Here is a 54978-nt window from a genome sequence, read left to right as displayed (position 1 = left end):
CCCCGGTTCTTGGCAAAGGAATTTAGGCACGTTCCTCTGCTTCAGGAGCAAGGGGGGATTGAATTTTGGAGCTGGAGGAAACGGGCTGTTCTTGACCGCAATGAGTAATCAAAACAATGTTTCATTCGAGCGGGTGGGGAATCGTGGCTTATGCCCTTCGTGAGAGTTCTGATCGGCTTCGCCGTTGTCTTGTCCTGCATTCCGGCCCTGGGGCAGACCTTGTCTTTGCCCAGCGGAGCCAAAAGGTGCAGAGACGTTCAAGCCTACGCCAACGATTTTGATGATATGGGCGTTAATGTTCGCGCCGGCCCCGATGCTAAAGCCCCTGTGATCGGTACTTTGAAAAGGCTGGTGTTCGCTAAGGACGCGTTCAACCGGCCTTTTTCCCATGCTCCAAGCTTTCAGGTCATCGCGAGCCACCATGGATGGCTGCTGGTTGAAGGCTATGCCTACCCCGGAGACACACCCGGAGCAGGATTGCCGATCGCGGCCGGGTGGGTCCATGGCAGCCAAGTGATGGTTCAAAGCTATGTTTTCGAGGATCCGCCAACACGGCTTTATCGGCGCAAGGGCGGAGTTGATCCAATCGGAGCCGTGAGATCGCTTTCAGGGATGAGCTTTGCCCTGCTGGGCTGCGACGGTGCATGGGTCGAGGTTCAGCAACTTATTTGGATGGAAGGGGGCAAGTCTTCGTGGGGCATTCGCGGGTGGGTTCCCGCAAGCGATCTCTGCTCCGAACAGCCGAGCCGTGGAAAACTCAGAAATATCTGCCTCGAGCGCCCTAAAGGTCGCTGAGCCTCCCGAAGGGCTGGCTCAAGAGAACGGCGGATGCCCGCCGGGCGGGTTGATCCATGCTTGACCGGGATGGCAGGTCTACGGGGAAATGCAGCCTTAACCCTTTGCGAAAGCGAAACACCGTGCTACGGACCCGTGCCAACTCGTCAAAGCGTTATCGCTTCATCCGCCCTGCATTTTTAAGGAGTTGGCCATGGCCTCAATCGTCACGGATAAGATCATCGAAGGACTCACCTTCGACGACGTGTTGCTGCGGCCCGGTCGCTCCGAGGTTCTCCCCGGCGACGTGAACGTCGCGACCCGGCTGACCCGCACGATCCATCTCAACATGCCGATCATCGCCTCCGCCATGGATACGGTGACGGAAGCGCGCATGGCCATCGCCATGGCCCAGAACGGCGGCCTCGGCGTGATCCACCGGAATCTCGAGCCCGAGGTTCAGGCCGAGCAGGTGCGGCTCGTGAAGCGCTATGAATCCGGCATGGTGATGAACCCCATCACCATTCATCCGGACGAGACCCTGGCAGACGCGCTGGCCATGATGAAGCATCACGGCATCTCCGGCATCCCGGTGGTCGAGCGCGGCCCTGGCGGCACCAAAGGCAAGCTGGTCGGCATCCTGACCAACCGCGACGTGCGCTTCGCCAACAATCCCGGTCAGCCCGTCTCCGAGCTGATGACCAAGGATCGGTTGATCACCGTCCGCGAGGGCGTCAGCCAGGACGAGGCGCGCCGCCTCCTGCACCAGTTCCGCATCGAGAAGCTGCTGGTGGTGGACGATCACTACCGCTGCATCGGCCTCATCACGGTGAAGGACATCGAGAAGCAGGTGGCCTATCCGAACGCGGCCAAGGACGAACAGGGCCGTCTTCTTGTCGCCGCCGCCACCACCACGGGCGAGCAGGGCTTTGAGCGCGCCGAGCGCCTGATCGACGCGGGCTGCGACGTGGTCGTGGTCGACACCGCCCACGGCCATTCGGTCAAGGTTCTGGAGAGCGTCACCCGCGTGAAGAAGCTCTCGAACGCCGTTCAGGTCGTGGCCGGCAACGTGGCGACCCGCGAGGGCGCCCAGGCGCTGATCGACGCGGGCGCGGATGCGATCAAGGTCGGCATCGGCCCCGGATCGATCTGCACCACCCGCATCGTGGCGGGCGTCGGCGTGCCGCAGCTCACGGCGATCATGGAAGCGGTCGAGGCCGCTTATGCGGCGGACATTCCGGTGATCGCCGACGGCGGCATCAAGTTCTCGGGCGACCTCGCCAAGGCCCTGGCCGCCGGCGCCTCCTGCGCCATGGTCGGCTCGCTGCTCGCGGGCACGGACGAGACCCCCGGCGAGGTGTTCCTCTACCAGGGGCGCTCCTACAAGTCCTACCGCGGCATGGGCTCGGTCGGCGCCATGGCGCGCGGCTCGGCGGATCGCTACTTCCAGGCGGAAGTGCGCGATACGCTCAAGCTCGTGCCCGAAGGCGTCGAGGGGCAGGTGGCCTATAAGGGCCCGGTCTCGGGCGTGCTCCACCAGCTCACCGGCGGCCTTCGCGCCTCCATGGGCTATGTGGGCGCGGCGACCCTGCCGGAATTCCGCGAGAAGGCGCAGTTCATCCGCATCTCCAGCGCGGGCCTGCGCGAAAGCCACGTCCATGACGTGACGATCACCCGGGAGAGCCCTAACTATCCGACCCGGAGTTAAGGTTCACCCGAGTCCCTGCCCATGAGCGTCACCGCCATCCTCTTGCCCGTCTTCGTCCAGGTCGGGCTCACCTTCATGCTGCTTCTCTGGCTGGGGAGTTCGCGCGTCGCGGCTCTCCGGACGGGGACGGCGAAGATGGGGGACATCGCCCTGGGGGAGCGCAACTGGCCCAAGCGCCTTCTGCAGATCCAGAACGCGTATCACAACCAGTTCGAGCTGCCGGTGCTGTTCTATGTCCTGGTGACGCTGGGGCTGGTCACCCGCAAGGCGGACATGCTCTTCGTGGTCATGTCGTGGATGTTCGTGGCGAGCCGCCTCGTCCACGCCTTCATCCACACGACGTCCAACAGGGTGACGCGGCGCTTTCAGGCCTTCGTGGTCGGGGTGATGATCCTGGCCGCCATGTGGATCATCTTCGGCCTTCGCGTCTTCTTCGCGGAGGCCGGAATCTAGGGGGCGCGGGTTCCCCTCCCACCGATCCCGGGCGCGGTGGGTTCGAGGCGTGTCGGTACCAATTGCCGCTTCTGAACGCGCCGGAAACAGGAAATTACGTGCCGCAGCTGCGGCCAAGCTAAAGTGTGCTTTTTCAATGACCCCTGCAGCCCGCATCTCCGCCGCCATCGAGGTTCTCGGCGATATCGACGCCCGCCGGCGTCCGGCGTCGGAGGCCCTCAAGGATTGGGGCCTCTCGCATCGTTTCGCCGGGTCCAAGGACAGGGCGGCGATCGCCAGCCTCGTCTACGATTCTCTGCGGCGCAAAGCCTCGGCGGCCTGGATCATGGGCGAGGGCACGCCTCGCGCAATGATGCTCGGCATGCTGCGCCTCCAGCGGGGCATGAGCGCGGAGGCGATCGGTGCCCTCTGCTCCGGTGAGCGATTCGCCCCCGAGCCCCTGTCGGACGGGGAGCGCGAGAGGCTGGCAGCGGCCAGCCTCGAAGGGGCTCCCGCCCCTGTGGCGGGTGATTTTCCCGAATGGATCGCTCCCTCCCTCGACCATGTGTTCGGGGACGATCTGATCCCGGAAATGCAGGCACTCACGACCCGCGCGCCCCTGGACCTGCGCGTCAACACCCTGAAGGTCTCCTCCCGCGAGGAGGCCCACGATGCCCTGCCGCATCTCGGCGCGGTCGAGACGCCGCTGTCGCCCTTGGGCCTGCGGATCGCGCCGAGTGAGGACGGGCGCGGCCCTGCGGTGCAGGCGGAACCCGAATTCATCAAGGGATGGTTCGAAATCCAGGACGAGGGATCGCAGCTCGCGGCCCTGTTGTCCGCCGTGAAGCCCGGCGAGCAGGTGGTCGATCTGTGCGCCGGGGGCGGGGGCAAGACGCTGGCCCTTGCCGCCATGATGGACAACCACGGGCAGATCTACGCCACGGACGGCGACGCGCGCCGCCTCGCGCCCATTCATGACCGGCTGAGCCGCGCGGGCGTGCGCAATGTCCAGGTCCGTACCCCGAGGGGCGGCGCTGACCCCGTCGCCGACCTCGACGGTCGGATCGATTGTGTGCTGGTGGATGCGCCCTGCACGGGCGTGGGCACGTGGCGGCGCAATCCGGACGCCAAGTGGCGCCTGCGTCCCGGCAGCCTGGACGTGCGGCGGAAAGAGCAGGCGACCGTTCTCGACCGCGCTGCGACCCTTGTGAAGCCCGGAGGGCGGATCGTCTACATCACCTGCTCGATCCTGCCGGAGGAAAACGATGAGGCGCTCGAAGGCCTCCTCCAGCGCGACGCCGGGTTCGAGGTGGTGAAGGCCGATGAGCTCCTGGCCAAGGCGGGCCTGGCGAACCTTGCCTCCTTCATCCGCGTCACGAAATACGGGATCCAGTTGACCCCGAGGAAGACGGGAACGGACGGTTTCTTCGTCGCTGGGCTGACGCGGCGCTAATAGAGCGCGCGGGCTTGGTCGATGACGGACAGGATTTGAGCCTGTCCCTTGTATTTAGCCCGCAATGTGCTCGCCGTTTTGTCAATTTGAACTTGCCCGCAGCGTAACTCGCGCATGGCTCTGCGGATTTCCCGCCTACGGGCGGCATCGTAGGGCTCCTCGCCCGCCCAGTGGTAGCATTCCAGCACCCGGTCCACGAAGGCGGCGACATCGGCCGGGGAGTTTTTCCCGAGGTTCTCGATGGCCTCGAGGTCAGGCTCCGCATCCAGGGCATCCAGGGCAGGCTCCGCATCTTGAGCGAAGCCCGGAAGAATGCCGGCGCTCAAGGTGAGCAGAATGGCGCAGGTGCGTAGCGCCTTCGAGATCATGATGATGCCCCTGGATTGGGAAGATGTGGAGCATATGTAATTTAGTTTCTTAAAGCGGTGCAACAAAGTTTTTGCCGAGGCCGAGCTGGCCACGAGCTTCGTCCGGGCAAGACATCCTCGGACGAAGCATCGTACCTGCGCCAGATAGCTCAGGCGTCTGATCGCCCGGATCTATTTCGCCGAAAGAGGCCTAGAAACCCGCAGCCCTGGGCGGCCGCGTCCGAGGGGCGGGAGCCGGGGCAGAGGTTTGCGCTCCCTGGGCGGCATCGAGGGCGTTGATCGAGGCCGAATGCCCGGAATAGGTCTTTCGCAGGAAGGCCTCGTCGGTCGCCAGCTCGCTGCATCTGAGGTGCCGCAGGGCCCGCTTGACCTCGGCGGTCTTGAGGAGCGGTCGCTTATCCGCCTCGTCCCAATGGGAGCATCCGAGCTTCCGGGTGATGAACTCGCGAACCTCCGGAAGGGCGCCCCGGCTGAGAGCTTCGATCCTCTGCAAGGACAGTCCTTCAGCCATGCCCGAACCTGGAAAGAAGAGCCCGAGCGACGAGAAAAGCGTTATAAATCCGAAACGCGCCATGACTGTCCCGTTAAAGGGCATGACACCGCGGCAGGGATGAGGGTAAAGCACCTGCACATCATCTGCCGAGATATGCCCCTCCTACCCGAAGTGAAACAAATGGCTCAGACCCACGACAAGATTCTGATCATCGATTTTGGCTCTCAGGTAACCCAGCTCATAGCCCGCCGGGTGCGTGAGGACGGTGTTTATTCGGAGGTAGTCCCTTTTCAGAAGGCGGCCGAAGCCATCCGGACCATGAAGCCGAAAGGCGTGATCCTGTCCGGCGGCCCCGAATCCGTGACGACGGATGCCTCGCCCCGGGCGCCCCGTGAGCTGTTCGAAGCAGGTCTTCCCGTGTTCGGCATCTGCTATGGGCAGCAGACGATGGCGGCGCAGCTCGGCGGCCAGGTCGAGGGCGGGCATCATTCGGAGTTCGGCCGGGCCGAGATCGAGGTCCTGTCCGAGAGCCCGCTCTTCCAGGGCGTGTGGCAGGTCGGCAAGAAATATCCGGTGTGGATGAGCCACGGCGACCGGGTCACCCAGCTTCCGCAAGGCTTCGAGGTGCTGGCGGCCTCCGAGAACGCGCCCTTCGCGGTCGTGGCCGATGAGGAGCACAAGTTCTACGGCGTCCAGTTCCATCCCGAGGTGGTCCACACGCCGCAGGGTGCGCAGCTGATCCGGAACTTCGTCCGCGACATCGCGGGCTGCAAGGGCGACTGGACCATGAAGGCCTTCCGTGAGGAGGCGATTGAGCGCATTCGCGCCCAGGTGGGGTCTGGCCGGGTGATCTGCGGCCTGTCCGGCGGCGTCGATTCCGCCGTGGCGGCGGTTCTCATCCACGAGGCCATCGGCGACCAGCTCACCTGCGTCTTCGTCGATCACGGCCTTCTGCGCGCCTCGGAGGCCGAGCAGGTGGTGAGCCTCTTCCGCGACCACTACAACATCCCGCTCGTGCACGTTCAGGCGCAGGACCTGTTCATCGGCGCGCTGGAAGGCGTGTCCGATCCGGAGGTCAAGCGCAAGACCATCGGCCGGCTCTTCATCGACGTGTTCGACGAGGAGGCGAAGAAGATCGGCGGCGCTGACTTCCTGGCGCAAGGGACGCTTTATCCGGACGTGATCGAGAGCGTGTCCTTCACGGGCGGCCCCTCCGTCACCATCAAGAGCCACCACAATGTGGGCGGCCTGCCCGAGCGCATGAAGATGAAGCTCGTGGAACCCCTGCGCGAGCTGTTCAAGGACGAGGTGCGCGTGCTCGGCCGCGAGCTCGGCCTTCCCGACGCCTTTGTGGGCCGCCATCCCTTCCCGGGTCCGGGCCTCGCCATCCGCGTTCCCGGCGAGATCACCCGCGAGAAGCTCGACATCCTGCGCAAGGCCGATGCGATCTACCTGGAGGAGATCCGCAACGCGGGCCTCTACGACGAGATCTGGCAGGCCTTCGCCGTGCTGCTGCCCGTCAAGACCGTGGGCGTGATGGGCGATGCGCGTACCTACGACCACGTCTGCGCCCTTCGCGCCGTCACCTCCATCGACGGCATGACGGCCGATTTCTACCCCTTCGACATGGCGTTCTTGGGCAGGGTTGCCACCCGCATCATCAACGAGGTGAAGGGCATCAACCGCGTGACCTACGACATCACGTCGAAGCCGCCCGGCACCATCGAGTGGGAATGATTTTAGCCTATCCAAACGCCGCCGATTTTACGCCATGGTACTCCATAACGCACTGAAATCTTTTAATAAATTCTACGTCTTCTATCGCTGCCTATCGCGGGGAAAGCCTCGTGATAGACGGTATAGCTGACGGTATGGCGACTCTTGTCGCATCGGCAGAATGCATATACCGTCACGGCTTAGAGAGCTTGTGACGGTATTTTTTTAGGCATTTTGACCTTGAAGCGAAAGGGAATTTTGCCTTTCAGGAAGGCTGATTTCGGCCTGACGGTATATTTGAGGGCTCTCCCGCGTTTTCTGAGCGATCTCGGAGGGTCCAATGCTGACTGATGCGGGCATCAAAGCCCTGAAACCAAAAGATAAATTATACAAGGTCGCTGACCGCGACGGTATGTACGTCGTGGTTCAGCCCTCAGGGGCAGTCGTCTTCCGTTACGACTACCGAATGAACGGCCGCCGCGAGACCCTGACGCTCGGCCGGTATGGAGCTGCTGGCCTGTCACTGGCACGTGCGCGGGAGAAGCTGATTGACGCGCAGAGGGCTATTCTCGAAGGTCGGTCGCCTGCCCAGGAGAAGCAGCGAGAAAAGCGCCGCCTCAAGGAAGCAAAGAGTTTCGGCGAGTTTGGCGAACGTTGGCTACAAGAGGCGAAGATGGCCGACAGCACCCGCGCTATGCGTCGCACGATCTACGAGCGGGACATCCTTCCGACGTTTCGAAATCGTCTGCTGACGGAAATCGGCCCCGAGGATTTGCGGGCGATGTGCGCAAAGGTGAAGGGCCGTGGAGCGCCGGCCACGGCGGTCCACGTCCGAGACATCGTGAAGCTGGTTTACGCCTTCGCGATCCTGCACGGGGAGAAGGTAGCGAATCCCGCCGATGAGGTCGGTCCTTCCTCGATCGCGACATTCGTTCCTAAGGACCGTTCGCTGTCGCCCGCCGAAATCCGAGTCATGCTAGGTCAACTTGAGCATGTTGCGACGCTGCCGACTATCCGGCTCGGCATGAAGCTGTTTCTCATCACTATGGTCCGCAAGAGTGAGTTGCAGGACGCTACATGGGATGAGGTCGACTTCGAGAATGCAGTGTGGACGATCCCAAAAGAGCGGATGAAGCGTTCCAAGGCACACAACGTCTATCTACCGGAGCAGGCGATCGACATCCTTGTGGCGCTCAAGACCTGTGCCGGCAATTCCCGATACTTGCTGCCATCCCGTTACGACGCGGATGCTCCTATGTCGCGCGCGACCTTCAACCGTGTCACCTATGCAGTGGTCGAACGAGCCAAGAAGGAGGGACTGCCGCTTGAGCCGTTCACTGTGCATGACCTGCGCCGCACGGGCTCGACGCTGCTCAACGAGCTGGGTTTCAACAGCGATTGGATCGAGAAGTGCTTAGCACATGAGGATGGGCGGTCGTCGCGTGGCATCTACAACAAGGCGGAGTATGAGCATCAACGCCGCCACATGATGCAGGAATGGGCCAATCTGATTGACGCCTGGGTTGCTGGGCAGAAATACACCCCGACACTGTATCCGGTGTCCATGGAGCTTCTAGCTCCCGAGCCTAACCTTTGACGGGGCGGAACTTCCTGAGATTGACGTCAGGCGACGGCGCACGCCTGACGGCTTTCTCTCGGGAGGCTTGGCGACGTTGCTCAAGCCAAGCTTCCACTTCGGCGAGATCCCAGACCACAGTTCGGGCGGTCAGATAGAAGCGTTGCGGGAATTCACCTCGCTGCTCCAGCTCGTAGATGGTGGTGTCGGCAAGTGGTACGATTTCACGCAGTTGGTGCCTGCGAATAGTGCGCTTTATGAGCGTAGGCGACGATGAGGTCATCGTGCACCCTCGGCGCTTTTGATTGCGCTCCCCGGCAGAAGGCCTAGTGCGCACTCTTCCAGCGTCCGGAGCAATTCCGGTTCGTCGCTGGAGTGCAACTGCTTGAACGCGTCGACTGAGGAGCACCAGACTTTCGGACCGTCCGCCGATGGCTTTCGCTCGCCGCGCGCGGTCCGCCTAGTCCAGGCTTTCATTTCGCCATAGTCCTCGCCCCCGACTTTCTGTGCGGTCATCTCACACCTCGCTCTTTCAAAATTCGTGTCCAAAATCTTTGGAAGTCAGCCTAAAGCGTGACTGCCTTCTCCGATATTTGGCAGACTGTGGAGGAGAGACGGAGGTGTGTAGCGTGCCGCATTCGACGCATCCTTCTGGCGGCACCCCGTTTGTCTCTGCTGGTATCGCGATCAAGCTAACGGAGGAGTATTGTCGCCTCATTGCTATTTGTGAGGGCCCTTGATGCCGTACGAGCACGAAAAACCATGGAAGCCATTTAGCCCGGGGGAGATTATATCACTTTTTCGATCGGCGATTTTTCCTTGGTGGATCGCTGGCGGTCTCGCGATCGAGCACTTTGTCAGGCGACGGCTTAGGCCGCATGCAGACATAGACGTCCTAGTCCTTCGCAAGGATGTAACATCCTTGCGACGTTACTTGAACGGGTGGGATTGTTGGGCAGCGGACCCGCCTGGCCATTTACGTGTCTGGCACGTTGACGAAGTGTTGGGGGACAATGTCCATGACGTCTGGTGTCGACAGGATTCGACTTCGCCGTGGAGTTTTCAGATAATGATCGATGAGAGCAACGGTTCGGAATGGTATTCTCGCCGTTGCCACCAGGTAAGGAAGCCGCTTGAAGAAATGGGCGTGTCCGACGACCAGGGCGGACGCTTTCTGAGCCCGGAAATTCAGCTCTTCTACAAGGCAAGTTCCCCACGGCCAAAAGACGAGCTGGACTTTGAGGCGTCGCTGCCATTGCTGGCGCCCACACAAAAAGCCTGGCTTTTGGAAGCAATTGAGCGGGCATACGGCTCGACTAATGTGTGGGCTGATCGGCTGAGGACGTTAATCTCGATTTAGATGCCGACTAGCCAGATGCTGATCTGATGCCTTGCGCCGCTGTTCGTCGCGCCTTCGCAAATCCGCGATCGGTCGCGACGAAACGTTCCAGCATCGGCACGATGAGCTTGGCAGGCTCGATCGCCGCGCGGCCATCGGCCAGGATGCGGCCGTAATCGGTGAGATCGCGATGGAGCGCCGCCGGCAGCTCCACCGTGATCCTGACGGGCTTGTCATCGGCGATGGGGCCGAGTTTCAGCTTGGTCATGGTCAGCTCCTGTAGGGTTCGAGCACCAAATCCTTGGTGACGATGACACGGACTGGGAAGCCGGGCCGGATGGTCAGCGTCGGTGCGACCTGCAACTGACGCTGGACGATCTGCTGACCGGCCTGATTGACCGTATCCTGTGCGCCGTCACGGATGGCGCGGATCAGGCGATCATTGTCGTCGGTGGCGAGCTCCGCGCCTATGCCGAGCAGGGTCGAGAGCGCGGCGGCCTTGGCGAGATCCCACCAGTGGTAATCGACGCCATCCTCCAAGCCTGCATAGCCTTGCGTGTCCGCGCCCGGCTGGCGCTCGAGAACGATGGAGCGGCCGTTCGGCATGATGAGGCGGTTCCAGACGAGCAACACGCGGCGCTGGCCGAACTGCACGGCATTGTCGTACTGGCCGATGAGCCGCGTTCCCTGCGGCACGATCAGGATGCTGCCAGTCGGGCTGTCATAGATGTTCTCCGTGACCTGCGCCGTGATCTGGCCGGGGAGATCGGAGCGGATGCCGGTGATGAGCGCGGCCGAGATGACTGCGCCCGCTTGCAGCACGAAAGGCGATGCCGGCAGCGTGACGCGATCAGGCGTCACGGTGCGCCGGTCAGCCGCCGCATTGAGGAACGCAAGCTGCTTGTCCTGCGCAGTCGGCTGTCCCGCCGCGCTGGCTGGATCGAAGCCGGCAAGGCCCGGCATCGTGCTGGCTGTCGCTGCCGTCGATCCCTGCCAAGACTGGAAGAAGACGGTGCTGAGGCGCGCCGCTTCTTCCTCGGCGCGGCGGCGCTGCTCGGCCTCGTCGACGCCGGGCGTCGGTACGACGGGAGGCGCGACGGGCTGGCCGGCATTCTGAGCGCTCAAGATGGGGCCGCCGAGATCGCCGGGCAGCGCCGGCCCGAGGACGGGGCCGCTATAGTCGCGAGGCAGGCCGGCGAGACCGTCGGCGGTCTGCCGGTTGGACGTGGAATAGAGTTCTTCCCCGCCATCACTGGGGCCGCGCGTCTGGAGCGCGTAGATCAGCGCGCCACCGATTCCGACCAGAGCGACGGCCGCGACGCTGGCGAGCATCTTGCGCGACAGGCGCGTGACGCGGGGCGCTTCAGCACGCAGGCGCATCGGAGCGGCATTGGATTCGGCTTCGGTCATGACTGCGGCCTCCCATCGGTGCGAACGATCCTGACGGTCTGCTGCTTGTCGCCCGCGCCAAGGCGCAGCTCGGCCGCGCTGAATAGGCGATCCACGATCAGGATGTGTTGGTAGATGCGGGTATTGGCGATCTGCGCTTCGCCCTCGGGGCCGATGACGAAGATCGGCGGCATTTCACCCTGCACGATTCCGCGCGGAAACTCGACATAGACACGGCGGCCGTCGTCATAGACGGCGACAGGCTTCCACGGCGGATTGCTAGACCCGGTCAGGCCATAGCGATAGTTGCGTGCGGCGACGGCCGGAATGACCGGCGTTGCCGGAATGGCCTGACGCCCGCCACCTGCCGGCTGAGGATAGGCCCAGGCGACGGCCGGCATATAGGGCTTTTCGCCGGAGCGCAGCTCGATCATGTAGGTGCGCCGGTCGGTGGTGATGACAAGATTGGTGGTGATGTCGGCGCGCGTCGGCTTGACCAGCACATGCACGCGGTGGGCGACGCCAGAGCCGGATTCGGTATCGCCGATGATCCAGCGCGCTGTATCGCCGGCGGCGATCGGTCCGGCGCCGGTCAGGCTTTCGCCGGGTTCGAGCGCGATGTTCGTGATCTGGCCAGGCGCGGCATAGACCTGGTAGAGCGCACCTTCCGACCACGGATAGACCTGAATGGCGTTGAAGTAGCCCTCGCGGCGCGGCTGCACACGGGCGGCGGCATTGGCATTCTCGACGCGCGCCGTCGGTGTCGCCCCAGCCGTGCCGCCGCGCGCGACGGTCCAGGCCGGCGGAACATGAATCGGCTTCAGCCGCTCATCCGTCACGGTTGCGGGAATGGCCGGAAGCGGCGGCACGCTGTTGTCGTAGCTGATCTGCGGCGGCTTGGTGGAGGCGCAGCCGGCGAGCATGGTCGCCGAGAGCATCACAGCCACGATTGCAGGTTTGCGGATCGCGCGGTTCATTGGCCCATCTCCCGCGACCAGTTGATGGCGTTGACGTAGATGCCGAGCGGATTGGCTTTCAGGCGTTCCGCGTCACGCGGCGGTTGCACGGCGATGGTGAGGATCGCGGTCCAGCGCTCCGTGCCGGAGAGCTGGCCATTCTCAAAATGCCGTTCGGTCCAGGCGACGCGGAAGCTGTCGGGCGAAGCCCGAATGACGCTGGAGACGTCCACGGCGATCTGTTGCTTGCCGACCTTGGTGAAGGGGTCGTTGGTCCGGGCATAGTCGTTGAGCGCGCCCGCGCCGCGATCGGTCGTCCATTCATAGGCGCGAAGCCAGTTCTGGCGGACGATGATCGGGTCGGCTGGGATGGACCTGATCTGCTCGATGAAGCGGCCGAGATGCCATGCGATCTGCGGATCGGTCGGGCGATAGTCGGCGGTCGCCGGTGCGACGGTCTGGGCCTGGCCGAGCTTGTCGACCTGCACCACCCAAGGCACGACGGTTCCCTGTACCGACTGCCAGACGAGCGCAGCGGCGAAGCCGCCGGAGAGAACCAGCGAGCCGAAGGCCATAGTGCGCCAGTTCTTCGCCTGCACGCGGGCCGAGCCGATACGCTCGTCCCAGACCTGCGCGGCTTTCTGGTATGGCGTCTCGGGTTGCGGGGTTTTGCCGTAATGCGCGGCGGGTCGTCGAAACAGGTTCATGAGCGGTCACTTTCAGAGAGGTTGACGGAAGAGCCGGAGCCGTGGCTGTCGCCGGAGCGGACGGCGTGGGTCGTGGTCTGGACGCCATGCGAGAGGCGCTGCGAGCGCTGCATTCGCTTCGCCCAATCAGGTTGGCCCTTGGCGGTCTGGATGGCGGAAGCGTCGGCCGCGGCATCGGCGGACCCGTCGACTGTCCCCATGGTCGAAGAGCCGCCGGTGACGCCGAAGCCGCTCTTCACGCCATCGGAAAAGCTGGATTTGACGCTGGCCGCTGCACGGCGCAGCGGCGACATGGCGGCGGAGCCTGCCGCACGTCCGACGCCGCCGATGCCGGATGCGGCACCCCCCGCACCGGAGTGGCCGAGCGAACCGAGGCTGAAGGCGGCGGATGCGGCACCAGCGGCGGTCGCGCCGCCACGCACGGCGGCAGCGCCGGTGGAAAGCGCGGCTGCACCGCCCTTGGCGGCAAGGCCAGCGGCGCCAGCACCGGCCAGCACCATGCCGCCTGCGGCAAGACCGGTTCCAACGGCGGCGCCTGCTCCGAGCTGCGGACCGCCGCTAACCAGGCCGGAAGCAATGCCGGGGCCGAAGATGCCGAGGCCGAGGAGCGAGAGTGCGGCGAGCACGACGGCCATGGCGTCGTCGATGCTCGGGGTCACGCCCCCGAACCCGGCGGTGAACTGGCTGAACAGCGTCGAGCCGATACCGATGATGACGGCGAGCACTAGAACCTTGATGCCGGAGGAAATGACGTTGCCGAGCACCCGTTCGGCCATGAAGGCTGTCTTGCCGAAGAGGCCAAACGGAATCAGAACGAAGCCCGCCAGCGTTGAAAGCTTGAACTCGATCAGAGTGACGAAAAGCTGGATCGCCAGAATGAAGAAGGCGAGGATGACCAGCGCCCAGGCGAAGAGCAGGCAGGCGATCTGGATGAAGTTCTCGAAGAAGGCGACCCAGCCCATCAGATCGGAGATGGATTCGAGCAGCGGCCGGGCGGCATCGAGGCCGGTTTGCGCCACCTTGCCGGGGCGCATCAGGTCGGCGGCCGAAAACCCGGTTCCGCTCGCCTTCAACCCCAGCCCGGCGAAGCTGTCGAAGACGATCTTCGCCAGGTTGTTCCAGTTGCCGATGAGATAGGCGAAGACGCCGACGAACAGGGTCTTCTTGACGAGGCGCGCAATGATGTCGTCATCAGCGCCCCAGGACCAGAACAGCGCGGCCAGGGTCACGTCGATGACGATGAGCGTGGTGGCGATGAAGGCAACTTCGCCCGACAGAAGCCCGAAGCCGGAGTCGATATAGCGGGTGAAGACCCCAAGGAAATTGTCGATGACGCCAGCGCCGCCCATGGATCAATGCCCCTCGGTCTGAAGGCGCGAGGACGGCGCGGGCGTGCGGCCGAGAAAAAGGTCACGCGTTCCCGCCCAGACGCGCATACATTCGCTGTCCTCGGCCGCCTTCTGGCCAAGCTGCTGGCACCGGCGCTGCCCTTCGCGCAGCGGGTCACGCGCGGGCTGTTGAAGGCTGGCCGGCGCGAATGCCGGAGCCTCTTCCTTGCGGGTCATCTCGATCGCGGTCGCCGTGATGGCGACCGCGACGAATATGATTGCGCCCAGCCGGGCCAGCATCTTGCCGTCCATGACGGTGCTCCCCTTCTGGCGATCAATTGCCGGTGTTGAACATCTGCGCGTTGCCCGGCTGGTAGCCGGAGCCGGGCGTCAGGAACCGGCGACGCTGCTCGCGGCCCTGTTCGGCTGCGGCCGCACGCTCCGCCTCGGTCAGCGTGCCGGCGCGACCATTGGCGGCGAGGAGCGCGATTAGGTCGGAGAGCTGCTGCGACTGGAGGGCGAGAAGCTGGTTGCCGGCCTGTGCCGCCTGAAGCGCGCCGGTCGCGCCCTGGCTTTGGCCGACCAGCGCCGACATCTGGGCCCGATTGGCGTCGATATTGCCGACGACCCCGGCCTGCACGCGCATGGCGTCCTGCAAGCCGCCGACGGTGTTCTTCCAGCGGTCGCGTGCGCCCGCCACCAGTTGCGCGTCAGTGGTGGATAGCGAGACATTGCCGTACTGGCTCTGGAACGCCTGATCGATCTTCTGGACGTCGAAGGCGATGTTCTGCGCCTGCCCGAGAAGCTGCTGGGTCTTCTGGACGTTCTGCTGCAAGGTCTGGAGCGCGGAGTACGGTAGGCTGGCGAGGTTCTTAGCCTGATTGATGAGCATCTGCGCTTCGTTCTGAAGCGAGGTGATCTGATGGGCGATCTGCTCCAGGTTGCGTGCAGCGGTCAGCACGTTCTGCGCATAGTTCGTCGGGTCATAGACGATGCGGCCAAAGCCGAAGGCATGGGCCTGCTGCGTCACCAGGACGGGCGAAACGGCCAGCATGGTTGCGGCCAGGATGGCGGCGCGCGAGCGGAAAGTACGGGTCTTCATGGCATGGTCTCCTTTTCGGCTTGGGGGAAGTTCGGGATGAGATCGGCCGCCCAACCGGCGTCGCGGGCGCGCAGCCACGCCGCGAGAAAGCCTTCGCGGCCGTGTTCGGCGACGAGGTTCGCGATGAGTGTCTGGTCGGATTTGGAGGATGCGGCGCAGAGCGCGAGGCCAACTTCGCTGAGGCCCAGCTCGAACAGGCGGTTGCCGCGCCGCGACTGGCAGTAATAATCCCGCTTGGGCGTCGCCCGCGCGAGGATTTCGATCTGACGATCGTTGAGGCCGAAGCGCCGATAGATCGCGGTGATCTGCGGCTCGATAGCGCGTTCGTTGGGGAGCAACAGCCGCGTCGGGCAGCTTTCGATGATGGCCGGCGCGATGCTCGAATTGTCGACGTCGGAAAGGGACTGCGTGGCGAAGATGACGGAGGCGTTCTTCTTGCGCAGCGTCTTCAGCCATTCGCGGAGCTGGCCGGCAAAGCCTTCGTCATCCAGCGCCAGCCAGCCCTCGTCGATGATGAGCATGGTCGGACGACCGTCGAGCCGGTCGCCGATGCGATGGAACAGGTAGGATAGAACGGCGGGCGCGGCGCCCCTCCCGACAAGCCCTTCGATCTCGAACGCCTGCACGGCGGCCGAGCCGAGATGTTCGGCTTCGGCGTCGAGCAGCCGGCCATAGGGCCCGCCGACACAGTAAGGCCGGAGCGCCTGCTTCAAATCGTTGGACTGGAGCAGGACGCTGAGGCCGGTAATGGTGCGCTCCTCGACCTGCGCGGAAGCGAGCGAGGTCAGCGCTGTCCAGATATGCTCTTTGGCCTCGGGCGTGATCGTGATGCCTTCGCGCATGAGGATTGCCACGATCCAGTCAGCGGCCCAGGCGCGTTCATAGGTGTCGTGGATGCGGGCAAGCGGCTGGAGCGAAACGGAGGCGTCGGAGCCTTCGGTGAGGCCGCCGCCGAGATCGTGCCAGTCACCGCCCATGGCGAGCGCGGCAGCGCGGATCGAACCGCCAAAGTCGAAGGCGAATACCTGCGAACGATCATAGCGCCGGAACTGGAGCGCCATCAGCGCGAGCAGCACGGACTTGCCCGCACCTGTCGGGCCGACGACGAGGGTATGGCCCACGTCGCCGACATGGAGAGATAACCGGAACGGGGTCGAGCCTTCGGTCTTGCCGTAAAGCAAGGGGGGCGCACCGAAATGCTCGTCCCCTTCCGGCCCCGCCCACACGGCAGAGAGGGGGATCATGTGGGCGAGATTGAGCGTCGAGATGGGCGGCTGGCGGACGTTGGCGTAGGCATGTCCGGGGAGCGAGCCGAGCCAGGCATCGACGGCATTGACGGTTTCGATCATGGCCGTGAAGTCGCGGCCCTGAATGACCTTCTCGACGAGGCGCAGTTTCTCGTCGGCGAGACGCGCATCGGCGTCCCACACCGCGATCGTCGCCGTGACATAGGCCATTCCGGCGACATCCTGACCCAGCTCCTGCAAGGCCATGTCGGCATCGGCCGCCTTGTTCGCGGCGTCCGTATCCACGAGGGCGGACGCCTCGTTGGTCATCACCTCCTTCAAGATCGCGGCTATGCTCTTTCGCTTCGCGAACCATTGCCGCCTGATCTTGGTCAGCAGTTTGGTCGCGTCGGTCTTGTCGAGCAGGATCGCGCGGGTGCTCCAGCGATACGGGAACGCCAACCGGTTGAGATCATCGAGCAGGCCGGGCGTCGTCGCGGTCGGGAAGCCGATGATGGTGAGGATACGCAGATGCTCGCCGCCGAGGCGCGGCTCCAGCCCGCCAGTGAGCGGCTGGTCGGCAAGCAGCGCATCGAGATAGATCGGCGTTTCCGGCACGCGTACGCGATGGCGCTTGGTCGAGACGGTCGAGTGCAGATAGGTCAGCGTCTCGCTGTCATCGAGCCATTCACACTCCGGCATGAAGCCGTCGAGCAGCGCCAGCACCCGGTCGGTGCGATCGGTGAAGGTGCGCAGGATTTCGTTCGGATCGACGCCGGTGCGCTCGCGGCCTTCATACAGCCAAGTTTCCGCGCGGGCGGCTTCCTCGGCCGGCGGCAGATAGAGGAAGGTCAGGTAATAGCCGGAGACGAAGTGAACGCCTTCTTCCTCGAAGTCTGCCTTGCGCTCGGCATCGACCAAGCCGGATGCAGCATCGGGGAATTGGTCCGCGGGATAGATCGCGGCCTGATGGCGCTGCGCCTCGACGAAGATGCTCCAGCCGGAGCCGAGACGGCGAAAGGCGTTGTTGATGCGCGAGGCGACTGCGACCAGCTCTGCCGCGACGACGCTATCGAGATCAGGCCCGCGAAACGTCGCGGTGCGCTGGAACGAGCCGTCCTTGTTGAGGATGATGCCGGGACCGATCAGCGCGGCCCATGGCAGGAAGTCGGCAAGGCGGCCGGCGCTGCGACGATATTCGGCGAGGTTCATCATGGCCGCGCTCCTCAGACCGACAGGTGACCAGGGATGCGCAGATGCCGGCGGGCGACCTCCACGAAGAGCGGATCACGTTTCGCGGCCCAGACCGCCGCGAAATGGCCGATGGCCCAGATGGCGAGGCCGACCAGCCAGAGGCGCAGGCCGAGGCCCACGGCCCCGGCCAGCGTTCCATTGAGGATCGCGATGGAGCGCGGTGCACCGCCGAGCAGGATGTGCTCGGTCAGCGCGCGGTGAACCGGGACGGTAAATCCCGGCACGTCCAGTTGCTCGAACGCGACCGCCATCAGACGAGCGCCCCGCCGCCAAAGGAGAAGAACGACAGAAAGAAGCTCGACGCGGCGAAGGCGATAGACAGGCCAAATACGATCTGGATCAGCTTGCGGAAGCCGCCGGACGTGTCGCCGAAGGCGAGCGCCAAGCCCGTGGCGATGATGATGATGACGGCGATAATCTTGGTGACCGGCCCCTCGATCGACTGGAGAATTTTCTGGAGCGGCGCTTCCCACGGCATTGAGGAGCCGGAGGCATGGGCGGCGGGAGCGAGGACGAGATTGACGTAGGCGAAGGCGGCGGTCGCGATCGTGCGACGCAGGCACAAGACGGAGCGGATCATGAAGGGTCTCCTGTGTTGGCGGTGGCTTGGGTGATGCGGTAGTCCCCGTCCGGGCCGAGCCCATCGACGCGGGCGAGTTCGGCGAGCCGGCGCGCGGAGCCGCGGCCGGAGAGGACGGCCACGAGGTCGATGGTCTCAGCGATCAGCGCACGCGGGACGGTGACGACGGCTTCCTGAATGAGCTGTTCGAGCCGGCGCAGTGCGCCAATGCCGGTTCCCGCGTGGATCGTGCCGACGCCGCCGGGATGGCCAGTACCCCAGGCTTTCAGAAGATCGAGCGCTTCAGCGCCGCGCACCTCGCCGATGGGGATGCGGTCGGGGCGCAGGCGCAGCGACGAGCGGACGAGATCGGAGAGCGTGGCGACGCCATCCTTGGTGCGCATGGCGACAAGGTTAGGTGCTGCGCATTGCAGCTCGCGCGTGTCCTCGATGATAACGACGCGATCCGCGCTCTTGGCGACTTCGGCCAGCAGCGCATTGGTCAGCGTGGTCTTGCCGGTCGAGGTGCCGCCCGCGACCAGGATGTTGGCGCGCCCGGCGACGGCCGCGCGCAAGGTCGCGGCCTGATTCGCCGACATGATCCCGGCGGCTACGTAATCGTCGAGCGTGAAGACGGCGACAGCGGGTTTGCGAATGGCGAAGGCGGGCGATGCGACGACGGGCGGCAACAACCCTTCGAACCGCTCCCCTGTTTCCGGCAGCTCCGCCGAGACGCGTGGCGACCGGGCATGAACCTCCGCACCGACATGGTGGGCGACCAGGCGCACGAGGCGCTCGCCATCCGCGGGCGACAGCATCTCGCCGGTATCGGCCAACCCTTCGGACAGCCTGTCCACCCAGATGCGGCCGTCCGGGTTCAGCATCACCTCGACGATGGCCGGGTCTTCGAGAAACCGCGCAATAGCCGGGCCGAGCGCCGTGCGCAGCATCCGCGCGCCGCGTGCGATGGCTTCCGGTTTTTGATGGCTGGTCGTCATATCGGCCCCGTTTCTTCACGAGGCGCGACAGACGGTCCCCGGAATTGGGGTCGATTAAAAGAGCCTGAAATCAGGCCGATTCAACAAGTATCGAGAGCCGTGCGGCGGTCGGCGGTTATCGGCGGCGAATAGGACTGCCAGCGTCTGAGTTGGGGTGGAGTGGGGATGTTCCGCTTTTGGCAACTGGGTTGCGTAAGCGGACGTACGTTCTACCAGCACATTACCGCTACGCGCCGCCAGAAAGTTGACATAACGTCGTCCACGCATTTGGCTGAATTGGACAGATGGCCGTTGTTTAAAGACCACCATCCTCCGAGCATTCATAATTCATTATGGTTGAAACTCCTGTGAGCTATCACTCAACTCTTCACTTCTCATCCGGCTTTCCAATGGTCATTGGCCTGCAACACATTGAGGACTACAAGAAGATTAAAGTCGCGAACCCGACAGAACGTATGATCTTCAAGCGAGATAGCAGTCACGAGGTGCATGGCATTGGCGTAACGCATGGCTATCACCACTACATCATTGCTACTCGTCCTCGCTGCATGTTCAAGCAAGACAGCTTTTCGTGGTTACCCAGCCAAAGCAAGGTCGTAGGCGAGCTTGAGTTTGAAACGGGGTATCGCGATTGGAGGAGCGTTCCGTTTGAGATGCTCCTCGATGGAAACTCGCCATATCATTTGCTACCGGACACACCAGTGCCGCCGCCCCAGGCAATCAGAAACGTTCGCCTTATCCGTGGCCCTATGGGACATCCAAATCGGATAATTGTTGAAGATGGCGCGAACCCCAGAGGGTTTTTCCTGGAACCAGACCTTCTGCATTTTATTCGAGTCGATGATCGAAATTGGCCGGAGTGTCTGGATTTCAAAGTCGAGTACATCGGTATTTCGACCGGCAAAGATGGAAATCGAGATTTCGCCGACCGTCTTTGGAACCATGAGAAAGTCCGTGAAATTGCGGGGGCTATTCAACGCGATGCGCCTAATCTTCAGGTATACGTCTTTGGCTACCAGAGCCGCTATCTTATTGAATGTGCCCCTCTGAGGTTCGTAGAAAACAGCAATATTCTTGAGACCGATCTAGGGGTACGTGCATCCGCGGAAGTCCTAGAGGCGGCATTGATAGGCCATTTCCGTCCCACGTTTAACGAAAGGCTCAAGGACTTTCCTGGTGGTAATCGGCCCCATTGGCTAAACAGCCTCAGGGAGATCATTCGCCCAAGCTACGAGCCTGCCGGGACAGCATTGCTTTCGGTGGTGCTCGCATCGGACAATAGACACAATCCAGAGGGAGCCTGGACTTTCGGGCGTTTTTACACTGATCACACGCGCTTGAATCACCACGGGGCGACCGATCTTTGCGAGATTACAATTAATCTCTCGAAAATCTCCTAAGCCGACACTGGATGAACATCCAGCGTTTATGGAAGCACGATGGTAGCAAATATACTATCACGATGACTGCTTCGGGCCGATCCAAGACCTTGGAAGTGCCTGGCTGAAAGTCAGCTTTCGGTTTCAATGCTTCCACAGCCGACGGCCGAAATGGGGTCGAAAGCTGACATTCTCCTCAAGGCTTATTGTCAACTGCCGTCGCGGCTTTGTAAGAAGGATCAATATCCCGCGAAAGCTCCTTGAGAAACCGGTCGCCGGTTGCGAGGCGCTTGCCGAGCGACTGCAAGAAGCCGTCGAAGCGTTCCGCGCCCTTGGCGCGAGCCGATGCCTGCGCGGTATCGGGCAACGGCGGTGTAAGGATCAGCCAATAGCGGATGAACAGTGAGACGGCTTCGCCGAGCACGGCGAGATCTTCGTCGAGCGAATCGATCTGACGACCGAACTTATCGAGGCGCCGCGACATGGCTGCTTCCAGCTTCTCGGTTGTATCGCCGGATAGAAAACACGCCACGGCTGCTTCGATGATGGCGGACTTGGAAATGTTTCGGCGCAGCGCCAGCGTCTCGACCTGTTGGAGCAAGGCCGGGTCGAAATAGACGTTCATACGGGTGCGGGGTGTCATGGCGCGCTCCTCAAAGCTCTATGCCGTCGCCGGGATCGAGCGAGGCTTGCCGCGCGACCATCCGCATACGGCTGCGCAGCGCATTGGCCTTGGCGGCGTCGACATCGGGTTCGTCGTCCAGAAGCTCGAACTCCTGGGCGGGTGATGGCGGTAGCGGCAGGATTTCTTCATGCTCGGGCAATTCCGGCTCGCGGCGGATGCCGGCATTGGCGGGATCGCCGCCGTCGTCTCCGCTGCTCGCGCCGGCACGGCCCGCCGCCGCGACGACGCGGCCTGACCAGTCATCGGTTGCGGCGGCATTGGCGGGTGCGGCCGCCAGCTCGGGCGGCGCGACGATGCGCTCCTGCAAGCGCGCGTCCTCGAAATACTTCGCCTTGGTGGCGCGGATCGGCGGTGTGCCCGCGACCATGACGATTTCCTCATGGGGCGGGAGCTGCATGATCTCACCGGGCGTCAGCAACGGGCGCGCGGTCTCCTGCCGCGAGACCATAAGATGCCCCAGCCAGGGCGACAGGCGATGACCGGCATAGTTGGTGGAATCGCGCAGTTCGGTCGCGGTGCCGAGCGCATCGGACACGCGCTTGGCGGTGCGTTCGTCGTTCGTGGCGAAGCTGACGCGCACATGGCAATTGTCGAGAATGGCGTTGTTCGGCCCATAGGCGCGCTCGATCTGGTTGAGCGACTGCGCGATCAGGAAGCCCTTGAGGCCATAGCCCGCCATGAAGGCGAGCGCCGACTCGAAGAAGTCGAGCCGCCCCAGCGCCGGAAACTCGTCGAGCATCAGGAGCAGCCTATGACGCTTGCTCGATGCGGTCAGCTCCTCGGTCAGCCGGCGGCCGATCTGGTTGAGGATCAGGCGGATCAGCGGCTTGGTGCGGTTGATGTCGGACGGCGGCACCACGAGGTAGAGGCTGACCGGCCTCCTGCCGCCGACGAGATCGGCGATGCGCCAGTCGCAGCGGGCGGTGACGCGCGCGACGACAGGATCGCGATACAGGCCAAGAAAAGACATGGCGGTCGAAAGCACGCCGGAGCGCTCGTTGTCGGATTTGTTCAGCAGCTCGCGCGCCGAGGATGCGATGACGGGATGCACGCCGGCCTCGCCGAGATGCGGCGTGTCCATCATGGCGCGCAGCGTGGCTTCGACCGGGCGGCGCGGATCGGAGAGGAAGTTGGCGACGCCCGCCAGCGTCTTGTCGGGTTCGGCATAGAGGACATGCAGGATCGCCCCGACCAGCAGCGAGTGCGAGGTCTTTTCCCAGTGATTGCGCTTGTCGAGCGAGCCTTCGGGATCGACCAGGATGTCGGCGATGTTCTGGACGTCGCGGACTTCCCATTCGCCTTGCCGGACTTCCAGCAGCGGATTGTAGGCGGACGATCGGGCATTGGTCGGATCGAACAGCAGCACACGGCCATGCCGGGCGCGGAACCCCGCTGTCAGCGACCAATTCTCGCCCTTGATGTCATGGACGATGCAGCTTCCCGGCCAGGTCAGCAGCGTCGGCACGACGAGGCCGACGCCCTTGCCGGAGCGTGTGGGCGCGAAGCAAAGCACATGCTCGGGGCCGTCATGGCGCAGGTAGTGCCGGTCGTATTTGCCGAGCAGCACGCCATCGGGACCGAGCAAACCGGCGCTGCGGATTTCCTTATCCTCGGCCCAGCGCGCGGAGCCGTAGGTGGCGACGTTGCGGGCTTCCCGCGCCCGAATGACGGACAAGCTGATGGCGGCGGCAATGGCGATGAAGCCGCCGGATGCAGCGATGATCGAGCCCTCGGCGAAGATCGCCGGCGCGTAGGCGTCGTAGGAAAACCACCACCAGAAGAAGGCGGGCGGATAGTAGATCGGCCATCCCGCCAGCTCGAACCAAGGGCTTCCAAGCTGAGGCTGAAATCCCAGACGCCAGGCAGTCCATTCGGTCGCGGTCCAGGTCATCACGAGAACGATGGTCAGGACCACGGCAATCTGACCCCAGAGGATTCGGGCTCCACGCATACAGGCTCCAATCGGCAAAAATGTTGGAGCCGATCAGAGAATAGCTGTTCGTGCGTGAGGCAATAGAAAATAGGACGCGAGAGAGCTGCCGGATACCATAGCGCGTGAATCGGACGGATTATGTCTGCGCTGAGTCTCACAATAGTCCGCTGCTTCGCGTTGACGTAGCGGAATCGGTATAAAATTGACTGGTTTGCCCGGTCCGGCTGAGCCGGTCCGCGAGAGTGAGCAGTTTCCGCAATGCTGCGCTGCGGTTGTGCGGCGACCAGATGGCAGAGAATGCGATCGGTTCGGGCTCATCCGCGATGGGAAGAAATACCACGCCGGGTGTTGGCGATAAAGAGGTCGCCACTCCCACAAGAGTGATACCGAATCCCTGGGCGACCATCGACAGAAGCGTCCCGCGTCCAATATCGAAGCGTAGAACGGACGGGGCAGGCCAGCGTCCTGCAAGGCGTAGGATGATATGGTTATGAACTTGCGGCCCAGTGCTGCCGTGTCCGACAAGGAACGTCTCTGTTGCCAAATCGTCCCAAGTGACGGCCGAGTGCTCGGCGAGCGGATGGTTCGCCGGCAGCGCGGCCAGCATCGGTTCAGTCCATAGCAGACGGGAGTGACAGTCGGGCGGTTCTAAAGTCCCAGTCACAAACGCAACGTCCAACCGGTCTTCGCGAAGATCGACCAGCATGTCGCGAGCCGAACCTTCCTTCATCTCGATTGCGATCCCGCTGTGTTTTTGGCGGAATTCTGTCAGCAGGTCGGCAAGGAAACTTCGGGCAACGAAGGCATAAACTCCGATTCGTAGTCGGCCGCTCTCTCCCCGCGCCGCCATGCCCGCGATCTTCACGGCGTGGTCGAGTTGGCTGACGCCGATTTTCACCTGGTCGACAAACTGTCGTCCGGGCTCCGTAAGCCTGACGCCTCTTGCGTGGCGTTCGAACAGCAGAATGCCAAGCTCTTCTTCCAGCGCTTTCATGCGCGCGCTGACGCTCGACTGGCTGACGCCGAGCGAGTTGGCAGCGTGGCGGAAGTTCAGGTGGTCGGCAACCGCCAATGCCTGGATCAATGAAGTCAATGGAATGCGCGAACCGAGAATAGTCCGGTCATGCATTTCCCCCTTGGTGCGCCTCCTCATGATCAACACATCAAACAATGACTCCGATGTGCTACCGCCTTGCAGATATGAAAAAGCATCATACGCCTCTCTAACTCTTCTTCCAAAGCTGGGTAGCGGTTACCTTCACTAAGTTTGCGTCGGACTCGATTCTCGATTTTGGGAAGAATTATTGCGGCAATCTCGAGCGTCGATGAGCGCTCGCAGATGCTGAATGTTGGCGAGTGGCACGCTTCCGTCCGGGAGACCGAGAACACGATCGATGGCGATTCCGTACAAGCGCAGGCGACGATCGAGCGTATCGATCAGTTGGTCCGTCCGGTCTTTCGTTGGCGACGCAATGATCTCCGCAAGAATGGGGTAAGTGCTCGCGGGAAGGTTCATGAACAGGTCGGCCACACTCTCCGCATCGAACGTGTCGAAGACGCCCCGGGCGACGCCGTCGGCGATGAGCTGCGTAAGGGCCGGCCTGAACAGGGCGGCCCATGCAAGCGTGATGCGCTGATACAGGACCTGGTTTTCCGGTCGATAGAAAGCCTCGAAGAGCCGCCATTGGACCGGCGCGGTCTCGATCTTTTGGTTCCATGATCTGTCCACGAAGGCCCTCAGGCGCTCCAGGGGATCGAGACTGGCATCCTGCAGGATACCCTGCGCCGCCTCATAGGCACTTTGGGCGAAGCGGCCGGCGAGCGCTTCGAGAAGCTGCTCCTTTGAGGAATAGTAATGGTAGAACGCGCCTTTGGAGAGGCCGGCCTCGGCGATCACGTCGTTGAGGCTCGCATTATCGTAGCCGCGCGACAGAAAAACACGCTGGGCCCAATCCAGGATTTCCGACCGGCGCACATCCGGGTGCTTGATCACTCGCGGCATTCAGCATTCCACGTTGCCCGCGCAGAGCGGCGGTAGACCATTGGTCGGTATAATAAACCGTTAGTCTAGTCCGAGCAAACCTTTTGTGCTAGACTGCTGGTCTGTATGATAGACCGCCGGTCGATTCGTGAATGGCAGCAGGCCTCTTGACGGTCCATCGGCCGGAGCCGGCGCTCCTGGGACCAAGGAATTACAACCGATGGATTCGGATAAAGTCACGCTCAGCAGGGAAAAGGAAACGCTCCTCATCACGCTTTTCGCGAAGGCGGGAGAGAGTCACCTTCCAAACTCCCTTTTGTCCGATGGTTGCGCCGCCGATGCCGTGCGACGGATTGACTATGATTTCGGCAGGCTGAAGGTCACTCGCGACATGATGGTTGGCATCGCGATCCGGGCGAAGACGCTCGACGATTGGGTCCGGGCCTTCATTGCCTCGCATCCTGAGGCCTGCGTTCTTCATCTTGGCTGTGGGCTTGACACGCGAGTCTTCCGTGTCGCTCCGCCAACTGGCGTGCGCTGGTTCGACATCGATTACCCGGAGGTCATTGCTCTCCGGCGACGTCTTTACGCGGCGAGCGACGGCTGCGAACTCATCGGCTCGTCGGTTGTTGATCTGAGTTGGCTGGAGCGGGTTCCGGTGGATCGGCCAGTTATGGTGGTGGCCGAGGGCCTCGTCATGTACCTCCGAAAGGACGAAGTTCAGCGGCTTTTCAGTGGCATCGTCGAGCGATTTCCCACCGGCGAAACGGCGTTCGATGCCTTCAGCCGGCTTGGCGTCTGGTTCGTCCAGCGACAGCCCTCGGTCAAGGCGACGGGTGCGACCCTTCACTGGGGCATCGACGATCCGCATGACCTTGAAAGAATGGTGCCGCGAATGAAGTTCGCCGCGGAAGTGCCCGCCTATGATCTATCCTATCTCGACCGGTTTTCATTTGCGGGCCGCATGAGCATCAAAGCCATGTTGGCAATCCCGGCGTTACGACGGACTGGCCGGTTCCTGCGGTACCGCTTTTAGAAAGCGCCCAGACGATGTTGGCACGTCCATCGCGATTTGGGACCTAACCCGTATGTTCAAATTTCCAGTGAGATTTAAGTTCAATGGCTGAGAAATTTGCGACAAGTGATCGTCGCATAGGAAAGAAGAGCGATGCCAGCGGGTCAGCCTCGCACACTGTTCGACAGTAAGACCGACAACCTATGTCATCGCAACACGCTGCCGATCCTCTTGGTCTTCGAGAGCCTCGGGCATTTCGAGAGCTTCGGGCATAGAGAGAAACGGTAGTTGACAATTTTTAGAAAAATGCCGCTCTTGCTTTGCCTCTCGAGCGCTTTTCGGAGGTAACTTCATGCGACATTTTCCGTATACCGGCTCTGGCCCTTATTGTTACTCGAATTCGCTCGCTATGATGTTCGGCGGCGCTGCGCCCGCCGCGGCAGTCATCGAGTTTGCGACCGGCAGCCCGTTTGGAATGCAGCTGGTCGGAGGTGCCTTGCCATTCTTCGATCCCTATGGATGGACTCCAGAGCTGGGCGTCGATGTCGCGCTCGAAGCCATGGGCTGGTCCTCCTCCTCCGCACAGGGTGGCAGCGCGCAGGAGGCGCTTTGCCGGCTTGAGGCCGCCCTTGCCAATGGTCCGGTCTGGGTTGGCCCGGTGGAAATGGGCTATCTCCGGCATCAGCCGGGCAAAGACGGTCCTATCGGCGCAGACCATTATGTCGTCGTGCTCGCTATCGAAGAGGGTCTGGTGCGGATGCATGACCCGCAAGGCTACCCCTTCGCGTGCCTGCCGCTCGATGACTTTCTGACCGCGTGGCAAGCCGAGTCCATCGACTACGGCGAGCCTTTCTCGATGCGCACCGATTTCCGACGCGTGCGTGAGGTCCATGAGGACGACGTCATCCGGGCCTCACTGCCCGCCGCGATGCAGTTGCTGTCCATGGAAGGCACGCAACATTTGCCGGCAGGGACAATCGGCAACGGCGACGCCGCCGAAGCCCTTGCGTGTATGCTCGAAAGCGGGTGCGGCGACGACCTTCGCGGTCACCTGATCCATTTCGCCATCCGCGTGGGGGCCAGGCGGCTCGCGGATGCCGCAACGTGTCTTGCCAGGATCGGTTACACGGATGCGTCGCAAGTCGCATCGAGACAGGCGCAATTGGTCGGCTCGTTGCAATACCCATTGACGGTTGGACGTGATGGTGAGGGGGCTGCCGTCCTGCGAAAACTCGCCCCGACGTACAAGCTGCTGCTCTCTGCACTGCGGGAGCCGCGATATGACAGCTTCGGGCGGTCAGCCGTTGGCAACGGGCTAGCTTGCTCGCGCAAACTCAATAATCCGTAGCGCTGCTAGGCGCAGGCCAACCGAAGAGGGCCGCCGAACGGCGAGGCCCATCTCTCCTGGGCAAAGAGATTACGGCAATGGCAACGAAGCCGGATATGACCAAATTCGTTGCCGTATCAGCGATCGCGGCAACGTTGTGTGGCTGCCAATGGACGAATAACGGAAAAGATTAATGCTGCTTGGAATGGACTGGCTCAACATCGACTATTGTACTCTATTTCAATTGAGAAATGACGGGCGGATCGAGCGCGAAAACGACCCTGACAATTCGCCGGGACCACGCTTCTGGCTGGCTGGATGCGCAGAGGGCAACATCTTCGGGGTGCGCGACGATTTGCCAGACGACGTCTACACAGAGCTGGAAAGCCTCGCCGCGAGTGAGCCGGCATTCACTCATCCGGCAACCCCGAGGCACCTCGATCGCTACCTGTCGCTGTTCAACGAAGACGGTCCTGTCGCATATGATCTCGGCCTGATTTACGAACTGCCGCATGCGCTCTCCTACAGGAGCGACGCTCGGATAATCGGCAGCGATTCCGCAGAAGGCCAGGACCTGATGCTGTCCTGGGCGGCGGAGGGAGTACCGGACGGCCTTGTCGAACTTGGCTTTCGCGAGGTGACGGACTTCTGGGAACCTTGGTGCGTCGCCACTGTCGACCGGCGGATCGCATCGGTCGCGTTTGCTGCACGGCTGTCGGAGGCTGGTGCCGAACTCGGGCTGGTGACGGCGAAAGCCTTTAGAGGCCAAGGCCTCGGTGCCGCTACAACGGCGGGCTGGTCACGGCATCCAGCGCTTCAGTCTCGCACACTGTTCTACAGCACAGACCGGAACAATGCGTCATCGCAATACGTTGCCGAGCGCCTTGGCCTTCGGCTTCGCGGGGCCAGCTTGCGAATCTCATAGGTCAGATCGTGAGGGGCCGCATCCAACATCAAGAATGCAGTCGCCGGATCCGATAGGGCACAGCCACGGTATTCAGGAAGACGAGTTTCCATTCAGGACGAGACATGCAGGAAGCAACAACAGAAATCCCGAAACAAGCGCGGGCGGTATTGGACACTGTTCGAGGCCTCTTCGAGGACGCCTTGCTGGCAGTATATCTGCATGGATCAGCGGTCTCCGGTGGTCTGCGGCCGCAGAGTGATATTGACCTCCTCGTCGTCATCGATCGCCCGATGACAGAAGCGCTGCGCAAAAGCCTGCTGGCCGCCTTGCTGCGGGTTTCCGGTCGACATCCTGCCAGTCCCGGCGGCCCGCGCTGTATCGAGGTGATGTTATTCCAGAAATCTGAACTCGCCGTGCCGGGATTTCCGGCGCGGGCTGACTTCATCTACGGTGAGTGGTTGCGGGACGCCCTTGAAGCTGGCGAACTCCCGATGCCTGTGACAGACCCGGAAATCACCCTGGTGCTGGCGCAGGCCCGGAAGGAGTCTCGCCCCCTGTTCGGTCCCGACGCTGCCGACTTGCTGCCGGAAATTCCTGCGGAGCACGTCCGACATGCGATGCGCGATTCACTGTGTGCGCTCCTCAACGGCCTGCATGGTGATGAACGAAATGTTCTGCTGACGCTTGCCCGGATGTGGCACACGGCAACCACCGGGAAGTTCATTAGCAAAGACGCCGCAGCGACATGGGCGATGCCTCATTTGCCAGAGCCGCTGGCGGAAGTAGTGGCCTGTGCCCGTGAGGCATATCTTGGCCGAGTCAAGGATGACTGGGGAACCAGCCAGGCTGATGCGCGGCAGACAGCTAATCACCTATACCAACAGGTGATTACTCTTCTGAAGCGCGAGGAGTCCCGGTTGAACTCAACGTAGACCGATGTCCCTCCGAAATGAATACAACGAAAATTGTTCACCCGCGCGCCGGCGGCAACTGAAGTCATAACCAAGATTTATGTTTTCTCGATCGTGAAGTTATGAGGCCAGTGCAGAATTTCGTCCCGATCTCGATGAATACGGTTGACGCCCTGATCGTAGTCGATGTGCAGAACGCATTCGTATCAGGTCCTGAGGCTGTTCCAGGACATAAAATGCTCATTTCTACGATTGAGGTGTTACTTACTCAGGCCAGGCTCGCCAACGCGCCTGTGATCTTCCTCCAAAACGATGGTGCTGTCGGTGCCACCGATGAGCCGTTCCAACCGGGGTGGGCACTCTTCTTTCCTCCGCAACCACACGAGAAGATCGTCCGGAAAAAGAGAGATAACGGGTTCGACGGAACGGATCTGCACACTATCCTTAAAGGCCTCGGCATACGAACGGTCGCGATGTGCGGAATGCTCTCGGAAATGTGCCTTGCTGCTACTGCGCAGGCAGCCATGGAGCATGGTTACGGTGCTTTGCTGCCGCACGACGCGGATGCAACCTACGACGTTCCGGCCGGCCCAGGGTCAGAAGCGGTTCCCGCAACGATGGCGGCGCGAGCGGCAGAATGGTCACTTGGCGACGAGATAAAGATTTGTGCAGCGTCGCATGAAGTCCGTTTTGTAGCAGCGCGCTCCGACTCGCCGGCCATCTTCTGAGACTGTCTGAAAACTAGACCGCCGTAGATGTCAAAGTGACAGTCAATCCGCTAGCCGCCCGTGTTATGTGGCACGGGCGGCTTGACGCCTAGCGTGTTTCTATCTTCCGAGCCGAGACCAGGAGCATCATTGGCCGCTCCAGCTCTTCGGCCAGTTCAGGTGAGCGCTCGATCTGTTCGCGCGTCGGGGCGAACTCCTCGATCCTCCGCAACTCGAAGCCGGCATCAATCAGCGTATTGAGGGTGGTGCCGAGGCTCCGGTGATACTTCAGCACGCCCTTGGCGAACCAATCCGTGCGGCGCTCGCCCTCAATCGAATAGCCATTAACGGGCCAAGTCTTGCGACCGTCCTCATCGGCGATCCAATGGGGATGCGCCGCAGCCATGAAGATCGGATGCTCGATCGTGAAGATCAGATTTCCGTCGCAAACCAGCGCCTTGTGGATCATGCGCGCGAGGCGCTGGAAATCCTCGACATAATGAAAGGTGAGGGCGCTGTAGACGAGGTCGAACGCCGCCTCGGGCAGTTCCAGCGTTTCGAGATCGGCGGTCCGATAGTCAATGGCCGGATCGGAGGTATCGGCGTTGGCGCGTGAAATCATGTTCTGCGACAGATCAAGACCAAGCACCGAGGCTGCACCCTGGGCACGCATCCAACGCGAGGCCCAACCGAACCCGCAGCCCAGATCGGCCACGCGCTTGCCGGACAGCGTTGGCAGCATAGCTCGGATCGCTGGCCATTCGGGCGCACCGTCCAGCCCTTGCACCTGCCGGGGCAACTGGCTGTAGCCAGCGAAGAATTCGGGATTATCGTAGATATTCTGTGCCATGTTTAGCTCCATAGGGAATGGAGGACGAGGCATGTTTCAAAGCGGAAAGACCTCGTCCGTGTGGGGCGAGGCCAGGGTTCGCGATCCGCGTGTTCAGCTTGCGTGGTCGACATCCCGGCACCCCGCCTTGGGGATGCCGGCCAACCGGGCGACAATATGGGTGTCCTTCTCGACCATGACCGAGATCTTGGTGAGACCTCGGCAAGAGTCAAGTCTGCGGCACGGCAGGAACGGTCGCAAACGCATCAGTAACTCAGTTCGGTCGATGCCTCTGGCAAGCTCCGGAGGTGTAGAATGTTCAAGGGCCGCCATTTCGATCGCTCGGTGATCCCGCTCCGCCTCGGCGCCGCTCTCAACTGGCCCAAGACCTAGCAGACCGGAGTTTGCGACAAGCTTCCTGCGTCCTTGAACTGAAAAGAGAATCAGATATTCTCTTTTCAGTTCAAGTTCACGGAGCCGATATGTCAGTTTCAGCCACGTCAATTGCCAGTCTGGATGCTTGTGCCCAGGTCGAGTTGGTGCGCACTGGAGAAGTATCGGCCTTGGAACTAACCGATGCCGCTATCGAACGTATCGAACGCCTAAACCCGATCCTCAACGCGGTGGTATCGTTTGACTTCGACCAAGCCCGTCGCCGTGCCCGCGTGGTCTCCAAGGACGCATTGTTTGGTGGCGTGCCCACACTGATCAAGGATGTCCTACCCTATCCAGGGCTTCCGCTCGGAATGGGTGGGAGATTCCTGCCGCAGTTTCCCATGCCGAGCGGCTCCCCCTATACGGACGCACTGGATGCGGCAGGCCTTGTCGTGCTGGGAAAAAGTGCAACCTCTGAATTCGCTCTTCTGGGCACAACCGAGCCCGTCGGCGGCAACCCCGTGCGCAATCCATGGAATTTGAGCCTCTCGTCAGGCGGGTCGTCTGGTGGCGCCGTTGCCGCGGTCGCATCAGGCATGGTGCCGCTCGCCCATGCATCCGATGGTGGTGGCTCTATCCGTGGCCCATCCTCATTTTGCGGGCTCTTCGGCTTCAAACCAAGTCGAGGACGCACACAATCCAATGGCCTGCCCGAGAGTAGTCCGAGCGTGCAGTTCCTCAGCGAACATTGCGTCAGTCGCTCAGTGCGCGACAGCCTCGCTTGGCTTCAGGCAACGGAGCGACAAGACAACGATCAGCACATGCCGTCGCTTGATGAGCTTCGGGCCAACCGAAGGCCGTTTAGGATCGGCGTCTATCGCAACGATGGTTTCGGCAATGCCCCTGATCCTGATGCTGCGGCCGGCCTCGAGCTGGCCATGCGGACTTGCGAGGCGCTGGGACATTCGGTCATCGAAATAAGTTCGCCCCCAATAGACACGAAGGCGGCAAGTGAAGCTTTCTTCACCCTTTCGGCAAGCATGGTTGCGGGCGGGCTGGAATTCTTCCGCAGCATGCTGGGCAGCGCCTATAACGAGGATAACCTCGAGCCCTACACACGCGAATTGGCAAAGCGAGCTCGAGCCATGCCGCAGGAAGCTTGCATCAGGGCCCTCGAAACGCTTTCGTCCGCGGCGGCAGTCGCTAAAGGAACCATGGCGGGTTTTGATGTCCTGCTCTGCCCGACGGTCGGCTTTCCGGCATTCGAACTTGGCAGATATACACCGGACAAAGACGTGGAAGAGCTCAACGCTTTTATCGTGAGAGTGGCGAGTTACACATTTCCGGCATCGCTTGCTGGATGGCCAGCGATGTCGATGCCGCTATATTGGACGCACGCCGGTTTGCCGCTGGGCAGCCATTTCAGCGCAGCCGCCGGGAACGATGCCCTGCTGTTTTCCCTCGCTCTGCAACTGGAAGAAGCGTTGCCTTGGCAGCCCCGCTTTAGTGCCCTTATGGATCGCTTGTATGCCGCAACGGCTTAAAGACGATGTCCGCCAGAACATCCTAATGTCCGCCGCCCACGTTTTCGCCGAGAAGGGTTATGGGGCGGCCACGCTCGCTGACGTGGCGCAAGGCGCGCTTGTCACGACCAGCAATATCTACAAGTATTTTCCTAACAAGGAGGGATTGCTAAACGCCCTCGTGACACCGACCATTGCTGCCCGCCTACTGCGCCTTGTGCGCGCACGCATCCGCGAACTGGCAATCCGCGAAAATTGGAGTTCGGGGCAGGCGGATCAATCGCGGCCCGCCCAAGAATTGCTCTCCTTCTGGATCGAGCATCGGCTGGCCGTTCTCATTCTTTTGCGCGGTGCCGATGGTACTCGTTTTGGCCACGTCCGCGATCTCCTGATCCGTGAGATGGAGCGCCTTTCATTGCGCTTCCTTAAGCGTCAGAGCCATGGCGAGACGGCTTCTCCTCAGGTTCGCTTCGTGCTCGTCCGACTCTTCACCAACACAATTGATATGATTGCCGATATCCTCGAAAACTTCGAGAATCGCGACGGGATCCAAGCGGCTTTCGCCGCCTTCTGGACCTATCATCTCGCCGGGCTCCAGGCCGTGCTCCATCCTGAGAAAACCGGATGAGTTCCTTCGAACGCTGCGGACCGTCGCGGCTGGACAACCGATGACTGCACGGAATGAACAAACGACACCGGAATGACTGCAAAGGGTCAAAAGCTGTCTCTAGGAGCAGCCACCTGGATGTCTGCCCTTCGCATTTCCTGACGCTTGGTCAACTTCAGCTTCATGCTATTCAGAGACGTTCCGGATCATCGATTTCACGAAAGCCTCTCTATGGGTGACGTCAAGGCTTCACTCCACCTGAAAAACCGGGCTGAAGCGCTCCGATCAGCAAACTCCAAGAGCAGCTTCACAGATATGGCAGACGCATCGAACAGCAGATGCAAGCATCATCCATGCGTGGACAAAGCGATCAGTCATGTTCGCAGCCGATCAGAAGGCTCTCCAGTTCCCACGGGATTGCCGGTCACCCTGAACTTCCATCCCGATATTCTGCATCGGGGCCGGTTGATGATTGAGGCTCTCGCACAGGAGGGGATCTATCGCTCGCAGTTCGAAACCGGCACGAGCAACGGCGGCATGACAGCTCACCCTAGCGGCGACCGTTGGCGGTGGGAAAGCGAGATGTTCGGCGCCGCCTATGACAACATGGCCCCGGACCTGCGCCCAAAATACGGAGCTCTGAACTATCTCGGACGCGTGACAGGCGGTTCGCCGCGCTTTGGCTCTTCACACCTGCGGCTGCGCCCCCACGTTCTGGCCCGCACCACGTTCTGCTATCCTGATAGCTACCTAGATCCGGTTGATTTCGGTGTATCCGACCGCATGAGCCTCATTGCCCTGGCAGAAAAGGGGCGAGCTTCGATGGACGTGCTGGACAGCTACATCGAAGCCCACGTGCATGGCCCGTTGATCTTGGCGGAGGACGTGGAGGCCATAGTCCTGGATTCGTGCTACCGCAACACACCCATAGAAGCGGTGGCGGCGGCACTGCCCTTTGCTCTCGAATGGCATCCCGGATTTCGGATGCCCGTCAGTCAGATTGAGGACTGCGCGGCGTATCGTGGGCTGGAGGTTGCGAAGCTAGCTGCCTCCATTGCAGTGGATGGTTCAGTGACACCCCGCGAGATCGGCCTGGCCCTACGATTTAATAGAGCTGCCCCGCAGTCTCTCAAGCGCGTGTGGCATTGCGTGGCGAGGTTCGGTGGCCCCATCGCCGAGTAGCATCCGGACAGGATCTGCCACAATTTTCAACTGCGGACAGAAAGATCCTAGATCGGCTTGTGTCTGTGAGCTGATCGGGCAAGAGGAGGAGATGTCTGTCATGTCGAGATTGGTAATCGCGGTTTCTGTGGCGCTAGCCGCGACCACTGCCAGTTGAGGTCAGCTCCCTGAAGGAATCCAACCGCTGGAAAGTCCCAGCCTCTGGTTAGATATATCATAGACTGTTTTCATGATTTGTGGGCCACGCCGATGAAACAGATTGCTAGGCCGGGACGAGATAGTCGGCAAAGCTTGACCCCACGCCTACTCGACGGAGTCTATTTCATTGAAGTGATTGCCTGAGAAGTTCGTTTAACTGAGCCATCTCGAAGAAAGGTACAGAGTCTTTGTGAAATCCTGCGTCTTTGTCCGGGACATACTGGAAAGCCTTCATTCCAGCTTGCAGTGCGGCCTCAATACCAACCTCGCTATCTTCGACAACCGCACACCTGTTCGGCGCAACTCCCATCATTCTCGCCGCGTGTAAGAGAAGACCAGGATCAGGCTTCCAAAGCCCGACATCATAGGCACTGAATACACGACGGATGAAGTGTCCGTCTATCCCGGTCCTTTTCAACGCCTGGTGGATCTTGTGAGGCGGGCCGTTCGATACTACACACTTAGGGAGCGACAAACTGTCGAGCATAGTTACGACACCAGGAATCGGCTCAAGGTCAATGGCGAAAAGCTCTGAAACGCGTGATCTATAAGCTTGTTCAAAATCTACCGGAAGCCTTCGACCTATAGACGCTTCAATTTCATTGAAGATCACTGACAGCTTTTTTCCTCGATAGTATTTTATCAAATCTCCAATGGGCTTGTTCAAATCGGGTAGCAGGTCAAGAAGCGCTTGATTACATATTGCCTCGCTGTCAACCAGTGTCCCGTCCAAATCAAACAAGACGCATACGCTCTTCATTCGATTGCCTTCGATTCTACGGACTGTGTCGCGAACGGTCTCAGGATGAACGCCGAGTACGATAAGCTCTACATAGTTGTGAAACCTAACACGGCATACCCTGGAGTCTGTCCGTGAGGGGCGAGGTAATGGTGATGGCGGCGTTTGCCAAGTCCACCCGAGCATACTCGCACTTCCACCGAGCGACGCTCGGCTAATCCGCAGCGATTCCACGCAAGGTCAGGAACAAATTCTGTACCGGACGGCGGACCGTGTATCTGTATGGGGCAGGGGTGTCTGATGGTCCGCGATTGCGGAGTGATACTGACCTCCTTGTCTTCCTTGATCGCCCCATGAGTCCTGTGCACCAGCGGACGGATTCTCGACCTTGATCAGGCGCTGCAAGGCATAGATCGCAGCGATGCCCGACAATGCGCTACCGGCTGCCCATCCAAGGATAGCGCCTTCTGCGTCGTAACGATGAGCACCTAGCGTCACTGGAACGACTACACCAACCGTCGATGCAAGCCAGCTGACGAGCATGGCCATTCCCGCGCGTTTCATGCTGGAAAACGCCGCGGTTGTGATGAACAGTGCGCCGTTGAAGAAGAAGAACACTGCTGCGAAACGGCAGTAAAAAATAACTAGTTCTCGGGCGGTGCCTTCCGCACTGAAAAAGGCCGACAGTTGTTCGGCGCAAAGCGCTATGATCAACCATACGAGGACGACGTATGAGGCGCTTAGGGACAGCGCGTTCCATACCGTCGAGCGTATCCTGTCTCCCCGTTGAGCGCCGTAGTTCTGACCGACGATCGGAGACACCGCTCCTCCGATTGCGAAAAGAGCTCCAAAGGCGATCGGTATCAACCGCCCGATAATCGCCCAGCCAGCAACTGCTCCGTCCCCGAACCGCGCCATTGTATGGGTCATGTATGCGCTGCTGATCGGGGTGGCGAGTTGCGCGACACTCGCAGGCACCGAAACTCCAAGAAACTGGCGCAGAAGGCGAACCGACATTTCGAAGGAGGGCGGTGCAACCAGCTTGTGAACCCGTATGGCTCCATGGGCCGCGAGCAGAAGCAGCGCAGCGCGAGAGATGACGGTGGCGATGGCAGCTCCCTCAAGCCCGTGGTTCATGCCGAAAATCATGAGTGGGTCGACGACTGCCGCAATCAAGCATGACCAGATCTTCGCTTTCGTGGCACGACGGACGTCGCCTGCAGCACGTATGATTCCAGTCGCGCACATGCTGAGCACTGTGATCGGAGTTGAAGCGAGCGTGATTCTCAGAAAGTCCCCAGCGAACCTGCTGGTGTTCCCAGAAGCTCCGAGGAGCGCCAGGATATAATCCAGTTTGAGCAAGGACAGGATCGTTATGAGGATTGCGGACAAGACGCTCAGTGTCATTGACACGCCCCCTGCCTCTGCAGCTTCTTTTCGGCTTCCGCGACCCAAGGCTTGGGAGACCATGGCCGTCGTCGCAACCGAGAGACCAATTGAGAGGGAGGTGGCGAAAAACTGGACTGCCGATGCAAATCCCACTGCGGCTGTAAATTCTTCTATCTTTAGCCTCGAAATGTAGAAGAGGCTTAGAGCATCGACAAGGAAGACCGCGAGAGCCCCTGCAGCACTTGTTATCGACATGACGACAACATGTCGCGTCGTCGAACCAGATGTAAATTTTGCGCTGTCATTTTGCACTGGCTCTGTCTCGCGCACGGAACTGACAAGGCGGTGATTCAACTGTTACTTCTTCGGACGGAAACGTTGCGTGGTCGTACTCTCAGGTTAGCGGAGGATCCGTTCCGCCTGTCTTGTTGTCCAGAACAACGCATGCCCGCCGGATCCTTCGGGGACGAACTCCTCACGCTGAACCGTGAGGCCAGCCTGTTCGAGCCAGACTCGGTAGGTGGCGGCATCGGGGTGGCTCCACCACATGGGTTCGTCTCCACCGAGCCAATTGCTTTCGATGCCTGTCCAAGCGTTGTGGCCGGTGGTGGCGACGAACCACCCGCCAGGGGGTAGCCACTCGGCAACCTTGGTCAGCAAGACGACTTGCTCTTCCTGCGGCACGTGGATGAGCGCGTAGAAGCAGACGACAGCGTCGAACGTCTCCGGCTCGAAGTCGATCGTCGTGGCATCGGCCAAGAGGAATTCCGCCTTCGGTACGAGTTCTCGGGCCCTCGCGATCTGCACGTCGCTGATGTCGACGCCGACCACCCGGCGGCCAGTGGCCGCCATTGCCTGCGCGACGGGAATGCCGGACCCGCAGCCGAGATCAAGCACACTCGCCGCGGGCGAGATGTGCTTGTCCAGTTCAGTCAGCCATGTTCGGTACTTCTCACCGCCGAACGCCTGGTCGTAGCGGTCGGAGAGTGCGTTGTAACCCCGTCGGACTAGCTCTTTCGGATCCTCAATGGTCATCCGGGCATCCTGTCATCACTTATCACCCACCGATCACGATACTTCGCGCGTAAACGTACTCGCGAGACTAAGTCAGGCCTGCCGACGATTTCGAGGCGTGAAATACGGACGCTCGCTGACCGACCAAGGGCACGACACAGGCTCTGCGCGCGGTCCGATGCGTGCCGCTCACCTACACTTTCTTCTGTCTCATTCCCTCAGGAGATAGGTTCCGCTTCGTACAGCCTTGATGACCGCGGCAAGAGTTTCTTCCCTAGAATACGCATCTATCGGCAGGGCATGCCGTTCAAGCTGACCGAGCGAAGAGAGTTGCTTGTGGAGTTCCGTGATTGGACCGGGATCGGTCAATGTGTTGCCGCCTCGCTCCTGACAGCGCTGAATGGCCACGTCGAGAGCTGGGCGGAGAACTACGTAGTGAACAGGCACCGAGATCTTCTTGAACGGAGCGAGGAACCACGGTCCGACAATCCCGTCCACGATGACAAAATAGCCGCCCCTGGCATAGCCTTCGGCGGCTTGCGCTAGCACGTCGAGAACAACGGTGTTCTGGTCATGCGCTTCCGGCAGATAGGGTTGGATCGCTCCATTCTTGATGAAAAGCCAGAAGTCGTCGGAATGAAGGTGGACCTTCGACGATCCGGGCTCTCCGGCGAGAGTCTGCGCCGTCGTGGTTTTACCGGAACCGGGAGTGCCCGTCAGGATGAGTATTTCGCCTGTGTGATTCATGCGCTTCTACCTACATTGAGCAGGCCGATTGACAGCCTGCAGACCGCGGCCCGTCCTAAGTCCTCCGGCCTGGACGGTAGCTTGGAAATAGTGCCTGCATTCGTCATTGCGACGGAGATGCTCCCGGGCAAACCCGGCGGCAGGAATACGGCGTGGTCGGATATCGCCAGTGATGTCAGTCGATATGCAGCATAGCGTCACCCCCATTTCAGGGCGGTGATAGTGAATGCCGAAAATAGAGATTCTCCGCTGCAACGTAGTTCGTGGGTAGCCGCAAAGAGCAGTTACGTTGATCGTGCAAATCGATCATTATGTGGGGGACTTTCAGCCTGCCAAAATCATAGTTCATCGCCTCATGGCATCGGCAGCGAAGCCGTCGAATGCAAGGGTATTCGGAGATTAGCTCTCCCCCGCGCTCGTGAAGAGCGTGATGAGAAGGGTTCTCTTTTCCTTGGTGAGGCTGATTTATCCGACTTCATCTACGCAGAATTCCTTTCGTGTTCGCAACTGCTGCTTCCAGGGACATGAGTGCATGCACTTGGGCGTCGTGCACTCATAACTAGACCGATGGTCTATCATACAGACTGACGGTCTGATTTCAAGGGACATTCATGACATGGCCTTCCGTTGTCTTTAATAGACCAGTAGTCTAACATACCGACCGATGGTCGTTTGATGTCATGGAGACGCTGAATGCCGCGAGTGATCAAGCACACGGACGTGCGCCGGTTGGAAATTCTAGAATGGACGCAGCGTATTTTTCTGTCGCGCGGCTACGATAGTGCGAGCCTCAACGAGGTGATCGACGAGACCAGCGTCTCCAAGAGCGCGTTCTATCATTGCTGCTCCCCGAAGGAGCAGGCCTCGAGCTCGGAGTCGGCGGGCTTTCAGCCTCTTTCAAAGAGACAAACGAACGTTCATGGCCGCGTTGCCGCTCCTAAGCATAGCGGGCGGCATATTTATGATCGCACCACTGCCGCCGGGGGGAGGACTGGCTTGCCTGACCGTTCGGGCTTTGCGCCCGGACTGGCCGCACCGACCAGCACTTCGATGCTCGCCACTCGAAGCGAGCTTAGTAATACCGGCTTTGGCGGGCATGCAATCCGCATTGAATTCCCGTTCCGGTGCTCTTCCGCCCAATTCGCTTAGGCAAGACGACGGTTCAGCGTCTCACGGTGAACTTCAGGAACGCGAGGCTGCTCCTTATGCCCGGATTTTCCCCGCTGCTAACGGCATCCTCATTTCAATCAAAGCGATACCATTCATGACTTGCGAAGAGTCACCTCGGTCGAGCCCAACTCGCGCCACTCAGTCGCCGGAGTCCGCCTCGCGCTTTGCCATTTTTGTTTTGCTCTCAGCTCTGTCGGTGGTGCCGGTCAACTTGATAGCGCCGGCGCTGCCCACAATTGCGGTGGAACTGCTTGCCGATCCTGCAGTGATAAGCCTCGCTGTCGCGGGTTACGCCGTCGTCACCGCTCTGGTTGAGCTCATCTCGGGCGCGATTTCAGATCGGTACGGGAGACGGCCCGTCGCGCTGGTCTCCATGGCAATCTTCATTCTCGCCTCTGTCGGCTGTGCAGCGTCTGCCAATATCACGACCTTCCTGTTTTTCCGAGCACTGCAGGCCGCCATTGCCGCCTGCTTTTCTGTTGCGCTTGTCGGAATCAAGGAAACATCAAGCGATCGCGAGGGCGCGAGCAGAATGGGATACGCCGCAATGGCATGGGCGTTGGCTCCGATGCTCGGTCCTACCGTTGGCGGGGCACTCGATCAGTTCCTGGGATGGCGCGCGATCTTCATCACCCTTGCTCTCTGCGGAACGGCGATGCTTCTACTGTCGCTGAGAGCGCTCGAGGAAACCGCGTCCGCACTCCCTTGTCGTGAGCGCAGCTATCTTAAACCTTATGCGCTGCTTTTGGGGTCAGTGCGTTTTTGGGCCTATGCAGCCTGCATGGCCTTTTCAACGGGCACACTCTACATTTTCCTGGTGGGAGCCCCCCTGGTGATCGGTGGCTCGAGTGCCGTTCTGGGGCTGTACATGGGGCTCGTCCCGGCGGGGTTCATCCTCGGCAGCTATTTGACGGGGCGTTTTGCTTCCAGGTTCTCGCGAGGAACGACTTTGGTCGCAGCGCGGGCTTTGACCTGCGTCGGATTGCTGGTGGGACTGATGCTGAACTCGATGGGAAACACGGATGCCCCGGCCTTCTTCCTGCCGTGCATGTTCATTGGCATTGGGAACGGCTTGACCTTGCCGCTGGCGAATATGGGCGCAATGTCAGTGCGTAGCGATCTTTCCGGCACGGCTGCCGGCTTGGCGGCAGCCATGCAAATGGGCGGCGGCGCGGTCATTGTTTCAATTGCTGGAATTCTCCTACCCGAGGCAGCCACCCATGCCCTATTGGCCATGATGCTGAGCGTCGCGCTGCTCGCCTTGTTCGCTGCAATCGTCGTGGCACTCCTTGAGCGAGCGCTGACAACAGCACATAGACCTGGATGATATTGGAAAGCATTGAGCCCGACCCTCGTCACCGCCCCCGTTTTCTTAGGCTGTAGGGCTAAGAAAATGGCTACCAAAGAAAAATCGAAACAGGAATCCTAGGATGAATTCAAAAGCTGTAATTATCGTGACCTCTCATGCCGATCTTGGAGATACTGGCCGTACGAGCGGGTTTTGGTTTAATGAAATGAGCGCCCCATACTGGGCGCTGACAGATGCTGGCTTTGACGTGGATATCGCTTCACCAAAAGGCGGGGCCGCTCCATTCGATCCACACGGCATATCCCACGAAGAGAAATCGGCCGACACGGACAGATTTCTTCGATCCGATGTCGAGCAACACAAAATCAATGCCACACTCGCTGTTCATCAGCTCAAAGCTCAGGATTACGCTGTCATCGTGTTTCCAGGCGGCTTCGGCACAATGTGGGATCTGGCACAATCAGAACAGGTCGCCGCATTTGTAAGCGCCGCCTACGAAAATGGTGCGATTCTCTGTGCCATCTGTCACGGTCAGGCTGGCCTAATCGGCGCTAGAAAACCAGATGGAACGCCGCTGACCAAAGGTATGCGGTTATGCTGCCCACCCAACTCCGAAGAAGAGGCTAACGGCGTCGCCTCGATCGTTCCCTATCTGCTCGAAACCGAGTTTCGGAAGCTCGGAGCTCTGTTCGAGTGTGGCCCGGACTATTCCTCCAAAGTCGTGAGAGATGGCCGATTGATCACCGGGCAGAATGGACAATCAGTAGATGCTGCCGTTCGTGAGTTGCTGTGTGCCATTACAGAACTGCAGCCCGCTCTGGCAATGAAATCCTGATCTTGTTCATCCGCTTCATTGCCAACGCACGTGCGGCGGCAGCCATTTCGCGGACGGGCGAATTTGCACATTCGTGTTTGGATTCACGAGATCTCGCTACGGCCTTTCCAGTCCAGCTGATCGGCACGCATATGAGGATCCCGTGAGGTCCTAAGGTTCGATGATGTTTGTTGTTCATCCGCGTCAGGAGAGAATCTAATTCGAAACGAGCATGAAAAGCCTTGGGAACCGTTGCACTGCGGGGAAGTTGCCACGGTATTCCAGAACGCAAGTTTCCCTTGGTGGATCGCAGGCGGCTACGCGATCGAGCATTTCGTCGAGAAACAACTTCGATCACATGCCGATATCGACGTCCTCGTGCTTCGCAAGGATCACTCGACGCTGAGGCACCATCTTTCCGATTGGGATTGTTGGGTCGCTGATCCGCCCGGCCGCTTGCGTCCGTGGCCAATTGGAAACGTGCTTGGCCATTATGTTCATGACGTTTGGTGCCGACGGAACCGTGCCTCGGCTTGGTCCTTTCAGGTTATGCTCGATGAGAGCGAAGGCAGCGAATGGCGGTCCCGGCGCTGTGTGAGGGTTACAAAACCGATTCAGGCTTTGGGGACAGCTAACAAGGAGGGAACATTCTTTCTCGCGCCCGAGGTTCAGCTTTTCTACAAGGCGCAGGCCCCACGGGAGAAAGACACGTTTGATTTCGAGGCCGCTTTGCCACTGCTATCGGATGAGCAACGGGCATGGCTGCGACATGCGATCGAAACAGCTTATGGGTCAACAAACGACTGGTTGACGAGATTGGGCTTGAGCTCAACGTAGAGCAATTTCCTTCTGAAATGAAGTCGATGTTTTTTGTTCATCCGTGTTCTGGAGACGACTAAAGCCGAAACACTCAAAAATTATGCTGAGATAAAGGGACAATAAGAGGAATATACTACATGAAGACCGCCACGTCGGAGAATGATTATGATGCATTTGCGGCAGCATATGACGCGGACAACGAGAACAACGCCTGGAATGCCTATTACGAACGGCCCGCGATTCTTTCGATGGTTGGTGACGTCGCTGGGCTTCGGGTGCTCGATGCGGGATGCGGCGGGGGAGCCCATGCTGCGGTACTCCTCGACCGAGGGGCAATCCTAACCGGTATCGACTCAAGTGCGGGTTTGCTCGAAATCGCGCAACGTCGCCTCGAGGGCAGGGCGCGATTGCTGGTGGCGGACCTGAACGAGCCAATGCCCTTCGACGATGGGTCCTTCGATCTGATCCTCGCCTCGCTCGTCATGCACTATTTGCCCGACTGGTCACGATCCCTTTCGGAATTCAACCGTCTTCTCCCCCAAGGCGGCCGCTTGGTTTTTTCCACGCATCATCCTTTCATGGATCATCAATTGGCCGGTCGTGAGAATTATTTCGAGACCTATAACTTTACAGACACATGGCAGCGCGGTGGCAAGGACATGTCGATGCGCTTCTGGCATCGACCGCTGCATGTCATGTTCGATGCATTGATGGCAGCTCGATTTCAGATTGATGTCGTAAGCGAACCACAGCCTGATCCACGCGCCAGGTCTCTGTTCCCGGAGGCATACCAGAGCTTGAAAACCGAACCGAGGTTCATCTTTTTCTCGGTCGTGAAGTTATGAGGCGAGTGAAGCCCGCATAGAGATCAGATGCCGTCAGCGCATTTTTCGCATGTCCAATCAATGCCCGTAGGGCAGCAGTCGCATAGCCCTTCCCAGTTTTGTGCTGGTCCAGCCAATACCCCAGTCCGTGACCAAACGATGGGAGGCTGACATCAAGTTTCTGGGCAGCCAGTCGAAGCGATTCTCACTTTCTCATCCTGCGTGGCAATCTCCTCACAGCGCGCCATCGCCCACGCGAGATCTTTGGCATCCCCTGCTTTTGCACTCTCGAAGATATGAACAAGCCCAATGTGGAGCTGGTAACAGCGCAGGGCCTCAGCGTTTTGCAGGAGCTCACGCTGCCGCGTCTCGATGTGGTGCGCTTGTGCCTCCATGCAGGCAAGCCAGGGGCGCCAGAAGAAAATGTTGGCCACGTCATAGATCGGATCGCCGAATAGGGCTTCGCTCCAATCGATTACAGCGGTGATACGCCCCTGGTCTGTCAATACGTTATTGGAACCAAAATCGCCATGTACGAGCCGGCGAACATCGGCGCACCGTGGCATGAATTCGCTAAGCAAGCGAAAATGCCCATCGATCTGCCGACGATCCACAACGGCCTCGATCAGCTTCCAATCGTAATGCGCTTCGTCAGTGATGGCAGCTATGAAGTCCTGCCAGCTTGCGTGCCGGCCGATGCCGCTCGGATCGAACGGGCCGAAGCCCTCGGTTCCATCAAGTATCGCCTCAGCCATGGCCGACATGACCTGCGAGACTGGGCCGACCACTGTGGGCAGAGTCTCGATAGATAAGTCCTGTAAAGTGACGCCCGGTGCTCGCCGCGATACGCACCACGTATGGTCTTCAATCTCGCCTATTGCGACGACCTCAGGGATCGGGAGATCGCGGGAAGCGAAACGGCTATGGCAGAAGGCGTCTTTGTGAAATCCAGCTGCAGTGCGGTTCACGCGCAGCACGAAGTCCTCGCTTCCGACACAAATGGCGAAGGTCTGCGACTCTTCACCTTCGGTAATGGGTCTGCATTCCGAGGGTCTATCGAAATCGCGCGCAATGGCAGAAATTACAGCTTCTCGGCTAAATCGCGGCTTCATCGTTGTTCTCAACATTTTTTACAGACATGATCGATCCGTCTATTAAACCGGAGTGTGCTGTTCAGGGCGATATCTAAATTGCGAGACCCCTCTGACGCCCCAACCGCCACGACACCGATCCGCCCTGCACGATGCCCATAACCTCGCGGCCGAGCTGGCGGTCGATGACCGGCCGCCACGGGACAAGCGTGAACTCGTGGCTCTTTTCCACGACGGCGAACTTGCCGCTCGATAGTTGCACGGTCCCGGTGAACGTGCCGCTGACGGTCTCGCCGTCCGTTGCCGCCCGAAACGGCAGCGTCTTGCTCGCCGCCATCTCAGCGCCTGCATGGGCAACTTCGCGCTCGCGCAGGGTGGCGAGAAGGTTGCTCCGATAGGAGATTCGGCCGTCCTGCTGGCGTGTGGCGTCGCCCCGGTCGATATGATGCTCGCGGCGGCGGTCCATCGCCTCGCGGACTTGCTGGCCCAAGCCGGTCGGAGCAAGGTCGGAGTTGTCGGGCCTCACTAGCTGCCGGTCGAGCCAGGTCGCGCCGTCCGCTCCGATCTGCTGCTCCAGCCGGGCGGCCGAGAGGACGCGGATATTGGCCTGCCGGTTGCGGCCGGCGTCGTAGGTGGCGGCGCGGCTCTCGAAGGCCTCGGGGATGCGCCATTGGTCGGCGTCGATCCGCTCAACGATTCCGGCGCGGCGTAGCGCCTCCAACCGGCGCACATGAGCATCGATATAGCCCTCGTGGTCGCCACCGGGAACGCGCCCCTCGAACTTCGCCTGTTCCAAATGGCGGCTCGGCCGATAGATGCCATCCTCGGCGATCGCTGCAATGGCGCGGTCGGACGGCCGGCCCGCGGTATCCGACGGGCCGATCTCGACGATACTACCGATCCGCGCATCCTCGACGCGGGCCGGGTCGATGCCAGCGACATGGTGCGTTCGGCCGTCGATTCCGTCCACCACGACGGTCAGGTTTTCGCCCAGCTCGTCGGACAGATACTTATCGATGACACGGCCGATGACAGGCGCCTCCGGCGGCCCGTCGTGGATACGGAAGGTCATGGGGTCGCGCTCCATGCCATCCGCCTTGAGCGCCTTGTGCATGTTGCGGATGATGTCACCGCGCTCGCCCAGCTCGCGCAGGGTCGTCACCATTCGCTCGCTCAACTCCCAAACGCCCGGCGCGTGCTCGGTTGCCAGCCCCATCTTCTCCAGCTTGGTGAGACGGCGCAGGCGCAGCGTACGATCGAACTGCCGCTTCGGTTCGGCCTGCTCATGGCGAAGGTCGAGGAACCTTTCGTCGGCTTCTTCCGTGATTGCCCGATCGATGCGGGTGAAACGGTCCTGGTCAATCTCGGCCGACAGCTTGCGGCTCTGCTCCATCTCGGTGACGGGACCAAGCTCCAGCGTGGTCAACTCGCTTGCACGCTCGCGGATGCCGTTGGCGAGATAGTCGCCGTTGATGACAAGGTTCTCGCCCAGCAAATCCTTGCCTCGGACGATGACATGCACATGGGGATGGCCGGTGTTGTAGTGATTGACCGCAACCCAATCGAGTTTCGTTCCAAGGTCGGCCTCGATCTGGCTCATGAGGTCGCGGGTGTGTGCGGTCAGGTCCGTGAGGTCCGCGCCGTCCTCCGGCGAGACAATGAACCGGAATTGGTGCCGATCCTCCTTGCCACGTTCAACGAAGGCATCGCCATCGGCGCGACCCTCGGTCGCCGAATAGAGCTGGCCGCGCTCGCCGTCGCGCGATGTGCCGTCGCGCTGAATATAGCGAAGATGAGCGACGGCCCTTCCGTTCCTGCCGGCGTCCTTGACGTATCGGGTTTTGACGGCGACGCGCCGCATTCCCGGCGCGCTGTGACGCCAGCCGCTCGACAAGGTGCGTGAGCGCACGAAGGCCGCGCCGCGCCCGCGCTGGACGCCCGGTCCCTTGGCCGAGCGTGCGGCTTTGCCGCCCTTGCCGGTCGAGGTCTTGCCTGGGAGTGGCGAGGATCGCGGCGACGATCTGGACGGGCCGGTGCAGTGCTGCCGCGCGATCTTCTTCGCCTGGGTGAGAAAACTTTTGGTCTTGCCCGGCCGCGCGTCGGATCGGATGCGGCCGGGCTTCGGCCGGAAGCGGTTTTCGTCGTCGATGCTCATCGACGCGCCTCCGGCCAAAACTCAACGAAATCGGGCGTTCGGCGGCCATGGTGCCGGTCGAAAACCAGCGAAGCCAAGGCTTTGCGCAACATCGCGGCACGCGGGATCAAAAACCATGGTGCCGCTTGCGGCCCATCTAACCAGTGTGCAGACAACAACAATTTCAGAAATCCGGCCGATCTAGTGCCGGTTTCCTTTATCTTGCCCTCCGCCTTTTCTGACCTTTCCGCCCTTCCGACCGGGAAGGCAGCCAGGCGCAACCCTGCCTGACTGCACACCGGAACGAACGCAAGCGAGCGCGGAAACGCCAAACTCATGGCGCTCCTCCGTCGCCCTCGCGCGCCACGAACATGCTGCCGCCCAGCGGCTCCGCATCGCGGCGCTCGCGCACCGGAACGGTCGAACGGGCGTCGCCTGATGTGCCGATAGTCTGCGCCGGATCGGCGCTTCGCCTGTCGCTCGGACGCATGACGAAGAGTGGCGCATCGCGCCAATCGGGCGGTGGCGCGGCCTGCTTCTCCGGCGTCCCCAATGCGACCGCGCCGCCCAGCGCCGTTGCGAGTGCGGCGACATAAGCGCGGGTCTCAGTGGGCAGTGGACGGCCTGTCGCGCGATGCTCGTCATAACGGCCGGGACCGGCATTGTAGGCGGCGAGCATCGCCGTGACATTGCCGTAGCGGTCCCACATCTCGCGCAGATAGGCCGTGCCCGCGAGGATATTGTCACGCGGATCGTAGGGATTGCCGCCGAGCCGATAGCGAACGCGCATGGCGTCCCAAGTGTCGGGCATGACCTGCATCAAGCCCAGCGCGCCGGCCGTCGAGATCGCGCGCATGTCGCCCGCGCTTTCGGCGCGCAGCACGGCGCGAATCCAGTGCTCGGGGATGCCGAAGCGCTGCGACGCCTCCGCGATGTGACCGCCATAAGGATCGGCAATCGCCGCGCGCGCGACCGGTGCAGACTGCGCCGGCGTGACCGCCGGTCCCATGCCGAGCGCAAGCCAGCAAGCGAGCAGGATTACGGCATAGTGCCGTGCCCGCCTTTCTCCGCCGAAACACCAGCCTGCCAGCGTGCTTGCTGCGACCAAGGGTGCGCGCGAAGCGCCGGCCGATGGCCGCCCTTGACTTTCGCTGCGCGCGCCGGCTGACGTTTGGTCGATCGGGACGAAGGAATGAGACGGCTTTCCGGCGAACAAAGGAATAAAGGCTTTGAGCGCGATGATGAAACGGGACCGCATGGCCTTAGTCCCGCTCTTCACGCTGTTTCGGGCGCGTCCAGTGCAGCGACCACGACGCCCCGGCATCGTCGTCGCGGAACAGGTTGGCGCAGATCGGCTGCGGCAAGGTCGGATCGTCGAGCAGCACCGAGAGATATTCGCCGGCCTTCTCGCCGGTGCGTTTCCACGCTGCGCCGATCTCCGGGCCGTCGTCGGCCTCGTGATGGACACGGTAGTCCGGCGCGTTCTCCGCGTCCGAATACTCGGCGGGAACGATGGCGAGTTCGCGGTAGAGCGTGAGGGTGTGAACGCGCCCAGTGAAGCTGGAACCTTCGCGCGTGAATTGACCGATCTGCGGCACGGGTAGTCTCCTTTGCTGGTGGTTGCTGTGGGAAAATCAATGCGTCGGCGCGCGCCAGGCGAAGCGGCCGTCGCCGTCTTCATCGGTCCAGAGCGGTAGCGCGCGACCGATAACGGAGCTTGCGGGGATGGGTCCGAAGTAGCGGCCGTCGAGGCTGTCGCGGACATCCCAATTCATGAGGAAGAACTGACCGTGGGCTATGACCCGGCAGCCCTGCCAGACGGGCAGCGCGCGGCCGTTCCGGTCGCGGTCGAGCGCATTGCCCATCTCCACGCCATCGACCATGATGGCGCGGCCGGTGCGGCAAACCCGCTGGCCGGGAAGACCGACGACGCGCTTCAACAGCGGCACGTCGCGCCCGACATAGCCGCGCTCGACTATGAAGCCGGCGAGCGGTTCGGACGGTCTGACGGCAACCAGCTCGGGCACTTCGATCCGGTCGATCGGCTCGATGGTGTAGAAGCCCACCGGCGCGCTCGCGGTGGCGTTCCAGACGAGCCTCAATGGCATATCGACGGCGCTGGTGGCGGCGATGCCGATCACGGCGAGCAGCACCATCGCAAGGATGCGGCGGCGGCTCATGGGTCGATCCTCCTACGGCCGATCCACGCCGCATGACGCTCGGGCGTGTAGGCGCTCGGCTCCAGACCGGCGGAAAGTCGGTTATGGACGTGCCGCCAGTAATCCGGCGAGGCGTCGGCCGGATCGAGGCTGAGCGCTTCCACCGCGTCGACGGCGGCAAGCGCGCGCTGGACCTTGGGCCAGCCGTCGAGCCGCAAGAGGATGTCGCCGCCAGGCCGGACGAAGGGCAGCGTCTGGAACGGCTCGCCGCGGCGGATGGCGCGCACGATGTCGATACGCGAGATGATCGTGCCATGCTCGCCCGCTGCCCAGCGGACGAAGGCGAAGATGCTGTCGGGCGCGAAACCGACGACGCTGCGGCGACGGTCGAGGATCTGTTCGTAGCTCTTGCGCCCGAACCTAATCCAGTGCTCGACCTTGCGTTTGTCAAAGGTCAGTTCGACCAGGGTGGCGAATGGTCCTGGCCCGTTCGTCAGCGGACGGCCATGCGCGCGATGGGAGGCCCGGCCGCTCATGGCCGACCTCCTTGGTCGTCGTCGCTGGCGAGCATGTCGCGCAGCACGTCGGCGATGGAGCGGGCGGCACCGGCACCACGCCGCCTCGCGTGCGCGTGCGTCAAAGAAGAAGAGTTAGATTCTCTGTTAGACTCTAAGTTAGAAGTCCGATTCCGCTTTTCAGGCCATAGGCTTAGCTGCGGTCCTTGCGCCTGATGTGCCGATAGGGCTGCGCCCGATGTGCCGATACCGCCTGCGCCTGATGTGCCGATGGTTTCCACAGGCGTTTTCACAGGCACTGTGGACAGGGTATCGGGACGGATGCGCAGCAGCTCGCGGCCGTGCTCCCGATCCATCTCAAGGCGATAGCCGGGGAGCGGCTGACGGGCCGCGATTCGGCGCAGGTCGAGCGCGAAATCTGAGACGCGGGCGAGACTGCCGGACTTCACATGGAGGTGCGCGACCTCGAACAGCCAGCCATGGTGCTGGTGGCCGGCGTGCTTGCGGGCGACACGATAGAGCCAGCGTTCGATGCCGCCGGTCAGCCGGAAATAGGCCGGATCAATGGTGAGGACGAGCGAGCGATCAACGACGCTGTTGTAGAACCATTCGGGCAGGACGAATTCCATGCCCTCGACGCGGCCGGCGCGCGTCGTCATCTCCTCCCACTCGTTGATCCACGAGAATTGCCGGCGCCGCCAATGCGGGCCGTTGCGGATCGTGGTGGCGATGACGGTCGATTGCAGGCGCGCGAGCGCGGCCTTCAGCAGCACATATTGGCGGTTGCCGGTCGGCCGCCCAATCGCGCGCAGCAGATGATAGGGCGTGAAGCGGAAGAAGCGCGATGTGCGCAGACCATCGTTCTCGGCCGCCACGATCTGCGATGCGGCCCATATCAGCACATCGGCGTCCCAGATGGTCGCCATGCCGTGTTCGGGCATGGCTAGAACCTGCACCTCAACATCGGCGGCCTTGTAGAGAATGGGCTTGATGCGCGGCGTCTTCGCCAGCGAGAAGAATGGCCGCTCCATGAGGTCGCGTTGATCTCGCGGGCTTGCGTCTCCTTTCGCGACCACGAAGGGAGCCAGGTGGTTGCGCTCGCTCGTGTCGGTCGGCTGCGCGGGGCTATGATCGTCGTCGCGCAGCATTCAGCACTTACCCCGCTCTTCGGGCGTCAGCGGACGCGCGGGGAAGACCGTGCCAGCGTTCGGATCGCGGGTGGATTTGCGGGTGCCGATCTCCGACCAGGATTCGAGATCGTGGACGGTGTAGAGGACGCGGCCACCGATCTTGCGATAGGTCGGGCCGGTGCCGTAGGTCCGGTGCTTCTCAAGGGTGCGGATGGAAATGCCGAGGAAGCGGGCGGCTTCCTGCGTGCGCAAGAGTCGTGGCGGCAGTCCCGCCAAGGGGTTGGCCATTGGATCACCTCTGGTTCGTCGTTGATGCGCGCGGCCTTGGTGGCGGCGGGCTGTGGCGAACCATGGCGAGGGATCGGCGGCCGGTAGCGTGCCGCATTTGCGCATCCGCGCAGACGGCACCCCCGGACGGTGGCTGCTCCGAAGCAAATAAGTTGAAGTAATTCAGCGGGTCATTGCCAACCGAGTGGAATCGGCGAAGACATTCCCGTGCGGTTCGGCTATGACTCGGAGCGGAGCAGGAACGCGCTGCTTCGGGGCGTCGAAACCCCTCTGTTACCGGTTGTTGCCAGCCGACACGGCAACACACTCCTTGACCTATGGTCGGGGAGCCTGTGGCGTATACAACAGGCTCTCCGAGCTAAAGGCCATGGGGCCGTGTAACAGCGGTTTCGAACTCCCCGATCACCAAGGGTCAGAGAGGATGTTTGCGGGGGCGCACCGCAGACGCAATCTCCTCCAAGTTGGGGGAGCCACTATGCCAGTTGCGGTCGAGCTTGATCCCGATGTGGCCGACGAAGCGCCAAGCGAAAACACCATCACGCGCTACGACGAACGGCACTACGTCACCTATCTGCGCCTTCTGGACGCGAGCCGGGACGGTGCGGACTGGCGGGAGATAGCCCGCATTGTGCTGCACCGTGATCCCGTCGCCGAGGAAGCGCGCACCCGCCGTTGCTGGGAAAGCCATCTCGCCCGCGCGCAATGGCTTTCGGGGGCCGGGTATCGGCGCATTCTGGAACAGGCGGTCGCGATGGCTGCGCGCGGCGGCAGGTAGGTGTAGGCTTACTTGCCCGGCGCCTTGATTGGGTAATGCAGCAGCAGACGATAGCCGCCGCGCATCATCTTGATCCCGTGGGCGACAAGGCGGCGGGCCTTGTTTTTGCGCGGATCAAGCTCGAAATCCTCCTTCGTACCGCTGAAGCCGAACAGAACTTCGGCGACGGTGCGATAGCTCTCGCCGCGAAGGCGAGCGTCGAGCGCGCGCAATGACAGAATGTGCCACTGCCGGAGCTGGGCGGGCAGCGCGCGAAAATCAGGACCGGGCGGTCGCCCTTTGAGCGAACGCCAGAGCCTCCGGGCAGCGTGCGCGCGCAGCTCGTAGAGGTCGTCCGATGGCAGAACTGTTGCGTAGAACGCCGCCGCATCGGGAACGGCGTGCGGCAACCAGAACTGATGCGTAACGCCATCGACCTGCCAGATGCCGTGCCAGCCGTCAGCAGCGTGGCGCAGGTCGAGACCGTCGAGATGCGCCAGCGTGACGATCGGTTCGGTCTCGCCGTCGTGATGCTGCACGGGAGATAGCCATATGGCGCGCGGCTGAAGGCTTGGGCTCCAGAACAGGGATTGCCGATCCGATGGGGTTTCGGGATCGGTCGGAAAATCGCAGGCCCCAGCGTCGCACGAATGCCTCCAGCCGATCCCGGTCCGGCTCGCGTAACGCGATGATGGCCTGAAACTCGCGACGATACTCGCCGTCACGGCGAAGATATTCCCAGGCGAAACCGGCGGCGGGGATGCTCTTGGCAAATCTGTATGCCGCCGGAGAACGCCAGTCGATGCTCAGCATGGCGTTACCTCTCCATACCGGACATATGCAAAGCAACGCCCGGATGGAGAGCTTCAAACATCGCTGGAAGTGATTGTAGCCGTGCTGCTCAGATAACTTGATCGCGTAACGCGATCACTCTCTTAGTTACTTTCTTGTTAACATTGAGCCAGTTGTTTAGCGAGCCGGGCCTAGCCCAGCGAGCGCGGCCATGGTTTCGAGCATGGCCGCACCGCCGATCCGCAACGCCGGATCGGCGCGATTTTTGGGGCGCGATACCTGCGATAGTGAAGGACAGGGCCGCCAGGATAGCGGCCCTGTCGCGGGTGCGATCAATGTCCTTTCAGGCGCTGCATTCCTTCCGCCAGCGTCCAGAGCGCCCGATTGAGCGTCACATTCTGGTCGATGCCGTTGACGGCGCGGGTCTGGCTGCGGCGGATACGGCCGTCCGCGTTGCGCTTCTGGCCCCGTAGCCCGCCCTTGGTCAAATGCTGCTGAATGATGTTGAATGTGCTCCAGAGGCTTCCGCCCACGTCCTCGCGGCGACGCGCTTCGATGATCTGTTCGGGCCGCACCGGGCTTTCGTCCTCACCGTAGCGGGCGACGAGGCTTGCCTCGGCCAGAACGCGGCGTTCGTCCTCAGAAACGCGGATTTCCTTCATGGTCTCGCTGGCGTCGATCAGGCGCGGGAAGTCCTCCGCGACCGTATAGACGCCTTCGATAATGTCATGCTGGATATTTCCCTTGTGCGGCACGCGGATTTCCTCGAACCGCTCGCCCGCAATCATGCTGTTAGTGCAAACGAAACGCAGCATCCCGGCGAACATCTGATAGGCGCTGGTCCCGTCATGGCTGTTGACGATGATGACTTCCGCCGCTTCCGGCTTGCCCATGCCGCCATCCCGGCGAAGGCGCAGCATGTGCTTGGCGTGGCCGTGACGGCTGCCGTCACGCGGCACCGACTGCACGGCGAAGAACGGAAACCATCCCTCCCGACGCAAGCCCTCCACAATGTCGATGGTCGGGACATAGACGTAACGCTCGGAACGGCTGTCATGGGCTTCGCGGGCGAAGATGGACGGGACGTGCCGATACAGTGCTTCATTGTCGAGCGGTTCGCATCCGCTGATCTGGTGAGCATTGCGGCCGAACCGGGTGGCGAGCTGGTGATACATGGTCTTTCCTTCCGTGGGTCTGGGTTGAAGCGCAGCGCTGCGCTGCAACCCTGCCCGTCGGCGAGACCGGGGGGTGCAAGGTGCAAGGGCGAACGGGACGGAGGGGGATCACCCGGCCTGCACAAGCGGATCGAAGCCATGTGCGAGAGTGAGAAACACGCATCCGCGCGGAAGGTTGGGGAGACCGTCCCGGTCGAGCATCAGCGATCTCTTGCGCCGCGCCAGGGGGCAGCGCCCCCAAGCAACAAGCCCGGCCAGAGCGGAGCGGCGGCCGGACGCCAGAACCGGATCACACTGTGCAAAGCAGCCGAACTTGAGAATCATGCACCCGGATCGCCGTTCTTTCCGGAACGACTTATCTAGGCAGATGTGTATCCATTGGGTACACTTCCGACATGACCAAAAAAGATGTCGGGTTGCGCATCAGGTTGGACCGGGATCTGCGCGACGAATTCGTCGCAGCGTGCCAAGTCCATGATCGCCCCGCGGCACAAGTGCTTCGGGAGTTCATGCGCGAGTACGTCCGCGAAAGCGTTGCGTCCTCCGCCATCAGAACTCCCCAACGAGAATCGAGAGGAACCGAAGAATGACATCGGCTAGTCCGTCCAGAGACAAGGTAGACGACGGCCTGACTGACGTGAGGGAGTTGGCATGAGCAATGTCAACGTCAGGCGGCTGGTCGAGAACATCCGATCGGGGACCAACGTCTATACGCCGCTGGTGGAGCTAGTGGTCAACGCCATTCAGGCCATCGACCAAAAGGGCGTCAAGAATGGCCTGATCCAGATCGAAATTCTGCGAAGCGGACAGGCGGATATCATTGACCGCCTTGAGGATCTTGACGGGTTTATCGTCAAGGACAACGGGGTCGGCTTCACGAAGGGCAACCGCGATTCGTTTGATACATTGTATACGGAACAGAAGATCGCCGATGGTGGTAAAGGGTTCGGTCGGTTCACCTGTCTAAAATATTTCAACCATGTGAAGGTGGCGAGCACCTTCGCCGTCGGCGATACGTTCCACGATCGATCCTTTAGGATGGGCCTGGATAAAGACATCATCGTTGACGAGGAAACGTCCGCTTCTGAAAAGCGGGAGACGGGTACGGCAGTCGAGATTTCCGGCATTAAGTCGGTCAAATTTCCCGACAAGCGCCTCGATACCGTCAGCCGCGTTAT

59 protein-coding genes and 1 pseudogene (1 of these 60 cut by a window edge) are annotated in these 54978 nt (G+C 61.3%); 24 read left to right on the top strand and 36 right to left on the bottom strand.

The features are described 5' to 3' along the window. Positions 1-150: 150 nt before the first annotated feature. From ACS5Q0_RS13735 to ACS5Q0_RS13720, 4 genes are all read left to right on the top strand, one after another. Positions 151-795 carry an SH3 domain-containing protein gene (locus ACS5Q0_RS13735; RefSeq protein WP_473127200.1) on the top strand — a complete coding sequence of 215 codons (645 nt, stop codon included), beginning with the start codon at positions 151-153 and terminating at the stop codon, positions 793-795. Between the two features lie 193 nt (positions 796-988). Beyond that, on the top strand, positions 989-2482 hold the full coding sequence (gene guaB, locus ACS5Q0_RS13730) for an IMP dehydrogenase (RefSeq protein ID WP_473127199.1): 1494 nt from the start codon (positions 989-991) through the stop codon (positions 2480-2482). A 21-nt stretch (positions 2483-2503) separates the two neighbouring features. Then, positions 2504-2935: an MAPEG family protein gene (locus ACS5Q0_RS13725; protein WP_473127198.1), complete on the top strand. Its 432-nt coding sequence runs from the start codon at positions 2504-2506 to the stop codon at positions 2933-2935. A gap of 136 nt (positions 2936-3071) precedes the next feature. Further along, complete coding sequence (locus ACS5Q0_RS13720) at positions 3072-4367, top strand: RsmB/NOP family class I SAM-dependent RNA methyltransferase (RefSeq protein WP_473127197.1); 1296 nt, start codon at positions 3072-3074, stop codon at positions 4365-4367. On the opposite strand, the gene ACS5Q0_RS13715 is transcribed toward ACS5Q0_RS13720, so the two are convergent. Both ACS5Q0_RS13715 and ACS5Q0_RS13710 read right to left on the bottom strand, forming a co-directional pair. Next, entirely contained in the window at positions 4364-4735 is a 372-nt protein-coding gene (locus ACS5Q0_RS13715; RefSeq protein ID WP_473127196.1) for a hypothetical protein, read from the bottom strand. The two genes, ACS5Q0_RS13720 and ACS5Q0_RS13715, sit on opposite strands and share 4 nt — an antisense overlap. 190 nt (positions 4736-4925) lie before the next feature. Next, complete coding sequence (locus ACS5Q0_RS13710; protein ID WP_473127195.1) at positions 4926-5246, bottom strand: hypothetical protein; 321 nt, start codon at positions 5244-5246, stop codon at positions 4926-4928. A gap of 162 nt (positions 5247-5408) precedes the next feature. On the opposite strand from ACS5Q0_RS13710, the gene guaA reads away from it, so the two are divergent. Beyond that, positions 5409-6965, top strand: coding sequence for a glutamine-hydrolyzing GMP synthase (gene guaA, locus ACS5Q0_RS13705; RefSeq protein WP_473127194.1), 1557 nt, complete (start codon positions 5409-5411; stop codon positions 6963-6965). Between the two features lie 319 nt (positions 6966-7284). Further along, on the top strand, positions 7285-8541 hold the full coding sequence (locus tag ACS5Q0_RS13700) for a tyrosine-type recombinase/integrase (protein ID WP_473127193.1): 1257 nt from the start codon (positions 7285-7287) through the stop codon (positions 8539-8541). Here the strand turns inward: ACS5Q0_RS13700 and ACS5Q0_RS13695 are convergent. Next, entirely contained in the window at positions 8531-8803 is a 273-nt protein-coding gene (locus tag ACS5Q0_RS13695) for a helix-turn-helix transcriptional regulator (RefSeq protein WP_473127192.1), read from the bottom strand. The genes ACS5Q0_RS13700 and ACS5Q0_RS13695 overlap by 11 nt on opposite strands. Before the next feature lie 456 nt (positions 8804-9259). Between ACS5Q0_RS13695 and ACS5Q0_RS13690 the strand changes: the two are divergent. Then, positions 9260-9451 (top strand): annotated as a pseudogene (locus ACS5Q0_RS13690) (nucleotidyltransferase domain-containing protein); the annotation flags it as partial. Between the two features lie 138 nt (positions 9452-9589). After that, the gene (locus ACS5Q0_RS13685) at positions 9590-9880 is read left to right on the top strand and encodes a hypothetical protein (protein ID WP_200905417.1); all 291 of its coding nucleotides are present in this window, start codon (positions 9590-9592) and stop codon (positions 9878-9880) included. 7 nt (positions 9881-9887) lie between these two features. On the opposite strand, the gene ACS5Q0_RS13680 is transcribed toward ACS5Q0_RS13685, so the two are convergent. Genes ACS5Q0_RS13680 through trbB form a run of 11 tightly spaced genes read right to left on the bottom strand, consistent with a single transcriptional unit; the run spans position 9888 to position 19378 of the window. Beyond that, the gene (locus ACS5Q0_RS13680; protein WP_053552779.1) at positions 9888-10127 is read right to left on the bottom strand and encodes a DUF2274 domain-containing protein; all 240 of its coding nucleotides are present in this window, start codon (positions 10125-10127) and stop codon (positions 9888-9890) included. 2 nt (positions 10128-10129) lie between these two features. Further along, the gene (locus tag ACS5Q0_RS13675; protein ID WP_473127191.1) at positions 10130-11269 is read right to left on the bottom strand and encodes a TraB/TrbI/VirB10 family type IV secretion system protein; all 1140 of its coding nucleotides are present in this window, start codon (positions 11267-11269) and stop codon (positions 10130-10132) included. Continuing rightward, a complete protein-coding gene (gene trbG / locus ACS5Q0_RS13670; protein ID WP_473127190.1) occupies positions 11266-12225 on the bottom strand; it encodes a P-type conjugative transfer protein TrbG in 960 nt (319 codons plus the stop codon). Before trbG ends, ACS5Q0_RS13675 begins: the two co-directional genes overlap by 4 nt. Continuing rightward, a complete protein-coding gene (gene trbF, locus ACS5Q0_RS13665; RefSeq protein ID WP_473127189.1) occupies positions 12222-12911 on the bottom strand; it encodes a conjugal transfer protein TrbF in 690 nt (229 codons plus the stop codon). The genes trbG and trbF overlap by 4 nt, the downstream gene beginning before the upstream one ends. Then, on the bottom strand, positions 12908-14260 hold the full coding sequence (gene trbL, locus ACS5Q0_RS13660; RefSeq protein WP_473127188.1) for a P-type conjugative transfer protein TrbL: 1353 nt from the start codon (positions 14258-14260) through the stop codon (positions 12908-12910). Before trbL ends, trbF begins: the two co-directional genes overlap by 4 nt. A gap of 3 nt (positions 14261-14263) precedes the next feature. Beyond that, positions 14264-14551: a putative entry exclusion protein TrbK-alt gene (gene trbK-alt / locus ACS5Q0_RS13655; RefSeq protein ID WP_473127187.1), complete on the bottom strand. Its 288-nt coding sequence runs from the start codon at positions 14549-14551 to the stop codon at positions 14264-14266. Between the two features lie 22 nt (positions 14552-14573). After that, the gene (gene trbJ / locus ACS5Q0_RS13650) at positions 14574-15341 is read right to left on the bottom strand and encodes a P-type conjugative transfer protein TrbJ (RefSeq protein ID WP_473127186.1); all 768 of its coding nucleotides are present in this window, start codon (positions 15339-15341) and stop codon (positions 14574-14576) included. Beyond that, positions 15338-17782 (bottom strand): conjugal transfer protein TrbE, encoded by a 2445-nt coding sequence (trbE, locus tag ACS5Q0_RS13645; RefSeq protein WP_473127185.1) that lies wholly within the window; start codon positions 17780-17782, stop codon positions 15338-15340. The genes trbJ and trbE overlap by 4 nt, the downstream gene beginning before the upstream one ends. Positions 17783-17793: 11 nt before the next feature. Next, positions 17794-18072, bottom strand: coding sequence for a VirB3 family type IV secretion system protein (locus tag ACS5Q0_RS13640; protein WP_473127184.1), 279 nt, complete (start codon positions 18070-18072; stop codon positions 17794-17796). Further along, entirely contained in the window at positions 18072-18401 is a 330-nt protein-coding gene (locus ACS5Q0_RS13635; RefSeq protein ID WP_473127183.1) for a TrbC/VirB2 family type IV secretion system protein, read from the bottom strand. The genes ACS5Q0_RS13640 and ACS5Q0_RS13635 overlap by 1 nt, the downstream gene beginning before the upstream one ends. Continuing rightward, positions 18398-19378: a P-type conjugative transfer ATPase TrbB gene (trbB, locus tag ACS5Q0_RS13630; protein ID WP_473127182.1), complete on the bottom strand. Its 981-nt coding sequence runs from the start codon at positions 19376-19378 to the stop codon at positions 18398-18400. The genes ACS5Q0_RS13635 and trbB overlap by 4 nt, the downstream gene beginning before the upstream one ends. Positions 19379-19725: 347 nt before the next feature. On the opposite strand from trbB, the gene ACS5Q0_RS13625 reads away from it, so the two are divergent. Then, positions 19726-20778, top strand: a complete 1053-nt coding sequence (locus ACS5Q0_RS13625; RefSeq protein ID WP_473127181.1) for a hypothetical protein — start codon at positions 19726-19728, stop codon at positions 20776-20778. 175 nt (positions 20779-20953) lie between these two features. On the opposite strand, the gene ACS5Q0_RS13620 is transcribed toward ACS5Q0_RS13625, so the two are convergent. From ACS5Q0_RS13620 to ACS5Q0_RS13605, 4 genes are all read right to left on the bottom strand, one after another. Then, positions 20954-21400, bottom strand: a complete 447-nt coding sequence (locus ACS5Q0_RS13620; protein WP_473127180.1) for a ribbon-helix-helix domain-containing protein — start codon at positions 21398-21400, stop codon at positions 20954-20956. Positions 21401-21410: 10 nt separating this feature from the next. Further along, the gene (locus ACS5Q0_RS13615) at positions 21411-23393 is read right to left on the bottom strand and encodes a conjugal transfer protein TraG (protein ID WP_473127179.1); all 1983 of its coding nucleotides are present in this window, start codon (positions 23391-23393) and stop codon (positions 21411-21413) included. Between the two features lie 136 nt (positions 23394-23529). Then, a complete protein-coding gene (locus ACS5Q0_RS13610) occupies positions 23530-24528 on the bottom strand; it encodes a LysR family transcriptional regulator (protein ID WP_473127178.1) in 999 nt (332 codons plus the stop codon). A 108-nt stretch (positions 24529-24636) separates the two neighbouring features. Beyond that, the gene (locus tag ACS5Q0_RS13605; protein ID WP_473127177.1) at positions 24637-25377 is read right to left on the bottom strand and encodes a TetR/AcrR family transcriptional regulator; all 741 of its coding nucleotides are present in this window, start codon (positions 25375-25377) and stop codon (positions 24637-24639) included. A 199-nt stretch (positions 25378-25576) separates the two neighbouring features. Here ACS5Q0_RS13605 and ACS5Q0_RS13600 point away from each other — a divergent pair, with 199 nt between their 5' ends. The 5 genes from ACS5Q0_RS13600 (at position 25577) to ACS5Q0_RS13580 (ending at position 30244) form a co-directional block, all read left to right on the top strand. Next, positions 25577-26392 (top strand): class I SAM-dependent methyltransferase, encoded by an 816-nt coding sequence (locus ACS5Q0_RS13600; RefSeq protein ID WP_473127176.1) that lies wholly within the window; start codon positions 25577-25579, stop codon positions 26390-26392. Between the two features lie 331 nt (positions 26393-26723). After that, positions 26724-27719: a hypothetical protein gene (locus ACS5Q0_RS13595; RefSeq protein ID WP_473127175.1), complete on the top strand. Its 996-nt coding sequence runs from the start codon at positions 26724-26726 to the stop codon at positions 27717-27719. Between the two features lie 172 nt (positions 27720-27891). Next, the gene (locus tag ACS5Q0_RS13590; protein WP_473127174.1) at positions 27892-28623 is read left to right on the top strand and encodes a GNAT family N-acetyltransferase; all 732 of its coding nucleotides are present in this window, start codon (positions 27892-27894) and stop codon (positions 28621-28623) included. Between the two features lie 104 nt (positions 28624-28727). After that, positions 28728-29537: an aminoglycoside adenylyltransferase family protein gene (locus tag ACS5Q0_RS13585; protein WP_473127173.1), complete on the top strand. Its 810-nt coding sequence runs from the start codon at positions 28728-28730 to the stop codon at positions 29535-29537. A gap of 101 nt (positions 29538-29638) precedes the next feature. Then, a complete protein-coding gene (locus ACS5Q0_RS13580; RefSeq protein WP_473127172.1) occupies positions 29639-30244 on the top strand; it encodes an isochorismatase family protein in 606 nt (201 codons plus the stop codon). Between the two features lie 88 nt (positions 30245-30332). Here the strand turns inward: ACS5Q0_RS13580 and ACS5Q0_RS13575 are convergent, their stop codons facing one another. Further along, positions 30333-31073 (bottom strand): class I SAM-dependent methyltransferase, encoded by a 741-nt coding sequence (locus ACS5Q0_RS13575; RefSeq protein WP_473127171.1) that lies wholly within the window; start codon positions 31071-31073, stop codon positions 30333-30335. Between the two features lie 461 nt (positions 31074-31534). Here ACS5Q0_RS13575 and ACS5Q0_RS13570 point away from each other — a divergent pair, with 461 nt between their 5' ends. The 3 genes from ACS5Q0_RS13570 (at position 31535) to ACS5Q0_RS13560 (ending at position 34739) form a co-directional block, all read left to right on the top strand. Further along, positions 31535-32971: an amidase gene (locus ACS5Q0_RS13570; protein ID WP_473127170.1), complete on the top strand. Its 1437-nt coding sequence runs from the start codon at positions 31535-31537 to the stop codon at positions 32969-32971. Then, the gene (locus tag ACS5Q0_RS13565) at positions 32955-33578 is read left to right on the top strand and encodes a TetR/AcrR family transcriptional regulator (protein WP_473127169.1); all 624 of its coding nucleotides are present in this window, start codon (positions 32955-32957) and stop codon (positions 33576-33578) included. Before ACS5Q0_RS13570 ends, ACS5Q0_RS13565 begins: the two co-directional genes overlap by 17 nt. Positions 33579-33788: 210 nt before the next feature. Continuing rightward, positions 33789-34739: a DUF3626 domain-containing protein gene (locus ACS5Q0_RS13560; RefSeq protein WP_473127168.1), complete on the top strand. Its 951-nt coding sequence runs from the start codon at positions 33789-33791 to the stop codon at positions 34737-34739. A 322-nt stretch (positions 34740-35061) separates the two neighbouring features. Here ACS5Q0_RS13560 and ACS5Q0_RS13555 read toward each other — a convergent pair whose 3' ends face one another. From ACS5Q0_RS13555 to ACS5Q0_RS13540, 4 genes are all read right to left on the bottom strand, one after another. Beyond that, positions 35062-35697 (bottom strand): HAD-IA family hydrolase, encoded by a 636-nt coding sequence (locus ACS5Q0_RS13555; protein ID WP_473127167.1) that lies wholly within the window; start codon positions 35695-35697, stop codon positions 35062-35064. A gap of 219 nt (positions 35698-35916) precedes the next feature. Further along, positions 35917-37419, bottom strand: coding sequence for an MATE family efflux transporter (locus tag ACS5Q0_RS13550; protein WP_473127166.1), 1503 nt, complete (start codon positions 37417-37419; stop codon positions 35917-35919). A 45-nt stretch (positions 37420-37464) separates the two neighbouring features. Further along, positions 37465-38100 carry a class I SAM-dependent methyltransferase gene (locus tag ACS5Q0_RS13545; protein WP_473127165.1) on the bottom strand — a complete coding sequence of 212 codons (636 nt, stop codon included), beginning with the start codon at positions 38098-38100 and terminating at the stop codon, positions 37465-37467. 189 nt (positions 38101-38289) lie between these two features. Then, complete coding sequence (locus tag ACS5Q0_RS13540) at positions 38290-38826, bottom strand: AAA family ATPase (protein ID WP_473127164.1); 537 nt, start codon at positions 38824-38826, stop codon at positions 38290-38292. Positions 38827-39519: 693 nt separating this feature from the next. Between ACS5Q0_RS13540 and ACS5Q0_RS13535 the strand changes: the two genes are divergently transcribed. The 5 genes from ACS5Q0_RS13535 (at position 39520) to ACS5Q0_RS13515 (ending at position 43783) form a co-directional block, all read left to right on the top strand. Continuing rightward, positions 39520-39975, top strand: a complete 456-nt coding sequence (locus ACS5Q0_RS13535) for a TetR/AcrR family transcriptional regulator (RefSeq protein WP_473127163.1) — start codon at positions 39520-39522, stop codon at positions 39973-39975. Then, the gene (locus tag ACS5Q0_RS13530; RefSeq protein ID WP_473127162.1) at positions 39923-41323 is read left to right on the top strand and encodes an MFS transporter; all 1401 of its coding nucleotides are present in this window, start codon (positions 39923-39925) and stop codon (positions 41321-41323) included. The genes ACS5Q0_RS13535 and ACS5Q0_RS13530 overlap by 53 nt, the downstream gene beginning before the upstream one ends. 103 nt (positions 41324-41426) lie before the next feature. Continuing rightward, a complete protein-coding gene (locus ACS5Q0_RS13525; protein WP_473127161.1) occupies positions 41427-42140 on the top strand; it encodes a type 1 glutamine amidotransferase domain-containing protein in 714 nt (237 codons plus the stop codon). Between the two features lie 231 nt (positions 42141-42371). Beyond that, the gene (locus ACS5Q0_RS13520; RefSeq protein ID WP_473127160.1) at positions 42372-42956 is read left to right on the top strand and encodes a nucleotidyltransferase domain-containing protein; all 585 of its coding nucleotides are present in this window, start codon (positions 42372-42374) and stop codon (positions 42954-42956) included. Positions 42957-43075: 119 nt separating this feature from the next. Next, complete coding sequence (locus ACS5Q0_RS13515; RefSeq protein WP_473127159.1) at positions 43076-43783, top strand: class I SAM-dependent methyltransferase; 708 nt, start codon at positions 43076-43078, stop codon at positions 43781-43783. On the opposite strand, the gene ACS5Q0_RS13510 is transcribed toward ACS5Q0_RS13515, so the two are convergent. The 10 genes from ACS5Q0_RS13510 to ACS5Q0_RS13465 all read right to left on the bottom strand — a co-directional run bounded on the left by ACS5Q0_RS13510 (position 43755) and on the right by ACS5Q0_RS13465 (position 51079). Continuing rightward, complete coding sequence (locus ACS5Q0_RS13510) at positions 43755-43895, bottom strand: hypothetical protein (protein WP_473127219.1); 141 nt, start codon at positions 43893-43895, stop codon at positions 43755-43757. The genes ACS5Q0_RS13515 and ACS5Q0_RS13510 overlap by 29 nt on opposite strands. 40 nt (positions 43896-43935) lie before the next feature. Then, positions 43936-44874, bottom strand: coding sequence for a phosphotransferase family protein (locus tag ACS5Q0_RS13505; protein ID WP_473127158.1), 939 nt, complete (start codon positions 44872-44874; stop codon positions 43936-43938). A 73-nt stretch (positions 44875-44947) separates the two neighbouring features. Beyond that, on the bottom strand, positions 44948-46246 hold the full coding sequence (locus ACS5Q0_RS13500) for a DUF3363 domain-containing protein (protein ID WP_473127218.1): 1299 nt from the start codon (positions 46244-46246) through the stop codon (positions 44948-44950). Positions 46247-47004: 758 nt separating this feature from the next. Beyond that, positions 47005-47325 (bottom strand): hypothetical protein, encoded by a 321-nt coding sequence (locus tag ACS5Q0_RS13495; protein WP_473127157.1) that lies wholly within the window; start codon positions 47323-47325, stop codon positions 47005-47007. Next, complete coding sequence (locus ACS5Q0_RS13490; RefSeq protein ID WP_473127156.1) at positions 47322-48245, bottom strand: lytic transglycosylase domain-containing protein; 924 nt, start codon at positions 48243-48245, stop codon at positions 47322-47324. Before ACS5Q0_RS13490 ends, ACS5Q0_RS13495 begins: the two co-directional genes overlap by 4 nt. Positions 48246-48249: 4 nt before the next feature. Beyond that, on the bottom strand, positions 48250-48585 hold the full coding sequence (locus ACS5Q0_RS13485; protein ID WP_473127155.1) for a DUF736 domain-containing protein: 336 nt from the start codon (positions 48583-48585) through the stop codon (positions 48250-48252). 36 nt (positions 48586-48621) lie between these two features. After that, positions 48622-49167, bottom strand: a complete 546-nt coding sequence (locus tag ACS5Q0_RS13480) for a S26 family signal peptidase (RefSeq protein ID WP_473127154.1) — start codon at positions 49165-49167, stop codon at positions 48622-48624. Beyond that, positions 49164-49682, bottom strand: a complete 519-nt coding sequence (locus ACS5Q0_RS13475; protein WP_473127153.1) for a DUF2840 domain-containing protein — start codon at positions 49680-49682, stop codon at positions 49164-49166. The genes ACS5Q0_RS13480 and ACS5Q0_RS13475 overlap by 4 nt, the downstream gene beginning before the upstream one ends. After that, entirely contained in the window at positions 49679-50809 is a 1131-nt protein-coding gene (locus ACS5Q0_RS13470; protein ID WP_473127152.1) for a replication initiator protein A, read from the bottom strand. Before ACS5Q0_RS13470 ends, ACS5Q0_RS13475 begins: the two co-directional genes overlap by 4 nt. Next, on the bottom strand, positions 50810-51079 hold the full coding sequence (locus ACS5Q0_RS13465; RefSeq protein WP_069459767.1) for a helix-turn-helix transcriptional regulator: 270 nt from the start codon (positions 51077-51079) through the stop codon (positions 50810-50812). It abuts the gene before it with no gap. 475 nt (positions 51080-51554) lie between these two features. Between ACS5Q0_RS13465 and ACS5Q0_RS13460 the strand changes: the two genes are divergently transcribed. Further along, on the top strand, positions 51555-51854 hold the full coding sequence (locus tag ACS5Q0_RS13460) for a DNA -binding domain-containing protein (protein ID WP_473127151.1): 300 nt from the start codon (positions 51555-51557) through the stop codon (positions 51852-51854). Positions 51855-51862: 8 nt separating this feature from the next. Here ACS5Q0_RS13460 and ACS5Q0_RS13455 read toward each other — a convergent pair whose 3' ends face one another. The 3 genes from ACS5Q0_RS13455 to ACS5Q0_RS13445 all read right to left on the bottom strand — a co-directional run bounded on the left by ACS5Q0_RS13455 (position 51863) and on the right by ACS5Q0_RS13445 (position 53800). Then, the gene (locus ACS5Q0_RS13455; RefSeq protein WP_473127150.1) at positions 51863-52372 is read right to left on the bottom strand and encodes a DUF2285 domain-containing protein; all 510 of its coding nucleotides are present in this window, start codon (positions 52370-52372) and stop codon (positions 51863-51865) included. Next, entirely contained in the window at positions 52293-52646 is a 354-nt protein-coding gene (locus tag ACS5Q0_RS13450) for a transcriptional regulator domain-containing protein (RefSeq protein WP_473127149.1), read from the bottom strand. Before ACS5Q0_RS13450 ends, ACS5Q0_RS13455 begins: the two co-directional genes overlap by 80 nt. A gap of 311 nt (positions 52647-52957) precedes the next feature. Continuing rightward, positions 52958-53800, bottom strand: coding sequence for a DUF932 domain-containing protein (locus tag ACS5Q0_RS13445; protein ID WP_473127148.1), 843 nt, complete (start codon positions 53798-53800; stop codon positions 52958-52960). 651 nt (positions 53801-54451) lie between these two features. Here ACS5Q0_RS13445 and ACS5Q0_RS13440 point away from each other — a divergent pair. Then, positions 54452-54978, top strand: partial view of an ATP-binding protein gene (locus tag ACS5Q0_RS13440; protein ID WP_473127147.1) — the start only. It continues 1480 nt past the right edge of the window; only the first 527 of its 2007 coding nucleotides appear in the window; the start codon lies at positions 54452-54454; its stop codon lies beyond the right edge, outside the window.

It is taken from the genome of Microvirga sp. HS2 (genome assembly GCF_055792805.1).
Note: the sequence above shows the minus strand (reverse complement) of the source record. Positions and strands in the feature narration are given on the sequence as shown.

Coding starts and splice junctions, on each gene's coding strand:
- ACS5Q0_RS13595 (WP_473127175.1), top strand. CDS start 26,724: ATGCGACATTTTCCGTATACCGGCTCTGGCCCTTATTGTTACTCGAAT.
- ACS5Q0_RS13725 (WP_473127198.1), top strand. CDS start 2,504: ATGAGCGTCACCGCCATCCTCTTGCCCGTCTTCGTCCAGGTCGGGCTC.
- trbF (WP_473127189.1), bottom strand. CDS start 12,911: ATGAACCTGTTTCGACGACCCGCCGCGCATTACGGCAAAACCCCGCAA.
- ACS5Q0_RS13545 (WP_473127165.1), bottom strand. CDS start 38,100: ATGACCATTGAGGATCCGAAAGAGCTAGTCCGACGGGGTTACAACGCA.
- ACS5Q0_RS13500 (WP_473127218.1), bottom strand. CDS start 46,246: ATGGAGCAGAGCCGCAAGCTGTCGGCCGAGATTGACCAGGACCGTTTC.
- ACS5Q0_RS13555 (WP_473127167.1), bottom strand. CDS start 35,697: ATGAAGAGCGTATGCGTCTTGTTTGATTTGGACGGGACACTGGTTGAC.
- ACS5Q0_RS13715 (WP_473127196.1), bottom strand. CDS start 4,735: ATGATCTCGAAGGCGCTACGCACCTGCGCCATTCTGCTCACCTTGAGC.
- ACS5Q0_RS13615 (WP_473127179.1), bottom strand. CDS start 23,393: ATGCGTGGAGCCCGAATCCTCTGGGGTCAGATTGCCGTGGTCCTGACC.
- ACS5Q0_RS13560 (WP_473127168.1), top strand. CDS start 33,789: ATGGGTGACGTCAAGGCTTCACTCCACCTGAAAAACCGGGCTGAAGCG.
- ACS5Q0_RS13580 (WP_473127172.1), top strand. CDS start 29,639: ATGAGGCCAGTGCAGAATTTCGTCCCGATCTCGATGAATACGGTTGAC.
- ACS5Q0_RS13540 (WP_473127164.1), bottom strand. CDS start 38,826: ATGAATCACACAGGCGAAATACTCATCCTGACGGGCACTCCCGGTTCC.
- ACS5Q0_RS13495 (WP_473127157.1), bottom strand. CDS start 47,325: ATGAGTTTGGCGTTTCCGCGCTCGCTTGCGTTCGTTCCGGTGTGCAGT.
- ACS5Q0_RS13450 (WP_473127149.1), bottom strand. CDS start 52,646: ATGCTGAGCATCGACTGGCGTTCTCCGGCGGCATACAGATTTGCCAAG.
- ACS5Q0_RS13700 (WP_473127193.1), top strand. CDS start 7,285: ATGCTGACTGATGCGGGCATCAAAGCCCTGAAACCAAAAGATAAATTA.
- trbJ (WP_473127186.1), bottom strand. CDS start 15,341: ATGAAGACCCGTACTTTCCGCTCGCGCGCCGCCATCCTGGCCGCAACC.
- guaA (WP_473127194.1), top strand. CDS start 5,409: ATGGCTCAGACCCACGACAAGATTCTGATCATCGATTTTGGCTCTCAG.
- ACS5Q0_RS13640 (WP_473127184.1), bottom strand. CDS start 18,072: ATGGCGGTCGCGTTCGAGCAACTGGACGTGCCGGGATTTACCGTCCCG.
- trbE (WP_473127185.1), bottom strand. CDS start 17,782: ATGATGAACCTCGCCGAATATCGTCGCAGCGCCGGCCGCCTTGCCGAC.
- ACS5Q0_RS13505 (WP_473127158.1), bottom strand. CDS start 44,874: ATGAAGCCGCGATTTAGCCGAGAAGCTGTAATTTCTGCCATTGCGCGC.
- ACS5Q0_RS13525 (WP_473127161.1), top strand. CDS start 41,427: ATGAATTCAAAAGCTGTAATTATCGTGACCTCTCATGCCGATCTTGGA.
- ACS5Q0_RS13685 (WP_200905417.1), top strand. CDS start 9,590: ATGATCGATGAGAGCAACGGTTCGGAATGGTATTCTCGCCGTTGCCAC.
- ACS5Q0_RS13490 (WP_473127156.1), bottom strand. CDS start 48,245: ATGCGGTCCCGTTTCATCATCGCGCTCAAAGCCTTTATTCCTTTGTTC.
- ACS5Q0_RS13465 (WP_069459767.1), bottom strand. CDS start 51,079: ATGGCCAACCCCTTGGCGGGACTGCCGCCACGACTCTTGCGCACGCAG.
- ACS5Q0_RS13620 (WP_473127180.1), bottom strand. CDS start 21,400: ATGACACCCCGCACCCGTATGAACGTCTATTTCGACCCGGCCTTGCTC.
- ACS5Q0_RS13570 (WP_473127170.1), top strand. CDS start 31,535: ATGTCAGTTTCAGCCACGTCAATTGCCAGTCTGGATGCTTGTGCCCAG.
- trbL (WP_473127188.1), bottom strand. CDS start 14,260: ATGGGCGGCGCTGGCGTCATCGACAATTTCCTTGGGGTCTTCACCCGC.
- ACS5Q0_RS13605 (WP_473127177.1), bottom strand. CDS start 25,377: ATGCCGCGAGTGATCAAGCACCCGGATGTGCGCCGGTCGGAAATCCTG.
- ACS5Q0_RS13680 (WP_053552779.1), bottom strand. CDS start 10,127: ATGACCAAGCTGAAACTCGGCCCCATCGCCGATGACAAGCCCGTCAGG.
- ACS5Q0_RS13565 (WP_473127169.1), top strand. CDS start 32,955: ATGCCGCAACGGCTTAAAGACGATGTCCGCCAGAACATCCTAATGTCC.
- guaB (WP_473127199.1), top strand. CDS start 989: ATGGCCTCAATCGTCACGGATAAGATCATCGAAGGACTCACCTTCGAC.
- ACS5Q0_RS13610 (WP_473127178.1), bottom strand. CDS start 24,528: ATGAGGAGGCGCACCAAGGGGGAAATGCATGACCGGACTATTCTCGGT.
- trbB (WP_473127182.1), bottom strand. CDS start 19,378: ATGACGACCAGCCATCAAAAACCGGAAGCCATCGCACGCGGCGCGCGG.
- ACS5Q0_RS13710 (WP_473127195.1), bottom strand. CDS start 5,246: ATGGCTGAAGGACTGTCCTTGCAGAGGATCGAAGCTCTCAGCCGGGGC.
- ACS5Q0_RS13675 (WP_473127191.1), bottom strand. CDS start 11,269: ATGACCGAAGCCGAATCCAATGCCGCTCCGATGCGCCTGCGTGCTGAA.
- ACS5Q0_RS13590 (WP_473127174.1), top strand. CDS start 27,892: ATGCTGCTTGGAATGGACTGGCTCAACATCGACTATTGTACTCTATTT.
- ACS5Q0_RS13695 (WP_473127192.1), bottom strand. CDS start 8,803: ATGACCTCATCGTCGCCTACGCTCATAAAGCGCACTATTCGCAGGCAC.
- ACS5Q0_RS13575 (WP_473127171.1), bottom strand. CDS start 31,073: ATGGCACAGAATATCTACGATAATCCCGAATTCTTCGCTGGCTACAGC.
- ACS5Q0_RS13535 (WP_473127163.1), top strand. CDS start 39,520: ATGCCGCGAGTGATCAAGCACACGGACGTGCGCCGGTTGGAAATTCTA.
- ACS5Q0_RS13600 (WP_473127176.1), top strand. CDS start 25,577: ATGGATTCGGATAAAGTCACGCTCAGCAGGGAAAAGGAAACGCTCCTC.
- ACS5Q0_RS13480 (WP_473127154.1), bottom strand. CDS start 49,167: ATGAGCCGCCGCCGCATCCTTGCGATGGTGCTGCTCGCCGTGATCGGC.
- ACS5Q0_RS13585 (WP_473127173.1), top strand. CDS start 28,728: ATGCAGGAAGCAACAACAGAAATCCCGAAACAAGCGCGGGCGGTATTG.
- ACS5Q0_RS13515 (WP_473127159.1), top strand. CDS start 43,076: ATGAAGACCGCCACGTCGGAGAATGATTATGATGCATTTGCGGCAGCA.
- ACS5Q0_RS13735 (WP_473127200.1), top strand. CDS start 151: ATGCCCTTCGTGAGAGTTCTGATCGGCTTCGCCGTTGTCTTGTCCTGC.
- ACS5Q0_RS13475 (WP_473127153.1), bottom strand. CDS start 49,682: ATGAGCGGCCGGGCCTCCCATCGCGCGCATGGCCGTCCGCTGACGAAC.
- ACS5Q0_RS13530 (WP_473127162.1), top strand. CDS start 39,923: ATGCAATCCGCATTGAATTCCCGTTCCGGTGCTCTTCCGCCCAATTCG.
- trbK-alt (WP_473127187.1), bottom strand. CDS start 14,551: ATGGACGGCAAGATGCTGGCCCGGCTGGGCGCAATCATATTCGTCGCG.
- ACS5Q0_RS13470 (WP_473127152.1), bottom strand. CDS start 50,809: ATGCTGCGCGACGACGATCATAGCCCCGCGCAGCCGACCGACACGAGC.
- ACS5Q0_RS13460 (WP_473127151.1), top strand. CDS start 51,555: ATGCCAGTTGCGGTCGAGCTTGATCCCGATGTGGCCGACGAAGCGCCA.
- ACS5Q0_RS13445 (WP_473127148.1), bottom strand. CDS start 53,800: ATGTATCACCAGCTCGCCACCCGGTTCGGCCGCAATGCTCACCAGATC.
- trbG (WP_473127190.1), bottom strand. CDS start 12,225: ATGAACCGCGCGATCCGCAAACCTGCAATCGTGGCTGTGATGCTCTCG.
- ACS5Q0_RS13720 (WP_473127197.1), top strand. CDS start 3,072: ATGACCCCTGCAGCCCGCATCTCCGCCGCCATCGAGGTTCTCGGCGAT.
- ACS5Q0_RS13635 (WP_473127183.1), bottom strand. CDS start 18,401: ATGATCCGCTCCGTCTTGTGCCTGCGTCGCACGATCGCGACCGCCGCC.